Here is a 43953-nt window from a genome sequence, read left to right as displayed (position 1 = left end):
ATTTACCTGTTTTTATGCCCGTCAGGGCATGGAAGGCGACCGCGCCGGACTCCACCGGACACCGGCCGCAAATCGCCGGAAACTGCGGGACTGACCGGAGCAACAGGCCACCCCCCTCCCTGCTAAGCCATAACCCAGCCCGCCGCCACGCAGCTGCCGCACGTCCCCCACGGGGGTGCGCAGTGGGCGCCGCGCGCCTGCGCGCGGGTACGGCGGCCCGCCTGCGGGTCGCGGCGCCGTACTGCGAGTTAGCGGCCGCCGCGCGGCCGGTTACGGGGGACACCGCACCGTCACGGCCAGTGCCCCGCTGAGCTGCACAATCCACGGATAACACAATAGCGCACTGGCAAAGGATGCCGACGCCTGAAGGGCGTGGGCACCCCGAAGGGGCGGGGCGGCCGCTTGCGGCCGGGCGAGTCCGGCGCAGGGTGTGGCCTGCCAAGCGGAGCGCGGAGGCCGAAGGCCGGAGGCGTTAGCGGCCGCTGCCCGCGTAAGCGGGGCGAGACGGGAACCGGCTCGATGCGCAGCACAGCAGAGCGACCCCGAAGGGGTAACGCCCGGTGTGGCATCAGGATTTAGTGCAATGGCAGAACATGAGCTGGAGAGATCACCGGCAAGCAGCAGCAAAGGGGCGGCGCAGCCGCCCAGATGGCTGTTTGCCGATACCGGCGATTAATTAGAGCGGTGTTTAATATCCCCCGCGTTGCGGGGGACTAGGTTTCAGCAAGTCATGTTAAATACGTGTCCGTCATGTAAACTGAAATCCCCAATAAACAGATCCCGCGCATAGGCTACGATGTCAAAATATCGGGCTACGGATTCAGGAATATCATTCAGTAGACCGCTATCATTCAGGTATTCCTCTGCAAAAGTTTCTTCGTCCTTAGCTTCGCCCATATAGGCATCTCTAAACAGGTCGAAATCAGTGCTATTAAACAGATCAACAAAGGCCACAAACGCCGCTTCGTTACCTTCCTCGCGGGCTTGTTTAAAGCCGTTAATAAAATCCCAGTTGATATGGCACTCTGACGCCATACCAGACGGAATACCCTCCCAATCCTGGAACATAAATTCTGGATCAGCCTCATTTGCGTGTAACTCGCGGCAGCGCTCGTAAAACTCCTCTGAGCTATCAAAATCGGTCAGATCGAGCCAGGCTCCCGCAATGCTTCCGCAGTTGTATTTATGGTAAGTGCCAACATAAACAGAAGGGGTCGTAATATCAGTCATGGTGTACTCCTTAAAGCGCCGATACCGGCAATTTTTCGGGCGGCGGTATTGCCTCCCGATGATTTAATTATCGGTGATTATGCCTTTAAAGTCAATACAAGTACGGAATTTATTTACCTGTTTTTATGCCCGTCAGGGCATGGAAGGCGACCGCGCCGGACTCCACCGGACACCGGCCGCAAATCGCCGGAAACTGCGGGACTGACCGGAGCAACAGGCCACCCCCCTCCCTGCTAAGCCATAACCCAGCCCGCCGCCACGCAGCTGCCGCACGTCCCCCACGGGGGTGCGCAGTGGGCGCCGCGCGCCTGCGCGCGGGTACGGCGGCCCGCCTGCGGGTCGCGGCGCCGTACTGCGCGTTAGCGGCCGCCGCGCGGCCGGTTACGGGGGACACCGCACCCTTACGGCCAGTGCCCCGCTGAGCTGCACAATCCACGGATAACACAATAGCGCACTGGCAAAGGATGCCGACGCCTGAAGGGCGTGGGCACCCCGAAGGGGCGGGGCGGCCGCTTGCGGCCGGGCGAGTCCGGCGCAGGGTGTGGCCTGCCAAGCGGAGCGCGGAGGCCGAAGGCCGGAGGCGTTAGCGGCCGCTGCCTGCGTAAGCGGGGCGAGACGGGAACCGGCTCGATGCGCAGCACAGCAGAGCGGCCCCGAAGGGGTAACGCCCTGTGTGGCATCAGGATTTAGCACAATGTCAGAACATAAACTGGAGAGATCACCGGAAAGCAGCAGCAAAGGGGCGGCACAGCCGCCCCGATGGCTGTTACTTGTCTTTGTCGCGTAGCACTTTGATTAGGCCGGTTACGGCCGTAATCAGAGCGGCCAGCGAGGTGATGATTTGCGGTAGGTTTTCGAGGATGGTAGAGGTCATATAGCACCTGTAGAGAAGTTGGCGGGGTGTCGTTTCCGACGGCCGCACTGTAACCGGGCGAATAAGGCAGGTTGTCAACAGCTTGAGCGAAGCGTCTGTTGACAACCTGCCGCGCCCGGTTTCACTGCGGTCATAGGCGGAACGACCTACGCCAACGGAACGGCTTTATGACCGGGCAGCTGAGATACCGGCGAACCTGGCTGGCGGCTGACGCCAGCCGCCAAGCGCCAGCGCGGAGGGCAAAGCCCGGAGGCCAAGCGGAGCGCGGAGGCCGAAGGCCGGAGGCGTTAGCGGCCGCTGCCCGCGTAAGCGGGGCGAGACGGGAACCGGCTCGATGCGCAGCACAGCAGAGCGGCCCCGAAGGGGTAACGCCCGGAGTCTGCCGCTGTTTATCTCTCGTTCCATCTGAAATCGGCGGTAAGGCCATTAAAAGGGTCAGTTTATCAGGGAGGCGTTAGCCCCCCATGTTGTTAATCATCAGGCAATATCGTCTTTGTAGCAGGCATAACCGAAGCTAAGCTCTGTTTTCATATAGTGGCGGGCAAAGTCCCAGGCATCGTGGCCGAAGTCCTCATAATCTGCCAGGACGATTTCGCGGGCTTTGTGCCATTGCTGTACGGAAGAAAGCGGCAGAACAGGGCAGGGAAGCGACCAGTCAGTGACGGTGTTGCAGATCATATCTGCCAGACGCTCCAGGGAGCCGTAAACCAGCTCTGTGCGCAGATCCGCCACCATGCGTTGTTTACGCAGTGATGCCAGATAATCAATCTCTTTGGTTATATCAGAATTTAAGCGGGTCTGGTAATCCATGATGTACTCCTTTGCGCGCCGATACCGGCAATTTTGCGGGCGACGGTGTTGCCTCCCGATGATTTAATTATCGGTGATTATGTCCTCAAAGTCAATATAAGTACGGAATGTGCATACATAATTTTATATCTTGCAAAGCGTTCATAGAGTGCCTGAATCGCTTTCTGACAGCCTCAATAAAAAAAGGCGGGGATTCCCGCCTTTTTTCTTACAGCTGCTTACGTGGCTTTTTACGCGTCATATACAACGGTATCGCGCAGTCTACCGCGTACAAAAAGCACGCCAGCGCGCCGCAACCGTACAGAAACGCAAGCGGCTTATTATCGAAGTAGCTGAAAACCCCTGTCGCCGCACACAGGCCCAGAACAGAGACGCAGGCGCAGGTGATCTGCACCAGATCCCTGTATCCCGCACGAACGATAAACCAGGGCAGGGCAAGCGCAGCGGCGCTAATAATTAATGCGAGAGGGACAAAAACGAGATAGTGATACATGTGAACTCCTTGATGGTTGCCGATACCGGCGATTGTTCGGGCGGCGGTATTGCCACCCGATGATTTAATTAGAGGTTTTGCGCGTCCAGGAGATTGACCTGAGCCGGGGTAACGTGAAACTTTTCCCCTTTATGGATCACGTTATGCGGGGCGCTAATTTCATCACTGATAAAGCTAACCGGGTAACGTTTTTTACCGCAAATCCGCTCGCTAAACCATGCCACTTTTGCCGCTGGCCGATCCACTGGATGAACAATCACACCGGCCATGCTGCACCCCGTTGCGGGTTCGTCCAGCGTAATGCTTACCGGGACTGTATCCCGGTAAAAAAACTTAACCGGCGGCACACCTGCCTGCGTAGCGGCTGAGACAACTGCAAGCCCGATAACCGCTATCCGATTAATAAGCATTTTATTCCCCTTACTCATGCTGATATAACCTTGCCAGCTGTTACCAGTTTACGAAATTCGCTTTCATGAATTTCACGCCCATGCTCAAGCGTTGAATACACGTTGCCGATAAGCCAGTTACCAGCCGTTTTTGTCTCGGTATACCACCATGCTTCTGTCAGAGTAAGCAGCGGTTCGCTATCCTCGCCCTTCTCATAGATCCAGATTTTAGTGACGTCTTTACCCGTTTCGTTGCTGCCCTGAATGGTAGGGTCAAAGGTATGTTCAATCTCTATATCGAAGTAACGCTGAAGGAAGTTAGTAAAGTGCATGACGACTCCTGTAAGCGCCGATACCGGCAATTTTTCGGGTGGCGGTGTTGCCTCCCGATGATTTAATTATCGGTGATTATGCCTTTAAAGTCAATACAAGTACGGAATTTATTTACCTGTTTTTATGCCCGTCAGGGCATGGAAGGCGACCGCGCCGGACTCCACCGGACACCGGCCGCAAATCGCCGGAAACTGCGGGACTGACCGGAGCAACAGGCCACCCCCCTCCCTGCTAAGCCATAACCCAGCCCGCCGCCACGCAGCTGCCGCACGTCCCCCACGGGGGTGCGCAGTGGGCGCCGCGCGCCTGCGCGCGGGTACGGCGGCCCGCCTGCGGGTCGCGGCGCCGTACTGCGAGTTAGCGGCCGCCGCGCGGCCGGTTACGGGGGACACCGCACCGTCACGGCCAGCGCCCCACTGAGCTGCACAATCCACGGATAATGCAGGAGACGAATCATGATAGGAGGCTGAAGGGGAAATGAGCGGCAGCAGGGGAAGGGGTTGCCAAGCGGAGCGCGGAGGCCGCAGGCCGGAGGCGTCAGTGGCAGCTGCCCGCGTGAGCGGGGCGAGACGCGTAGCGGCTCGATGCGCAGCACAGCAGAACGGCCCCGGAGGGGTGACGTCCGGGGGTTCGCTTTTAAAGATTTTCGACCACATCAGTAAATCGTAGTGACACCATGAAGCAAAAGTATCGTGCAGACCAGAATCAACAACAGTAACAGCAGACCTTTTTTTCGACGTAATAAAACCGGCCCCAAAGCGCCCGCAAGAAGCACACTCAACACGATTTCCGTTATACTAATCGTATTCATAATCTCTCACGTTTCCCTTTTTAGAACTCTGCCACACACGGATAAAACCTTATAACAAGCAACAAAACCCGTTATTCAGACACGGTAATGCCTAGTTTTTTTGCCAGAATTTCAGATGACAAAGAAACCCTTATCGACTTCCCGGTTACAAGGTGAATGATTGTGGCTTCATGCCCTTCAACAGAGTGGGATATTAACTCACGCTGAATGATATGCGTCTCTCCATCATTTCCCGTCACGGCTATTAGGCTCTCTGTAGAACAGGGGTTGATACTACTAATGTTGGTGTTGTTTTCGGTTTTGTTCAGCATCGCTGATCCTCAAATATCGGTTTGTGTTACGTCTGCCGCTTTGCGCTGGATAAGCGACTTAAAGAAATCCGACGCCTTCAGAATATCGCTATCCTGGAAGTCGGGAAATGTCGCTTCTGTCAGCTCCTGCGCCGTACCTGCCCGTATAACGGTTTCATCGCGGATCATCGTTCGCTTAACGCCATCAGCCTGTTTTTTGCTGAAGGAGTGCCGGAAAATAATCGCGTATTGGCCGCCGCTATCCTGATGAACAGAAGTATCCCAGCGATGATTACCCTGTTTACGATAGTGGTGATAGATTTGCTGGCCGTAGCGCTCCTGATCGGAATTACGGTAATCGAACATTAACAGTTCCAAAAGCATTAACCGATCTGGCAATTGCCAGGCGGTAGGGTGTTGAAGTGTCGCTAACATAGTTTCCCCTGAGCGTGACAGTCACGATAAGGCGGGCTTTGCCCGCCTGGTTATCAGTTAATCAATGGCACGATAAATACGATTCTGGCTTTCGTTCTCCAGCGTATTAACGTACTCCCGCAACAGGTGATACCGGTTAGCCATCGTTTCGTTCAGTTCGGCTTTGCCTTCTTCATATGCCAGCCCGCAAAAGTAACTGTAGGCATACAGACAAACAATAATCCCTACTTCGCGCGCGCTGCATTCACCTTCAAAATAGTTAGGTAACGAGAGCCAAAGAGGTTGGGGCGCTTCCATAAAAAACGCGCCATTGCTGGCCTGAAGGTATTCCCAATACCCTCCCTGGTAGTCTTTAGCGTAACGATTCAGAAAGGACTGAATGAAGTGATCTGCGCTGAAGAAAGCGCCACGAAATGCCGCAGGCATGAAGTTCATGCGGGCGTTTTCAGAAATGTAGCGGGCGGTGATTTCGATAGTTTCCATGATACTTCCTCTTAAAGCCGATACCGGCGATGGTTAAGCGGCAGGCACATCACCTGCCACTTTTTAATTATCGTACAATGGGGCGTTAAAGTCAATATAAGTACGGATTATATTTACCTAATTTTATGCCCGTCAGAGCATGGAAGGCGACCTCGCCGGACTCCACCGGACACCGGGGGCAAATCGCCGGAAACTGCGGGACTGACCGGAGCGACAGGCCACCCCCCCTCCCTGCTAGCCCGCCGCCACGCGGCCGGTTACAGGGGACACTGAGAAAACAGAAAGCCAACAAACACTATATATAGCGTTCGTTGGCAGCTGAAGCAGCACTACATATAGTAGAGTACCTGTAAAACTTGCCAACCTGACCATAACAGCGATACTGTATAAGTAAACAGTGATTTGGTAGATCGCTATGAAGGTCGATATTTTTGAAAGCTCCGGCGCCAGCCGGGTACACAGCATCCCTTTTTATCTGCAAAGAATTTCTGCGGGGTTCCCCAGCCCGGCCCAGGGCTATGAAAAGCAGGAGTTAAACCTGCATGAGTATTGTGTTCGTCACCCTTCAGCAACTTACTTCCTACGGGTTTCTGGCTCGTCAATGGAAGATGGCCGCATCCATGATGGTGACGTACTGGTTGTGGATCGCTCGCTGACGGCCAGCCACGGCTCAATCGTAGTCGCCTGCATCCATAATGAATTTACCGTGAAGCGGCTACTGCTGAGGCCCAGACCCTGCCTGATGCCGATGAACAAAGATTTTCCTGTGTACTACATTGACCCGGATAATGAGAGCGTTGAAATCTGGGGAGTGGTTACGCATTCCCTTATCGAGCATCCGGTATGTTTGCGCTGATTGATGTCAATGGCATGTACGCCAGCTGTGAGCAGGCATTTAGGCCAGATCTGGCAAACCGAGCAGTGGCCGTTTTATCCAACAATGACGGCAACATTGTGGCCCGTAATTACCTGGCGAAGAAAGCGGGCCTGAAAATGGGCGATCCGTACTTCAAAGTCAGACCCATAATCGAGCGTCATAACATCGCTATTTTTAGCTCTAATTACACTCTCTATGCCTCCATGTCGGCCCGGTTCGCGGCCGTAGTTGAGTCCCTTGCAAGCCACGTCGAACAGTATTCAATCGACGAGCTTTTTGTTGACTGCAAAGGGATAACGGCCGCCATGAGCCTTGACGCTTTCGGGCGCCAACTGCGCGAGGAAGTCAGGCGACACACAACGCTGGTATGCGGGGTCGGTATTGCCCGTACTAAGACGCTGGCGAAGCTGTGTAACCACGCTGCAAAAACATGGCCCGCTACTGGCGGGGTGGTTGCTCTGGACGATGGCGCCAGACTGAAGAAATTAATGAGCATCCTGCCGGTTGCGGAAGTCTGGGGCGTCGGCCATCGTACAGAGAAAGCACTCGCCACAATGGGGATCAAAACGGTGCTGGATTTAGCCAGGGCAGATACGCGCCTAATCCGTAAAACATTCGGCGTTGTGCTTGAAAGAACGGTACGGGAGTTGCGCGGCGAGGCTTGCTTCAGCCTGGGAGAAAACCCTCCTGCGAAGCAGCAGATTGTTGTGTCGCGCTCATTCGGCCAACGCGTAGAAACCCTGACGGACATGCAGCAGGCTGTCACCGGATTTGCAGCGCGCGCAGCTGAAAAACTGCGTAATGAGAGGCAATACTGCCGCGTCATAAGCGTCTTTATCCGTACCAGTCCTTATTCAGTGCGTGATACACAGTATGCCAATCAGGCAACCGAAAAACTGACGGTGGCAACCCAGGACAGCCGCACGATAATTCAGGCAGCACAAGCCGCGCTGGCGCGGATCTGGCGGGAAGATATTGCGTATGCAAAAGCAGGGGTCATGCTGGCAGATTTTAGCGGGAAGGAGGCCCAGCTTGATTTATTCGACTCTGCTACGCCTTCAGCTGGCAGCGAGGCTTTAATGGCTGTTCTTGATGGTATAAACCGGCGTGGAAAGAGCCAGCTTTTTTTTGCAGGCCAGGGCATCGATAACTCCTTTGCCATGCGTCGTCAGATGTTGTCACCTGATTACACGACAGACTGGCGCTCAATACCAATAGCCACCATCAAATAATTACCGGCGCCGTACACGGGCCGGTTAACCCCTCAACCGGCCGAAACAAGTTTCGGCACGGTTTCGCGGTTTTCGGTAAAAGCCGTTTCCTCTGTATAAAAGATCAGCTAAATTATGTGTATTGCACAATACATATATGTGAGGTTAGCAGTGAATTTGCCTACGCCCGAAACCTACGATGAACTTCAGAGAGCCTACGATTTTTTCAATGAGAAGCTATTCAGCAACGAGCTGCCGCCATGCCTGATAACGTTGCAGCGTGAGAAGCGAACGTATGGCTATTGTTCCTTTAAGCGTTTCGTCGGCCGTGAGAGTGGGTACACGGTAGACGAGATCGCTATGAATCCGGTGTATTTCTCGATCAGAACCATAAAGGCCACGCTTTCAACACTGGTGCATGAGATGGTTCATCAGTGGCAATTCCATTTTGGCGAGCCTGGCCGCCGTGGCTATCACAACAAACAGTGGGCGGCCCGGATGGAACGGGTAGGACTAATGCCTTCTGATACCGGCGAACCGGGAGGCAGGAAAGTGGGCCAGAGCATGACCCATTATATTATTGCCGGTGGCCTTTTCGATATGGCCTGTGATGAACTGCTGACAGGCCATTTCCGGCTTTCCTGGATGGACAGGTTTCCGCCTTACCAGCCTAAGCCTGGCGCTGTGCTAAGCCCTACAGGAAAAGGCTATATTGACGACGAGGAAGATGATAGCGAACACGAACAGGAGGTGGAGGAAGGGCGCGACCCGGTTGAACTCGACGACGAGATCATAGAGGCCATGCGATTTGTAACCCCGCCGCCTGAAGCGCCGGTGAACAAAACAAACCGGGAAAAGTACAGCTGCCCGGTGTGTCATATCAATCTCTGGGGTAAACCGGGGATAGTGGTTTACTGTGGTGGCGAGCACTGTAATAAAGCCGCGTTAGTAGTCTTAAAATAAAGTCCTTTCGGACTTTATTTTTTTTCCATTTCCGAGGTCGTGATGTTATTAATGCTGTACTTCGCGGCTTCTTTTAAAACAGTTTCAGCAAGGCTTGCTGGTATCCAGACCTGAACTAATTTTAATGGTTCGCCGTTCTCGGCTTTAAGAGTGGTGTTCTGGTACAAATCCCAGATTCGCTTAACGGTGCTGGAAATGTTTTGCTTGGAACGGCCTACTCGCGTGGCTACGTCTGATGATTTCTCACCTTTGACAAGCACGGAATAGCCAATATCTGTTGTGATGTGTGCAAAGGAAGCCATTTGCGGCAGCAGCTGTTTCCATTCTGTTTCTGAAATTCTGTTTTTCTGAGCCATCTGTGGCGCCTCCGTAGTTTTGGTTACAGAAAGGATATACTCAGAATAAACAGGGGTCAATACAAGTACGATTTTTATAAACTTTATTTTATTTGAGGGTGAGGCCCGGTGCGGCAGCAGCGCGGGCCTCGATGGTGCCGCGAAGGTGCTGGCGCCATGCTCGGATTAAAACATGAACCCCTCAGAACTGCGAAACTTGTTTTCGCGGTTCTGAGGGGTTGACCGAGCCGCGAAGCGGCGCTGGTAAGCGATGATATGCACATATCCACAGGCATATTTTTAAAAGGTATTTTATAGATTTTTTATCTTTTTAAAGTCTTTTAGAGCTATATAACTCATTGATTTAAAATCATAAATAAGTGTTATCTCTGGGAATCCGCCCACCTTGTTATGGGATTTTCCCCACCTATCTATGGGAAACAGCCCACCTTACTATGGGAATTAGCCCACCTTGTTATGGGAATTGGCCCACCTTATGCGAAACTGTAAAAAATGTATTTACTTGTTTGAACTTTGTGGTAGTGTGGAGAGTAATTTTTAACCCACAAAGGCAAGGCGCATGGATAAGTTGCTGAACAAAAAGATAAAAGTTAAGCAGTCTAACGAGCTTACCGAAGCTGCTTACTACCTCTCGCTAAAAGCAAAGCGCGTTCTCTGGTTATGCCTTATGCAGACGTATTTCACAGCTTCAGTAAGCGAAGATGATGATGAGATGGCTGTACTCGGTGACTCTACTTTCAAAGTAAAGGTGGCTGACTATCAGCAAATTTTTCAGGTAAGCCGTAACCAGGCTATCAAGGATGTTAAAGAAGGCGTGTTTGAGTTAAGCCGTTCTGCGGTAATCTTTTACCCGAAAGAAGGGCGTTTTGACTGCGTCGCGCGCCCCTGGCTAACAGAGGCTGGCAGCCGATCAGCTCGTGGTATCTGGGAAATCGAATTTAACCATAAACTCCTGCCGTACATTTACGGCCTGACGAACCAGTTCACCACCTACTCGCTCCGCGATTGTGGCAGTCTTCGAAATCCCCGGACGATCCGCCTTTATGAAAGTCTTGCTCAATTCAAATCTTCAGGCTTATGGGTTACTACTCATGCTTGGTTAAATGACCGTTTCCTTTTGCCGGAATCCCAACAGAAGAATCTGGCAGAATTGAAACGATCTTTTCTTGATCCTGCATTAAAGCAGATAAACGAGAAAACCCCCTTGTTTGCTAAGTACCGTATTGATGATTCAGGGAAGTTTTTGTTCTCAATACTCGATAAGCAAAATCCCGTCTGACATAAACCAGCACCTTTGAGCCTGTCATTTGACAGGTTTTTTTAATTTCCGTCAGGAAGGTGGGTGCATTCCCACACGGCAGCGGCGCCCGGCAAGGTGGGCCGATTCCCACGTGGCAGCGGCGCCTGGCAAGGTGGGCCGATTCCCACGCGGCAGCGGCGCCCGGCAAGATGGGCGGATTTCCACACGGCAGCGGCGCCCGGCAAGGTGGGCCGATTCCCACGTGGCAGCGGCGCCTGGCAAGGTGGGCGGATTTCCACACGGCAGCGGCGCCCGGCAAGGTGGGCCGATTCCCACGTGGCAGCGGCGCCTGGCAAGGTGGGCCGATTCCCACGCGGCAGCGGCGCCCGGCAAGATGGGCGGATTTCCACATGGCAGCGGCGCCCGGCAAGGTGGGCCGATTCCCACGTGGCAGCGGCGCCTGGCAAGGTGGGCCGATTCCCACGCGGCAGCGGCGCCCGGCAAGATGGGCGGATTTCCACACGGCAGCGGCGCCCGGCAAGGTGGGCCGATTCCCACGTGGCAGCGGCGCCTGGCAAGGTGGGCGGATTTCCACACGGCAGCGGCGCCCGGCAAGGTGGGCCGATTCCCACGTGGCAGCGGCGCCTGGCAAGGTGGGCCGATTCCCACGCGGCAGCGGCGCCCGGCAAGATGGGCGGATTTCCACATGGCAGCGGCGCCCGGCAAGGTGGGCCGATTCCCACGTGGCAGCGGCGCCTGGCAAGGTGGGCCGATTCCCACGCGGCAGCGGCGCCCGGCAAGATGGGCGGATTTCCACACGGCAGCGGCGCCCGGCAAGGTGGGCCGATTCCCACGTGGCAGCGGCGCCTGGCAAGGTGGGCCGATTCCCACGCGGCAGCGGCGCCCGGCAAGATGGGCGGATTTCCACACGGCAGCGGCGCCCGGCAAGATGGGCGGATTTCCACACGGCAGCGGCGCCCGGCAAGGTGGGCCGATTCCCACGCGGCAGCAGCGCCCGGCAAGATGGGCCGATTCCCACGTGGCAGCGGCGCCTGGCAAGGTGGGCCGATTCCCACGCGGCAGCGGCGCCCGGCAAGATGGGCGGATTTCCACGCGGCAGCGGCGCCCGGCAAGATGGGCGGATTTCCACACGGCAGCGGCGCCCGGCAAGATGGGCGGATTTCCACACGGCAGCAGCGCCTGGCAAGGTGGGCCGATTCCCACGCGGCAGCGGCGCCCGGTGGGTATTTGCATTCACTTGACTCCCCATTTGCATTTTACTTGACTGCCTGTTTGCACTTCTCTTGGTCATCTCCAACAGAAAATAGAGACAGTTTCCTTCCGAGTTGACCGGCAGCTATGAGCGAGAAACGGAAGTTGGTTTGCCGGAAGATCTCTAAAAGTGAAATAGTCCGGTTAAGCGGGCTGTTTACAGCTGAGCTGTATAGAATTTTTTTCAATTCGCATTGATTTCGCTGAAAAAATTTGTATATTTCCCCTCACTACTTTTATCCAAGATAATGAGATTCTCAATAGATCGCGTGATCGATGTATAGATAACCTCAGGAGTATCCGTGTCATCCATAATATAAAATACGGTTTTAGACTCCAGGCCTTTATAACTATGTATCGTGGATAGTTTGATCAATCCACTATTCGGATAAAAATGATTTTTCTTTGTCCTTCTTACCCGTTCAATATCAGATTTAATACCAGTATGTCGCTTAATAAAATCACGCAACTCCTCTTTTGTAAGCAATTTTAATCTATTGATATCGTAATGCTTCTTTCCTTCCGGTAGGAGTTCAATTAGTTCTTCATATGTTTCAAACATACAGGTGGTATTTTCAAATTCATTGAATCTTTCATTTAATCGACGAACAAGAAAAATATTAGACGACAGAATAACAATATCATTTGGATTGAAACTATAATTTCTGATGTAGGTTTGAATTGTTTCAAAGCATTTGTTTTCCCAGTCGGATGGAAAGAAGTGATATTTGATAATATCAAAATTCATTTCTGACTGGATATTTTGTTGTTCAAATAAATCTATATCTGCATGTTTTTCAACCAGATACTTCAATTGATAATCTTTAAAAATTCGATTCAAAGGCGAGTCACTGCTTGTACGATAGGAACGACTTAATTTCTTCCAGTCACCGAATCCCTGCGCGATGACGTCCGCTCTTTTGCTATCTCTCTCATAAATATTTTGTGATTCATCACCAAACAGAACCATTTCACCCTCGTGATTGAGGAAGTTGTCACGAATAATTTTTACCCATTCATTTTCAAAGTCCTGAACTTCATCAATCAAAATTGTCCGATACTTACTAACAGAAAAATCGCTGAATAAATCACGGTTAAATAATTCATTAAATCCATATTTTTCAATTAATTCACTAACATCCTGTTCTGTCTCAATCAATTGAGACATGAAAAACTGATGATAATTTGTCACTGCGAAATGTTGATCGTCTCGATAACCAAGAACATCGCTGATTCGGTCTTTAATGAGGTTTTTTAGTGTAATATTGAAAGTCAGAATCAGTACAATATCATCATGCCGATGAAATGCATTTACCGCTCGATTTGCAATGATAGTAGTTTTGCCACAGCCTGCTACACCCTTAATCTTTTCTTTTCCAGACACGCTTATTGCCAACTTACTCTGACGCTTATCTAAGAAGATTTTTTTTCCCTGTTTTAACGTATGGTCGCTTGGCATCAGGCGTCTTTTAAAATCGTCATACACACGATCGTCGAACAGGACGTGTGGCTTAAAGCTTTTAATTTTATTAACGAGTTCTTTTATTCGATCAGCGCCGTAAGCCATGGACTTATCTCTACTTGACTTTCTTTTTAGCCGCGAGATTTTATCTGCCTGTTGATTGTATTGCTCTATAGAAATTTCTTTATTCCTGTATTGTGCATCAATATACCTAGATTGCGCCATCAATTCACTCTGGGCGTGGGAATATAACGAATCTATATTGGCTTTATTTCCTTTGTGTAAGTAAACAAACGGCTGGACAATGTTAAAAAAATTGCGATTTTTTAGATAAGACAGACCTAATACTGGTAAGTGTAGATTATATAAATTTGACTTATACCTGAAAGCTTGCGATTGAGGTGATGAAATCTTCGACACCCCTTTTTCAGAACTAACTTGCCATTTATTAAAAGCATCCACACTATAATTAACTAGGTTATAGTCCTTCACTTCAACAATAAATATTGCCGTGTTTTTTTTAAGAATGATAAAGTCTGGGCGATCCCCATCAATAAATGGATTAAAGAAAATTTCGTAGCTATCATCCAAGTTCTCCGTAAGGTGATTTAACAAGTGAAGCTCACCGGGAGTGGGTGCAACCTTTAAACGGAGTATGTTTTCCAAAGTTGGATGAAGGATAGACACGCTAACACTCTCTTTATAATGAATAACCATCTATAATTTACTACATGACCTAAAAGAAACAAGGATGACATAACAGATTGACCTATTCCCTTTAAATTTACACAGATAACAATGTTGGCTACTTCCGCTCCTGGCACACAGCAGCCGTTAAGATGTAAGGCCTTACGCCAACTAAATCTAATGGGACAGATTTAGTTGGTGATGGTCAAGTAATCTGCAAACGGTCACCAAGTAAAATGCAAATGGGTAGTCAAGTCCGATGCAATTACGCAGCCCGGCAAGGTGGGCCGATTCCCATATCGACATGTATGTAGCTTGTGTTATCCGTGGATTGTGCAGCTCAGCGGGTCGCTGGTCGTATGGCGTAGTGTCCCCCGTAACCGGCCGCGTGCGGCCGCTAACGCGCAGTACGGCGCCGCGACCCGAAGGCGGGCCGCCGTTCCCGCGCGCAGGCGCGCGGCGCCCACTGCGCACCCCCGTGGGGGACGTGCGGCAGCTGCGTGGCGGCGGGCTGGGTTATGGCTTTGCAGGGAGGGGCTGGGCCGGGCGATACGGTCAGCGTTGCGGTTTCCGGCGATTTGCGGCCGGTGCCCGTTTAAGTCCGGCGTGGTCGCCTTCCATGCCCTGACGGGCATAAGAAAATAAAACCGCCATGCTGCGGTCATTCATGATTTTGTGGTGTAGCGATAAATAGTCATGCGAGAAACGTTGAAGCGCTTAGCAACTGCACCAACTGTCATTTCAGGATCAGCAAGTAAGATTCTAATTTGTTTAACATCTTCTTCAGAAAGTGACGGTTTTCTCCCTCCCACACGGCCCCTTGCGCGTGCAGCTGCAAGGCCTGAGCGCGTTCTTTCAATATTGCGGTTGCGTTCAAAGCTAGAGAATATCGCCATCAGATGAGTATAGATTTCCCCTATAACTGGCGCATTTGTGTCTATTCTGTCCTTGATGGCTATGAAAGTTATTCCGCGTTTCTTCAGGTCGTCGAGTAAAGTAATGACTTGACCCAATGAACCGCCGAGCCGATCTAGTGCCCAAACTACTAGGGTATCTCCCTCGCGCAATGCTTTCAGGCAGTTCTCCAGTTCCGGCGCACCTTTTTTGTCGCGCTTGGGGCCGCTACGTGAGGTCTGATCCTGATAGATTTGCTCACATCCAGCTTTTGTTAGTTCGTCAACCTGGTGCGCCACATCCTGAAGATGCGTAGATTTACGTGCATAGCCGATTTTCATTCTTTTCTCGCTAATTAGTTATGGGGTTATTGTTATGTTGATACAGTAACGAGTTTTGTTACATGAGGGGAGTCATTTTTCGGGAGAAGTCAGGACTTTTCAAGACTGTCACAAAAACCATCGTTTTTGATACATTAATTTAACCAATAGGTTGCAGATCAAATCGTCTGTAACAGCCTTTCTGGCTGTTTGTATATAATCATGAAAAAATGGTGAGTAGAGTTTCAGGGTAACAGGGGATGCTTATGTCGGTTTTCCACAACTGGCTACTTGAGATCGCATGTGAGAATTACTTCGTCTACATCAAACGCCTTTCCGCCAACGATACCGGCGCAACAGGTGGTCACCAGGTAGGGCTTTATATCCCTTCAGGTATCGTTGAAAAACTCTTTCCGTCTATCAACCATACCCGTGAACTGAACCCTTCGGTTTTTCTCACCGCACATGTGTCATCGCATGATTGCCCTGACAGCGAAGCCCGGGCAATTTATTATAACAGCCGTCATTTTGGTAAAACCCGGAATGAAAAAAGGATTACCCGCTGGGGTAGAGGCAGCCCACTTCAGAATCCTGAAAATACAGGGGCTCTGACGCTCCTGGCTTTCAAGCTTGATGAGCAAGGGGGGGACTGTAAGGAAGTAAATATTTGGGTATGCGCCAGCACTGATGAAGAGGACGTCATTGAGACCGCTATTGGTGAAGTTATACCCGGAGCGCTTATATCCGGCCCCGCAGGACAGATTCTAGGCGGACTATCTCTACAGCAAGCGCCAGTAAATCATAAATATATTCTACCTGAAGACTGGCACCTGCGCTTTCCGTCGGGAAGTGAAATTATTCAGTATGCAGCCAGCCATTATGTGAAAAATTCCCTTGATCCGGATGAGCAACTTCTTGACCGCCGGCGCGTGGAGTACGACATATTTCTATTGGTTGAGGAACTGCATGTTCTGGATATCATCCGGAAAGGATTTGGCTCTGTGGATGAATTTATTGCGCTGGCCAATTCTGTCAGCAATCGCCGTAAATCCAGAGCCGGGAAGTCGCTGGAACTGCACCTGGAGCATCTATTCATTGAGCACGGCCTGCGACACTTTGCGACGCAGGCCATCACAGAAGGTAATAAAAAACCCGATTTCCTTTTCCCTTCCGCAGGGGCTTACCACGATACTGAGTTTCCCGTAGAAAATCTGCGCATGCTGGCAGTCAAGACTACCTGTAAGGATCGCTGGCGTCAGATACTGAATGAGGCCGATAAAATTCATCAGGTGCATCTGTTTACACTCCAAGAGGGAGTTTCTCTGGCTCAATATCGGGAGATGCGGGAGTCGGGTGTCAGATTGGTCGTGCCATCATCGCTGCACAAAAAATACCCGGAGGCGGTGAGAGCTGAGCTAATGACGCTAGGTGCGTTTATTGCTGAGCTGACAGGGCTTTACGCAGATATTCCATAGATTATCTCCCGGCATAAATACCGGGAGGAGCGATCAGATTCGTTCAACCTTGCACGAATCGGCATTAACCGCTTTCAGGATATAAGGTTCAAGCAGTTTGGCTACGGCTTCAAACACGGGCACCACTACGGAGTTACCGAACTGCCTGTACGACTGAGTGTCTGACACAGGAATGCGAAAAGGCCTGCCATCTACTTTTTCAAAACCCATAAGGCGCGCGCACTCTCGTGGAGTCAGCCTGCGGGGCCGATGCGCCTGATTTTCTTCGTTCGCGAAGTCTGTTTCACCTGTGGCCATATCCCAGCCACGGTCTATCAGAATTTCAGACCCGTCTTTGTGATAGCGAGCAGAAAGCGTACGGGCAATGCTTTCTTTATTTTCAGGATTAACGAGGCCAAAACCGAATCCGTTACCCTTAGCTGCGTGCTTTTTGGCGTAGTTATAGAGATACTCCCAGAGTTTCGGCGTCAGTATATATTTGCTGTCAACCACGGGTTCCAGCAGTTCGCCAAATGACGGACGCTGTTCCGGATAAAAACGACTAATATCGCGCAGGGTAAAGCCCTGGTGAATGTTCAGATCACGACGGAAACCGACCAAAACGATACGTTCTCGGTGCTGAGGTAAAAAGTGCTTTCCGTCGATAACTTTAGGATCGTTTTTGCCCATCTCAGCTGCATCCGCAACTTCATAGCCCAGTTCGTCGAGGGTATCCATGATGACTTTAAAGGTTTTACCCTTGTCATGGCTCTTCAGGTTTTTAACGTTTTCAAGAACAAAGATGGCAGGTTTTTTTGCGCGTATAATACGCGCCACATCGAAGAAAAGCGTTCCCTGAGCCTCACATTCGAAACCATGCGCGCGCCCGAGCGAGTTTTTCTTGCTTACGCCCGCAAGGCTGAACGGTTGACAGGGGAAACCTGCTAGAAGTACATCATGATCCGGCACATGCTCATTAATGTAAGCATAGGCATCGTTTTCAGGTACTTCAGGTTTATCACTGAGCGTGACTTCCCGAATATCGAGATTGAAAGTGTGTTCCTGAGCATCGTTAAACCAGTTAGCTTTATATGTGCGCACAGCCTCTTTATTCCATTCACTGGTAAAAACGCACTGGCCACCGATGGTTTCGAAGCCCTTCCGTATACCTCCAATCCCAGCAAACAGGTCAATAAACCGGAAGGCATAGTCAGGGTGATGTGCAGGCGCTTCCGGAAGCATTTTTCGTAGAAGTTCCTCTTCGGCTAACGTCAGCGTCTTAGGTGAGCACTTACCATTAATCCAGCGATTAAGAGTCTCGCGACTCCACTCATTTTTACCAACTTTTCTAAGCAGTTCAGCCACGTACTTCTGGTCATAGATTTCCAGCACCTGCCCGAGCAGCTTTTTATCATTTTCCTGTCGCAGTTGTTCTTCCGCTTCTGCTTTCTCAAGCAGATCCTGCGCCAGTAATTCAAATTCAGACATATTGCCTCCATTGGGTCTTATGGGTGAAACTGTATCACTCATTTGACCCAGATTGAATGTTTTTATCTGGATATTTAAACAGGTTTATTGTTAGGTAACGCACGTTGGCCACGCTGGAGCGTCTTCTGGGCCTGCTGTCGGCCTTTGAGGTCGTGGTATGGATGACGGATGGCTGGCCGCTGTATGAATCCCGCCTGAAGGGAAAGCTGCACGTTATCAGCAAGCGTTACACTCAGCGCATTGAGCGACATAACCTGAATCTGAGACAACATCTGGCAAGGCTGGGACGGAAGTCACTGTCGTTCTCAAAATCGGTGGAGCTGCATGACAAGGTCATCGGGCATTATCTGAACATAAAACACTATCAGTAAGTTGGAGTCATTACCGGTTCTCTTTGTCTTTTAGTGATTCTATAAACCTCATTACGTCTGAATATAAAAATCTATTATTTGATTTATGTGGCTCATGAGGTTGTGGGATGGTCTTGTTTTTGAATGTGCCAGTTTTCTTAATGGCAAAGATTAATTCACCTTCTGTTATTCCTAACATTTCAGCAAATGTTTTTTGAATCGCCACGGGTTTAACAGACACCTCAGAGTCATTTAAGATGGCTTAAAGAGAGGTGCCCATGAGCGGTAAGCGTTATCCCGAAGAGTTTAAAACTGAAGCAGTCAAACAGGTTGTTGATCGCGGTTATTCTGTTGCCAGCGTTGCAACACGTCTCGATATCACCACCCACAGCCTTTATGCCTGGATAAAAAAGTACGGTCCGGATTCTTCCACTAATAAAGAACAGTCAGATGCTCAGGCCGAGATCCGCCGTCTCCAGAAAGAGCTGAAACGGGTTACCGACGAACGGGACATATTAAAAAAAGCCGCGGCGTACTTCGCAAAGCTGTCCGACTGAGGTACGCCTTTATCCGTGACAACTCCTGTTGCTGGCCTGTTCGCCTGCTCTGTCGGGTGCTGGATGTTCATCCCAGTGGTTTTTACGCCTGGCTTCAGCAGCCGCATTCACAACGCCATCAGGCAGACCTGAGACTGACAGGACAGATTAAACAGTTCTGGCTGGAATCGGGATGCGTCTATGGTTATCGCAAAATCCATCTGGATCTGCGTGACAGCGGGCAACAGTGCGGAGTAAACAGAGTCTGGAGACTGATGAAACGTGTCGGAATAAAGGCTCAGGTCGGATACCGAAGCCCGCGGGCACGTAAAGGCGAGGCCAGTATCGTGTCACCCAACAGGCTCCAGCGACAGTTCAATCCGGATGCTCCTGATGAGCGTTGGGTAACGGACATAACCTACATCAGGACCCACGAAGGCTGGCTGTATCTTGCCGTTGTTGTTGATCTGTTCTCACGCAAAATTATCGGCTGGTCCATGCAATCCCGGATGACAAAGGACATTGTCCTGAACGCACTGCTGATGGCTGTATGGCGGCGTAATCCCGAAAAACAGGTGCTGGTTCATTCGGATCAGGGCAGTCAGTACACAAGCCATGAGTGGCAGTCGTTCCTGAAATCACACGGCCTGGAGGGTAGCATGAGCCGTCGCGGTAACTGCCATGATAATGCGGTTGCAGAAAGTTTTTTCCAGTTGTTGAAACGTGAACGGATAAAGAAAAAGATCTACGGAACGCGGGAAGAAGCCCGCAGTGATATTTTTGATTACATCGAAATGTTTTATAACAGTAAGCGTCGGCATGGTTCTAGCGAACAGATGTCACCGACAGAATATGAAAACCAGTATTATCAACGGCTCGGAAGTGTCTAGATTATCCGTGGCGATTCATTTGCTTCTATAGTTACTGACTTCATTTAATTAACTCTCATGGTATCGATTTTCTTTACCGGCATCTTTAACAATGGTGCTCGTTTCTAGTGTTGCTGCGGTACGCTTCATCATCGTCTGCGGGGCGGTTGCGATAGTGAAGGAGCTGCCGGGCGTGAGCAAATCTATCAGGCGCTGGCCGCTGATAATCTCCATCCGTTCACTGGCAATACTGACAGATTTTGAACCTGCGCCGGTTTTCCCGGTATGGCAAAACAGACCGCGACAGTTATGACGTTTAAGCAACTTCTCGAACTCCTGTACGTGCTGTAAAGCAATATGGCCGCGATAGCGTTTAGCCTGAATAAGATAGCGATATTTTCCTATTATTACCTGGCCGTCAATGCCTCCATCGCCGGTATAGCGTTTGTTTCTGATGGTTCTGAAGCCATGCGCTTCAAATCCTTCCAGCAACAGTTCTTCAAACACAAAAGGATCAATTTTCCTCAGGTAGTTAATTTTTTGTGGGAAGCCCGGCAACGTCTTTATGCGCTCCAGCACCCGCCGCGCACTTTGCTGCTTCCTTTTGTGTCGTCGGTTGCGTACTGAACGCCGGAAGAATACAACGGCAAACAGTGCGATGGCGCTGCAAGCCCATAGAATAAGGTTTTCTGTAGTGGGGAAGGGGAACATGGTGATAGTGTGCTTTCTGTGGGTAAAGAAAAGGGCGGTTAAACCGCCCTGGTGTTTAGCGACGGCTGTAAACCTGCCACGAAGCGCTGCCTGACTGATTCTGGCAAATCCGCCCGTAAAGTACGGTGCCGGTCGAGTAGCGGGCGCCATTCAGATAGCAATAGCCGCTGGATTGCAGCAGTTCGTTGCGCAGCTTTTCTTCCTGCTTTGATAGCCGGGACTCCGCAGACTGCAAACGAACGGATAATTCGTTAATCTGGCGTTGCTGGTTATTCATCTGGCTCTGCATCGCATTACCTTTATCCTGGCTGACGCAACCAGTTAAGAGAGCTGTACAGGCTAATGCACTTAATATAATTTTTTTCACGTTGGCTCCTTAAATTGAGATTATTCCTAGCCCGCCTATAAGCGAACTTTCCCGTATTTACTTATGATCTGGCTTATCATCGACTGGTTACTTCCACCTTCGCCATTATCCGGGCATTCATTAAGAAAAGCCTTCCTGGCATCCCTCGTGTGGTTGGGTAAAAAGCCGTGCTTGTTCTTTTTAACGATATTGAAGAAAGCAGCTTCAGCACTGTTACACTCGCTTCCGCCGCTATCGCCGGTGAGCTTGCCCGCCATGCACATAATAACTTTGCAGGGATCTTCAGCATGGCTGGCAGGAAGATAAAGCAGACTACCAGCTGCTATCAGAGGGATTAAGAGTTTCTTCATTGTTTTGTCCTTAACAGTTTGTTCAGATATACACCCGCCAGAATGTTGATAACGGTAAGTAATATTAATAATAACGCAGAGTTATAAATAGATTTGTAACCTATATCGCCTGCGATATATTCGACAATAAAAACGAAAATCGTTAACATTGCGAACAACTTGATTAACTTTCCTGTAATTTTCTTAACGATATAAGCAACTGAATAAGAGCCGGATTTGATGATGCTGGCGAGTAACCTGATAGCATGGACACGGAATTTTCTTAAAATGGGCGGAATGGAAAATGCCTTTTTCTTCCTTCTGCCTTTTTGCTTTTCCGCAAAATCAATAACATCGCCCATTTTTATACTCTCCGGTTATATCTTTAGATCATCAAGTGATAAACCACTATCAAGCAGCTCTTTGAGCCATGTTGGTCGGCGGCCAGTCCCGGACCAGGTATTTTCTGCGTTCCTGGGGTCGCGGTATTTTACTTGTCTATGTTCTCTGGGGTTGGCAACGCCCTGCATTTTCATGGCTTCCAGGCTAATGCCAGCGTCCAATTTTGCAGTTAGCCAGGCCGGGCGCTTCCCTATACCAGTCCACGTATTAAAAGGGTTATCCGGGTCACGATACATGGGTTCACCTTTGGGGCGTTTTTCTGATTTCAGGGGAACCAGCATTACCTTCCTTCCTTCAGAGGTTTTCTTTTCGTTTCTTCTTGACACGATCTCATTAGCCCTTATCATAAACATAAGTCGTCGAAATTACAATTACGCGGTGAAACGTAAATGAGTAAACATCCAAAACTTCTGGTTCTCGCTCTGGCCTGCCTTGCTTGTGCTGGCCGTGCCAGTGCTGCGCCTGCCTCAGATGAAGTTGCCAGGCTTGCGCAGAGATGTGCGCCTGATGTTTCACCCTTAACAATGGCGTACATCGTCGGCCATGAGTCCTCAAATGGGCCGTACAGGATCAATATTAACGGTGGTAGTACCCAGTTAAAACAGCAACCACGTACTGAAGCTGAGGCCGTCAGCGTTTCGAAAGTTCTGCTGAAGGATAATAAAAGTTTTGATATGGGCCTTGCACAAATTAACTCAAATAATTTAGTGGGCCTGGGTCTTTCGGTTGACGATATTTTCAAGCCCTGCATCAACCTGCGGGCGAGCCAGACCATCCTTAAAGCCTGTTATGATAGCGCCCTGAAATCCTATCCAGCCGGGCAGGTTGCGCTGAGACACGCGCTTTCCTGCTACAACACCGGCTCACTCATAAACGGGATTTCTAACGGGTATGTCACGAAAGTTATCAACGTGGCGCGTCAATCAACTGATTTGAAAATCCCTACGCTGCTACCTGATGGCCAGACCAGTGAGGACAGCACCGCGACTGAGCCTCAGCAGGCAAAAAGTACGGCCACGCAGTATGACGGTGAACAAGATGTTTTTGGTTCGGGTGATGGCGATGCCTTCAGCCGAAATAATACGGATGCCTTTTTAACCAAACAGGAAACAGCGAAGGGGGAGTGAGGTTATGGATGGAACGTTTGTACCTTGTATTGCAATCACAGATCCTGGAGCTATTTGAAACAGGAAAAGTGAAGGAGGTAACGATAAAACGGGTTTCATTAAAGACGTGGTATCCCGTTTTTCAGATAGACGATGAACAGTTGGGCCAGATCGCATGTTCCATTCGGGTTAACAAAGAGCATGAACTACGAACCTGGGCTGATTTAAGGCTACTGGCAGAGTTTTTGAAAGATAAGTGTGGCGTTGAAGAATGCCGGTTAAATCTGCAATCAACAGAAGATAGTGAGTAAGGAGAAAGTATGACCACGTTGTTTAAGAAGTATGGCCCTGCGGTAGTTATGGGCGTTTTGTCCATTGCCCTGCCGCAAATTGCGCTGGCCGCTGGCACCGATACTGGTGAATCAACCGCTACATCAATCCAGACGTGGTTGAGCACATGGATTCCAATTGGTTGTGCTATTGCGATCATGGTTAGTTGCTTTATGTGGATGCTTCACGTAATCCCAGCCAGCTTTATTCCTCGTATCGTAATCTCGCTGATTGGTATTGGTTCTGCATCATTTCTGGTTTCCCTGACGGGCGTAGGAAGCTGAACAACGCGAAAAGGGGGGACTTTTGTCCCCCAAAGTGAGGACTACAAAGATGTTCGTTGACGGGAAAAGACCGCTTTTCAAAGGTGCGACTCGCTTACCTCGCGCGCTGGGTGTACCACGTAATGTAGCTATGATGATATTCATGATTTCTGCCTCGCTTTTTATGATTATTCATATGTGGGCGATCCTGGTGTTCGTCTTTTTGTGGATTCCTTCAGCTGCATTAACAAAATATGACGACCGCATGTTTCGAATTATGGGCCTGTGGTTGAAAACCAAATTCAGTAATTGGTTTGATTCTCCGTTTAAGCAGTGGGGAGGATCGTCTTATTCCTCTGTTGACTACAAACGTAAGGGTTTAAAATAATGAGAGCTGCCACCGCTACGAAGCCAAAAAAAATTGATGCCTACCGTAAGGAGCCATCAGTAAATAAAAAGTATTTGCCCTATTCTTATCACCTCAATGATTACGTGATTTCGATGGAAAACGGCGATCTGATGGCTTTTTTCAAGCTGGATGGCCGCACACATGACTGCGCATCAGATCGGGAACTGGTCACCTGGCATAAAGACCTTAATACGCTGGTCAAGAGCTTCGGAACAGACCATGTAGAGCTGTGGACGCATGAATATCACCATGAGGCTAAAGAGTACCCGGATGGTGAGTATGACCATTTTTTCCCTGCTTATGTTGATCAATATAACCGTAAGCTGCACGGTGATTCCAAGCAGCTGATTAATGACCTTTATCTGACCGTTATTTACAAACAGGTAGGGGATAAAACACAGAAGTTTCTGGCGAAATTTGAAAAGCCGACTCGTGACGAAATTCAGCGAATGCAGAATGAGGCGCTTGAAGGTCTGGAAGATATTTCTGAACAAATCCTGGAAGCAATGAAGCCGTATGGCATTCAGCAGTTGGGTATCTATTATCGTGACAAACGCGGTGTTGAAATTCCTGCGCCTGATAAAAAAGAACGTGAAGAACTTGCTGAAGTCGATGAATCAGACATTTTTGACGAAGCCATTGTTATCGAACGCAACGAGCCTGAACCTTCGCAGGCTCACGCTTATTCAAAAGCGCTGGAGTTCCTTTATTTCCTCGCAAATATGGAATGGGCCATCGTGCCTGTTTGCCGTGATCGTATCCGTGAGTACATCATGGACAACCGCCCTGTTAGCTCACTGTGGGGGGATGTTGTCCAGATCAGAACGGTAGATCACAACTTCTATACCACCGGCATTGAATTTCGTGAATACGAAGAAGATACAGAGCCAGGCCAGCTTAACATGCTTAAAGAAGCCGATTTTGAATACCTTCTGACGCAGAGTTTTTCTTGCCTCTCTGAATCTTCAGCTAAAACGTTTCTGACGCATCAGGAAAAATCTTTGCAGGAAACGCGCGACCGTGCGCAAAGCCAGCTGGCACAGCTTGGTACCGCGCTCGATATGCTGACGTCCAGAGAGTTCGTGATGGGCTACCATCATGGAACCGTGCATGTCTGGGATAATGACCAAAACGCGGTACAGCGCAAAGCGCGTCGTGTGAAGGTTATGCTAACCGGCTGTGGCGTGGTTGGCGGGACTCTCAGCCTGGCCTCTGAGGCTGCATATTATGCGAGACTGCCTGGCAACCAGAAATGGGCGCCGCGCCCGGTTCCGATAAACTCATGGAACTTCCTGCACTTCAGCCCGTTCCACAATTTTATGCGTGGCAAGCCTGACAATAACCCGTGGGGGCCAGCGCTGACCATGTTCCGCACGATCAGCGGTACGCCACTCTATTTTAATTTCCATGTGACCCCGCTTGAAGAACTTTCCTACGGTAAACGCCCGCTGGGCCATGCGTTAATAACGGGTATGTCGGGGGAAGGTAAAACCACGCTGCTTAACTTCCTGCTGGCGCAGTCAATGAAGTACAACCCGCGGCTTTTTGTTTATGACCGTGACCGCGGTATGGAGCCGTTCATTCGAAGCGTTGGTGGCTACTATAAAGTTCTGCAACAGGGTATGCCGTCCGGGTTTGCCCCGCTTCAGATTGAACCGACCAAACGCAATATTGCCCTCATTAAAAACCTGTTCCGCATTTGTGTGGAAACCACCAATAACGGGCCTATCAGCGCAACGATGGCTACCGAACTGGCTGAAGGCGTTGATGCGGTTATGGGGGAAGGCTCACTTATTCCACGCGAGGCGCGCACCGTTACTATCCTGGACGGGTACGTGAATGAAGTTGTGGAAAATGGCGTATCACTGAAAGGGCTGCTGCGCGAATGGACGCGCGAAGGCCAGTATGGCTGGCTGTTTGACAATGATAAAGACAGCCTGGATCTCAGCGCGAATGATATTTTTGGCTTCGATTTATCCGAGTTTATCGCAGCCAAAGAGGAAGTATCCAGCCCGGCCCGTACTCCGCTCATGATGTACCTTCTGTACCGGGTACGTGACTCCATCGACGGCAAACGCCGCGTCATTCAGTGCTTTGACGAGTTCCACGCCTACCTTGACGATCCGGTTATCGAGCGTGAAGTTAAGCGTGGTATCAAAACTGACCGTAAGAAAGACGCTATCTATGTGTTTGCCACGCAGGAGCCGAACGATGCGCTGTCCAGCCGTATTGGCCGCACGATCATGTCGCAGACCGTCACAAAAATCTGCCTGCGCGATCCGGAAGCTATCCGAGAGGATTATGCCTTCCTTACTGATGCTGAATACGACGCGCTGATGTCGATTACCGAACACTCCAGACAGTTCCTGGTTAAACAAGGGCAACAGTCTGCGATTGCTTCTTTCAATCTCTACCCTCGCAACAGCGACGATATTGATGCAGATATTAAGACAATGGACAACGTTCTTAGCGTGTTGTCCGGTGAACCACAAAATGCCGAAATTGCGCATGAGCTGGTTGAACGGCTCGGTAATGACCCTGAAGTATGGCTCAAAGAATACTGGCGCCTGACGGCTTAACAACGAGGCAAAACACCATGAAAAAAACACTGACGGCAGTATTGCTGACCACCGGCCTGATTCTGGGAGGCGCGCAAAGCGCTTCCGCAGGCATCATCGTGACCAACCCTACTGAACTGGCTAAACAGGTCGAGCAGCTTCAGCAAATGGCGCAGCAGCTGGAGCAGCTTAAAAGCCAGCTGCAAACGCAGAAAAATATGTATGAGTCGATGGCAAAGACAACCAACCTGGGCGATCTGCTGGGGACGTCTACCAGCACGCTGGCAAATAATTTGCCGGACAACTGGAAGGAGATTTACAGCGACGCCATGAACTCCAGTTCTTCCGTCACGCCTTCAGTTAACAGCATGATGGGCCAGTTTAATGCGGAAGTTGACGACATGACGCCCAGCGAAGCAATTACCTACATGAACAAAAAGCTGGCTGAAAAAGGCGCTTATGACCGCGTTATGGCAGAAAAAGCCTACAACAACCAGATGCAGGAACTAACCGATATGCAGGAGCTGACGGAGCAGATTAAAACGACTCCAGACCTGAAATCGATTGCTGACTTACAGGCCCGTATCCAGACGTCACAGGGTGCTATTCAGGGTGAGCAGGCGAAGCTGAATCTGATGAACATGTTGCAGCAGTCACAGGACAAGCTATTACGTGCGCAGAAAGAACGTGCCACCCACAATTTTGTTTTTGGAACCGGCGGGGACGTTACCGCGTCACCTTCAATTAACTGAGGTAATTATGAAAAAACTACTGCTTGTTATCCCTTTCCTCCTGGTGGCCTGCGATGCCTCGCATGACGTGGAGTGGTACAAAAAACATGAGAAAGAGCGCAAGGCAACAATTCAGGAATGCAAGAAAGACGCGGATGAACTTCAGAAACCTGATTGCAAAAACGCGCGCGAAGCCGATCGTCAGCTGTTTGTGTTCGGCAAAAAAGACGGCGAAATCAATTCACCGAAAATTTAGGAGTAAGGAGGCAATATGGCATTCACCCTAGTCGCAGACATTTTCGCAAAAGTAGACGGGGCGATTACGTCAATGGTGAGCGCCAATGTTGCCACCATTATCTCTGATGTAACGCCTCTGATTGCCACCTGTCTGACAATCAAGCTGATGGTTCAGGGGATGTACTCAGCGTTTAATCCGGGGGCGGGCGACAGCCTGAGTTCGCTGATTAAAGAGTATCTTTCCATAGCCCTTATCCTGAGCTTTGCAACGGCGGGCGGCTGGTATCAACAGGAACTGGTCAACGTGGCGCTTCACCTGCCGGATGATTTTGCTGGGATACTGTCTGCCCCTAATAAAGTCGGTGCAAGTGGCGTACCGGCGATTATTGATAGCGGTATTGAAAAAGGTATCAAGATCGTCAACACCGCATGGGAAGCCGCAGACGTGTTTTCATCGAGCGGCCTGGCCGCGTATGCCATTGGCGGCATTATGATGATTGCTACCGTTGTGCTGGGCGGCCTCGGTGCGGGCTTTGTGATCATGGCTAAAATCCTTCTGGCCGTTACGCTTTGTTTTGGCCCGATTGCAATCTTCTGCCTGCTGTGGGGAGCGACAAAAAACATCTTTGCTCGCTGGCTGGCGTCGGTCATTAACTATGGCCTTGTCGTCGTCATTCTTGCGCTCGTGTTTGGTTTCATCATGCAGATGTTCGACAACCTCCTGTCCTCGATGAACTCTGATGCCGCTTACTCATCAATCACTGGTTCTATCTCCGCCTTATTACTGACGGTCATTTCCGTTTTCGTTCTGTTCCAGATTCCGCAAATTGCCGCCAGCTGGGGTAGCGGTATCAGCGCCGGAGTTGCTGACGCCGCACGCTCTACGGGTTCTTCCATGCAGGCGCTTGGCAATATGGGCAGCCACGGCATGTTTGGCGGTAATGCGTTCAGAGGCGGTAACAGTGGCGGCGGCCAGCAATCGGCAGGTGGAGGAAGTGGCAGCAACAGCGGAGGAAGCAGTGGTTCTAATTTAAGTGGTAAGGCAAGGGGCAGTCGAGGGAAGAAGGCTGCATAAAATTAAAACAAAAGTCGTTGAAATTGCAATTTCGACGACTTATTATAATTAGTACGTTCAACAACCGATAATGGATGCCGTAATGCGCAGCTTATTGCTTATGGGAGTTCTTCTGATTAGCGCCTGTTCCAGCGGGCATAAACCGCCACCGGAGCCGGACTGGAGCAACACCGTTCCAGTAAACAAAACAATCCCGGTTGATACGCAAGGTGGTGCAAATGAAAGCTAATAAAAAAACAGGGCTTACACGTGAAGCCATTAAAGAGTTCAACGAAAGCCGTAAAGGGCTTGAAGTTGATCTGATGGATGAAGTGCTGAAGTCCCGGCGTACCGCCTGGATGGTTGCCACCGGTTCAGCGGTGGTAACTGTTTTTGCACTCTCTTTAGTTGGTTACGTGGTGCATAAGTACAGCCAGCCAATCCCCGCACATCTGCTAACGCTCAACGAGGCCACTCACGAAGTACAGCAGGTCAAGCTGACCCGCGACCAGACCTCTTATGGTGACGAAATTGATAAGTTCTGGCTGACACAATATGTCATTCACCGTGAGAGCTATGACTTCTATTCAGTTCAGGTCGACTATACGGCCGTTGGCTTAATGTCCACGCCGAACGTGGCAGAGTCTTACCAGAGCAAGTTCAAGGGCCGCAACGGTCTTGATAAGGTTCTGGGCGACAGTGAAACGACCCGCGTGAAGATTAACTCTGTGATCCTCGATAAACCGCACGGCGTAGCAACGATACGCTTTACTACGGTTCGCCGCGTGCGCAGCAATCCCGTTGATGATCAGCCGCAGCGCTGGATTGCCATTATGGGGTATGAATATAAATCGCTGGCGATGAATGCTGAGCAGCGTTATGTCAACCCGCTGGGTTTCCGCGTGACGAGTTATCGCGTCAACCCGGAAGTTAACTGAGGGCTGCCCCATGAAAAAACTACTTCTTTCAGCAGTCGTTTTGTCAGTCCTGGGAGGCGCGGCCACTAACGTTATGGCGCTTGAGGTTGGCCGCAATTCTCCTTATGACTATCGCATTAAAAGCGTTGTTTATAACCCTGTTAATGTGGTCAAAATTGACGCTATCGCCGGTGTGGCTACCCACATTGTTGTCGCGCCTGACGAAACCTATATCACTCATGCTTTTGGCGATTCTGAAAGCTGGACGTTTGCGCACAAAATGAACCATTTTTTTGTGAAGCCGAAACAGGCCATGAGTGATACCAACCTGGTGATCGTCACCGATAAGCGCACCTATAACATCGTCCTCCATTTCATCGGTGAAGAAACGAAGAAAAATGCAGACGGTACGGTATCAAAATCCTTTATTGAAACGCCGTGGGCTGTGCGCCAGGCCGTTCTTCAGCTGACCTATGAATATCCGTTTGAGCAGCAGGAAAAAGCCAAAAGCGCGGCTGATAAAAAACGCATTACGCAGAAGCTGAAGCAGACGGCTTTTGCGGGGGCGAAGAACTATCAGTACGTAATGAGCGAACAGCCTGAAATGCGCAGCATCCAGCCGGTTCACGTCTGGGATAACTACCGCTTTACCCGGTTTGAGTTTCCGGCCAATGCGGAGTTACCGCAGGTCTACATGATCTCGGCCAGTGGCAAAGAAACGCTGCCTAACTCTCATGTTGTGGGTGAGAACCGCAACATCATCGAGGTGGAAACCGTCGCTAAAGAGTGGCGTATTCGTCTGGGCGATAAAGTCGTTGGCGTTCGTAATAATAATTTCGCGCCGGGCGCCGGTGCGGTAGCAACCGGTACGGCTTCCCCGGATGTGCGCAGGGTTCAAATTGGGGAGGATAACTGATGGCCCGTAAAAGTGTCGATGTAGATCAGGAACTCGATGAAAACACCGGAGACGGTGAATTTGAAAGCGAGCGTGGCGGATTTAATGGCAGTAACCGCCGTTCGGCTCCTGGTATGAAAGCCTTTGTCATACTGATGGCGCTGCTTGCTTTGGTATTCATCGGGATTACGGTCATGGGTAAAATTCGCGCCCCGGCTAAAGCTGAAGCTGATAAAGACGGTGGTAAAGCGCAACAGGCCAATACACTGCCAAACTACAGCTTTAACAGCGATCCTGATGTTAATAAACCTGCAACTGCGCAGAATAGCGCCACTGATGCCCGTGCTGTGCAGGCTGCCGCACAGGCAGATGCAGATGCGGGCAGCAGCAATACCGGCGCGCGTACCTCTAATAAGCGTAAAGAACCTTCGCCTGAAGAACTGGCTATGCAGCGTCGTCTGGGCGGCGAGCTGGCCCAGACTAATCAGGCGGCTACAAGCAATAGTCCCGGAGTGCAGCCCCAGGACAACGAAACAAGCGAAGGTAGTTCAGCACTCGCTAAAAACCTGACTCCTGCAAGGCTGAAGGCTAGCCGCGCTGGAGTCATGGCTAATCCCAGCCTGACTGTTCCGAAAGGCAAAATGATCCCCTGTGGTACCGGCACCGAGCTGGATACCACTGTTCCGGGTCAGGTTTCCTGCCGGGTTTCACAGGACGTTTACTCAGCTGATGGACTCGTTAGGCTGATTGATAAAGGCTCATGGGTTGACGGGCAGATTACCGGTGGTATCAAAGACGGCCAGGCGCGCGTGTTTGTTCTCTGGGAGCGTATCCGCAATGACCAGGACGGAACAATCGTTAATATTGACAGTGCCGGAACGAACTCACTCGGCAGCGCGGGGATTCCGGGCCAGGTGGATACCCATATGTGGGAGCGTCTGCGTGGTGCGATCATGATTTCGTTGTTCTCTGACACCTTAACGGCGCTGGTTAACCAGACGCAGAGTAATAACATTCAGTACAACAGTACAGAAAACAGCGGTGAGCAGCTGGCGTCTGAAGCACTCCGCTCTTACATGTCTATCCCCCCTACCCTCTACGATCAGCAGGGTGATGCGGTGAGCATTTTTGTTGCCCGCGACCTCGATTTCAGCGGCGTTTATACGCTCGCAGACAACTAAAAAAGTGGGCGCTTAGCGCCCGCTTTTCTTCAGGAGTAATCATGACTGATGCAGCTTTCTATCAACTTGGCCCACTGCGCGAGTATTTAGAAGATCCTACTGTTTTTGAAATTCGCATTAACTGCTTTCAGGAAGTTATCTGTGATACGTTCAGCGGCCGCAGGGTTGTGCAGAACGCGGCAATTACGGCAGATTTTATTAGGAACCTTGCTAAATCGTTGGTGAGCAGCAACAAGCTGACCATGCAGGCCATTAATGACGTGATCCTGCCTGGCGGGATCAGGGGCGTTATCTGTCTGCCCCCTGCGGTGATTGACGGTACAACGGCCGTAGCGTTTCGTAAGGATTTGGCGGCCGATAAAAATCTGGAGCAGCTGACCCGCGAGGGGATTTTCAGTGACTGCCGGAAGATTACCGGCAGCAAGCAAAGCCTAACGGATGATGATTTTTTCCTTAAAGAGCTGCACAGCAGCGAAAAATGGCCCGCATTCCTGCAAACCGCCGTTGAGAAGAAACGCACTATCGTGATCTGCGGTGAAACCGGGTCGGGGAAAACGGTACTCACGCGCGCGCTGTTAAAATCGCTACATAAAGACGAGCGTGTAATTATTTTAGAGGACGTTCACGAAGTCACGGTCGATCACGTTGTAGAAGCCGTTTATATGATGTACGGCGATGCAGGAAAGATCGGCCGCGTCAGCGCCACTGATGCCCTGCGAGCCTGTATGCGTCTGACACCGGGCCGTATCATCATGACTGAGCTTAGGGATGATGCTGCGTGGGATTATCTTAAAGCACTTAATACCGGCCATCCAGGCGGTGTTATGTCAACGCACGCTAACTCTGCGCGCGATGCCTTTAACCGTATTGGGCTGCTTATCAAGGCGACCCCTATCGGCCGTATGCTCGATATGAGCGATATTATGCGAATGCTCTACTCCACCATTGACGTTGTGGTGCATATGGAAAAGCGGAAAATCAAAGAAATTTATTTTGACCCTGAATATAAAATGCAGTGTGTGAACGGGAGCCTGTAATGAAAAACTTAGCAACCTGGCTTCTGGCCGCAGCATTTACGACAGCCGCCCTGCCCGCCTTTGCGGTGGAACCATCCGTTCAGGTTGGCTACTCGCCTGAAGGAAGCGCCCGCGTTCTCGTCCTGAGCGCCATTGACTCCGCAAAAACCTCGATACGGATGATGGCTTATTCTTTTACCGCCCCGGATATTATGAAAGCACTGGTAGCAGCCAAAAAACGGGGAGTTGATGTGAAAATCGTAATTGATGAAAGGGGCAATACGGGGCGCGCCAGCATTGCGGCCATGAACTACATAGCGAACAGCGGCATCCCTTTGCGTACTGACAGTGATTTCCCTATCCAGCATGACAAGGTGATCATCGTGGATAATGTGACCGTTGAAACTGGCAGCTTTAATTTCACCAAAGCGGCCGAAACGAAAAACTCGGAGAATGCGGTGGTGATCTGGAACATGCCTAAGCTCGCTGAATCATTCCTCGAACACTGGCAAGACCGCTGGAATCGGGGGAGAGACTACCGTTCCAGCTACTGAATACTGACCGCCAAAAGGCGGTTTTTTTGTTCAAAGAAACTGATCTCAGTATCGCGCCCGGGGCAGCTGGCCAACGTCGCCGGCATCGCGCCGGCAAAAATCGAAAAACAGAAATATCAGCAAGATAGCTTAAACAGGTGTCGGGAAATTTCGTTGAGATATTTTGAAGGAATCACAGTGTAAGCAGGCGCTTTTTCAGGGAGGCGCGTTCTTGCGGGTTGCGTCCCTTGTGATTGGCGATGCGATCCGCCGTGGCGGCCTGGCGCTTGACGGGCCAGTAGGAGCGGCCATCCTTGCCCATCGACCAGACGCTGCTGGCCTGGTTTTCCAGCAGGGGCAGATGGGCGCTCAGGGCTTCGGGCGACGCGCTGGTCAGCGCCGTGCGCTCACGGGTGCGCCAGCGCTGATGCCAGAGCTTCTTGTCCTCGCGCTCGCTGCCGCAGGTCGTGTGCCCGACGATGGGTGTTTTGCGGCGGCTGCGGCTCATAACGTAGTGGTCTCCAAGAACATTCAGGACTGATCCCAGGCGTCGATGGTCAAGACCTGATCGGCAGGACAGGCGGCTACGCGGTCGGGAACTGGATGGTGTTCAGTCTCATGCCGACCCCATTCGATTGATCGCGTCGCTTGCGGCACGCTGCGACGCAAGGAGGTTTGCGACCTGGTTTAGCAGCCGTGTCCGCTGCATGTCTGTTACCTATCTCCCCGACCGCTCATTGGACCAACTCCAGAGATTGGGCTCTATCGCTCAGCCAATACGAAACCGGCATTGGCTGATGCCACAACCGAGACTAACACAAATGGCTCGGTACCTGTATTTCGCGCCCCGTGCACTTGGCCCGGTCTTGCCACGGCTATCTCACCTTCCCTGAGGGCACGAACAATCCCATTGCCCTGAAAGTAATCAGCCATTCCCGACAAAACAGTCCACGTGTCTTGGCCGTGAGGATGAATGTGAGCCGCAATTTCCTGCCCGGGATGGACATGCCAAACCACGATAATTGAGTCTCGGGTTTCAAGCACAACGGAACGAATAGGCTCGCCTTCGGACGGCTGAACATACTCGGCTACAGAAAATATTCTCGATTCAACAGTCATCGGAGATCCCTCTTTCACAGTTGTCGTTACGGTCTTCATCGTCGGCATCCTGACGCACGGCGGGCAATTGCTGGAGCAACGCCGGCAGCCATTCCTGTACCGTCTCCCACACCACATCGAGGTTGATGTCGAAATAGCCGTGAGCCATGCGATTACGCATATTGCGCATGCTGCGCCACGGCACGTCGGCATGCGCCTGGGTGAACTCGACGTAGCCATCCATCACCTTTGTGGCCGCCTCGCCGATGACGATCAGGCTCATGATGACGGCCTGCTGGGTGCGCTTGTCGGCCAAGAAGTCGTCCTTGGCCATCCCTTCCACGAAGCTGCGCGCATCGGTTGCGGCCTGCTGAATGTGGTCGAGGTAATCGGGCAGGCGGTTCTCGCTCATATCGGTTGCGCCTCCGCGAGCACCTTGGCCCGGAACTTCGGCGGCAGGTCGCCGGGAGTCAGCAGATCGACGTCAACGCCGAGCAGCGATTTCAGTTCTTCTTCCAAATCGCCCAAGTCCAACAACGTGGCACCGGGCAGCGCATCGACCAACAGGTCGAGGTCGCTGCCATCCCGGTCGGTGCCATGCAGCACCGAGCCGAAGACGCGCGGGTTCGCGGCGCGAAAGCGGCCTACCGCTTCACGCACTGCGCTTCGCTTCATGTCAAGCACAACAGACGGTCGCATGCGCATCCTTTCTTATCGAAACTCGTTGAGATGATATGCAATCAAGAATAGAATTTCAAGAACTCACAAAGTAACGCGGTGGTTAATATCCTGTACCCACGGATTGCCCTTAGCGCTGCCTATATCGGCTAAAGCACTCCGGTAGCTTGATTCACCCCACGGCCACGGCAGGATCTTGGCCGTCGCAAGCGCCAGGGGAAAATCTTCAGCTGCAAGCCTGAGTGATTTCATGTGCGTGTAATCCATCGCCCAGATGATTTTTGTGAAGAAGAACTCGCGCTCGTTCATGTCCGGGCGCGCGTCCTGGCCCTCCGTGCCAACGGCCAGCAAGTAATCGGCCTGAATTGGCAGTATCAGCGCGCGTAGTAAGTCATGGATCGCCGGTTGCGGCAGTCTGCGCGCCAGATTAATTACCCGGTCGAACTTCAGTTTATCCTGCTTGCGCTTGTCGGTCTGCTCCATCAGATTTCATGGCCCCCTTCTTCATGCTCATGCTCATGGGTGTGTTCTTTTCCGGTATGGCTCTGTTCCGCCTGAGACGTCTGCGGCATGGCGTAATCGTCGTAAATGCTGCTGTCAAAGTCGTAGTCTGATGCTTCGGCATAATGCTCGTAATCGGCATACTCCTGCGCGCTCCACTGCTGATCGTCGGCAGCAGCATAATCATGGGCCAGCTCTGCATCATTTTGCTGTGCTTCATGACGCCGCAGGCCAACGGAATCATCCATAGGGTTCTGCTTAAGATGAAAGGCGTCCTCTGCGTTGCTCACCGGCTGATAATCAGTGCCGGTTGTCATGTTATGTTCATCGGGTTTCTGGTTAAACGCCATGCTTTCCCCCGTGGCTTCTGGCAGACCTTTTTCAGCTGATCGGGTTTCTAAACTGGTATCGCGGCCAATATCCTTAAACCTGGCCTCAAGCCCAAAGAAACGGTCAATTTCTGCGGCCGTGGTTTTCGGGCTGTCGCGGCTCACGCTCGATGCCAAAGATTTTTTATCGTCGGTAAAAATTTCCACCTCATGACGCGCACGCGAAATACCAACATAAAAAACGTCCTTAGAAGTGGTAAGCGATTTGGTATCTATGTTGAACAACACGCGATCACAGGTAAGCCCTTGGGATTTGTGGACGGTGGTTGCATAAGCATAGGAAAGATAAGAAGCCTGTTTTTTGTCCAGCTCAACCGTGCGCCCTTTTTTGTCCTCAAGCGTCAGTTTTTCACCCTCCACGGTTTTCACCGTGAAGCGGTCGCCGTTGGCAACGTCCAGCGTTTTATCGTTACGCGTTACCATAACCTTATCGCCCGGCGCCAGTTCGGCGCTGACTGCCTGGTATACAGACAGCTTGGTGTGTGTACGCGGGCTGAAAGCGATCTGCTCACCGCTGCTGCTTTCAACCGTCAATTTGTTGCCCGGCCCGGTATCAAGAACCTGGTAAGACTCGCCCCGCTTCATACCATTTTTGTAATCCTGTTCGGGGATAATGATTTGCCCTTTACTGAAATAACGGCTGTCGCGGCGTTCCGCCTGTGTCGAATCCACGCGGTCAAGTAGCGTGAACGTTTCGCCGGTTCCGGCAAGCCCCAGATTGCCCCGGATGTAGTCATTGAGGGTTTTGCGTGAGGCGTTCGTACCAGAGATTATCAGGGTGGCATCCTGTTGTTCTGAGGACAGAGACAGGTAGCGATCGGCAAGTTGAGCGAGTCGGGGCGCTTCTTCCTTCAGTTCGTTCACGCCGGTGATATTTTTCAGGGCGCGCGCGGCATTACCTTCAGCGGCATACTTAACCGCCTCAAGCAAAACTTCATTCTTCTGTCGCTGAATGTCTTTCATGTAGCTGGTCTGCATATCTGCTTTAATCAGCTGCTCAAAAGGCTTACCGGCTTCTACCGCTTTCGTCTGTGACGTATCCCCCAGGAATACCGCGCGAGCGTTATGCTTCTCGATCACCTCCATCAGCTGTTTCATCTGTCGGGCGGGTATAACCCCGGCTTCATCAATGAATACGACTGATTTTTCATCCAGCTTTTTATCCTTCGCTTTGAGGAAAGCGGCAACGGTGCGGGCCGGTAATCCATCATCTTCAAGCGCTTTTTTCTGTGTCCCATAGGGGGCCAGCGCCGTGACCTTCAGCCCTTGTGACTCCAGCAGCTCTTTAGCGGCCATCGTCATATAGCTTTTACCGGTACCGGCGTAACCATGTGCGGCCACAAACCGATCTTTGCTCGTCACAATTTCTGTAACCGCGCGCATCTGCTCCTTCTTGAGGGTTTTCCCGGCAAGCAGCTGGCCTGCAATCTCTGCGGTCAGCTGTCGCGGCATCTGCCCCCGGCCGCGTGATTCGATAGTCAGAATGGAACGCTCAAGGCGAATACCCTCCACGGTAGTGACGCGGTGGCTGGTCTTTTTAAGCCTGCCGTTTTTAATACCATCATCTACCGCAAAACGGGCTTTATCCGCACGCATCCCGCTATTCGTCAGCGAGTCGATCCACTCTTTGCGCGTCAGAGTTTCGGCCATAACTGAAGCACCGACCTTCAGAGTTGATTGATACCGGGCTTCGCCCTCGATGATGGCGCCCTTCTGTACCGCCTTCAGGTACGCTTTTTCAACATCGGCTATTGTGGCATGGCCCAGCACCTGCTTATTAGCGATTTGAATCAGCTTCTGGCGTTCAAAGCTGGCATCGCGCTCTGACAGCGACTTAACTGCAAACTGGATAGCCCGGTCAGCTTTAACCTCCGGGCTGGTAAAATCCGGGGCCATGTTGCGCGCTATATCAGCCTCCAGAGGTTTACCGTGTCCCTGCCATTCACGGTTATCAAAATCAATGCCGAGCGTTTTGGCGCGGCTGGCCCATTCCTGGTGAATTTCTTCACGGGAATGCTCTGTTTTCTTTTCACGCGTAGCCATCGAGACGCGGCTTTTCGTCTGAGCATCGGCGGTTTCCCGCGTCAGACCCATTGCAGCGAGTCCCTTTTCAATTTGCTCCGACCGGCGGGAAAAAGCGCGAATCTGTTCATCTGAAAAATGGGCCATATCGAACGTGTTATTTTTGCTGTTGTAACGCAGCTCATAACCGGCTTTGGTCAACTCCAACGCCAGCTCCTGTTTGTAAACATCGCCCAGGTGCATTTTGTTACGCATCAGCTCATCATTTTTGAGCGCGCGCCACTGGCCGTCCTCGCGCTGGGTCATGTTCATGACAAAAGCGTGTGTGTGCAAATCAGGATCTAGCGCCCTGGAAGTTTCGTGGCGGAAAGTAGCGACGACAAGGTTATTGGTATTCTGGGTTACTGATTTCCCCTGGCGAGTCGTCCGGGCCTGCGCGAGTTTTTCAGCTTCACGCACAGCAGCGGCAACAGCTTTTTCATGAGCCTCGATAATGGTTTTATCGCCGTGTATCAGCGCCTGCATGGATACCCCTTTAGGCGCTGAAAACGTCAGGTCGTAGCCCAGACGCTCTTTTTTGGCATCACCCACGTGTCGCTGCATATGCGTGAAGGTATCTATCTCTCCGACAAGCAGCTCTTTAAACCGGGCTGATTCAACGTCCCCGGATAAGCCGAGGGCTTCAGCTCCGGTTCCCTGCCAGGACGTGAATGATGAATCCTTACTGTAGTAATCATCCTTTGCATCAGAGTAGTAGCCCACAACGCTAGTGACGTTCTGGCGGGTAATCGTGGTTATATCAAGCATCAGATCTCCCTCAGTTCAATGCCAGGAACAGGGTTTTTGCGATGGTATTTAACGTGTTTAGCCTTGAACTTAGCGACGGGCATATCACCAGGCAACGCCAGATAGCCGGTGAGGTTTGGCAACATTGATATTTCGGTAGGCGTTACGGCACGAACAACTTTAACGTCGCGGCGTTTACGGACAATCCAGGGCTTCTGAGGATCGGATTCTTTACGCTCAACTTCGCCTTCTATCTCACCGAGTGAGCGCGACATTTGATCCAACGTTTCATCACCGAGACGGCTGCCGCCCAGCACGATGTTAGAACGCATGTTAGCCAGAATTGTCTGAGCCATATCCCGACCATAAACCTTAACCAGCTGAGAATAGGTTTGATAGCCAGCATAAACACACAGACCGCTTTTACGCCCTTTGGTCAGTGCATCGTTGAGGTTTGGCAGAAACTGGAGTGATTCCAGCTCGTCAATAAATACATTAATGCGGCTTTCTTTTTCACCCATACCCAGCACGATAGAAAAAATCGAATCCAGCCAGCAGGAAATTAGCGGATTAAGTGACCTTTTCATTTCTTCCTGCCAGGTGATAAACAGGGTTCCCGGCTTTCCATCATCAAGCCAGTCACGCAGGGAAAAATTACCTTCCGGCATTTTCAAATGTGGGGCAAGATTCTTACTGAGAACAAATCGCGCGCTTCCAACTGCTTTTTCAGACCCGGAAAAAATAGCTTCGGCAGGCGTCCCCATTAAAAATTCTTTTAATTTTTTCTGGTCAACGTTACAGGCCCAGTGAATAACTTCTTCCATAGTTACTGTGCTGTATAGGCTGTGAAGTTTTTTCGAAACTTCACTAAAAATAAGACGGCCATAGCCGAACCATTCTTCAGTAGCCATATCAGGGCTTTCCTGAACAATAGAGTTCACTAAACGCTCGTAATCATATGAACGGCGAATTTCATTGAAAAACACCCAGCCTTCAGTGCGTTTATCATAGGCGTTTAAAATAACATCGCCGGGACGATAGAAATTCTTTAAGAACCCCCCATTTGGATCTAAAGCAATATTTTTGCCGCCTCTAATGATGCTCTTAAATAACAGTTCATTGAAAATTGTGGTTTTACCAGTACCGGTTGTACCGGCAATCGAAAAATGCAAGTTCTCAGCGTATGTAGGTATGGGGATATTAGCCACGGTTAACTGGTTGACACCTCTTTCGCGTGTTTTATCAGCGAGTGTTCTGGCGCGAACAAGCTCTGTACCACGATAAATCTTTTTGAATCTTTCGCCTTTAAACACGCGTGATTTATCATAAATGATAAAAGCGATCAGACCGCCAACACCAATAAACCAGCCAGCAATTAAAGCTGACCATAAAGGCCATAGCGAAAAAGTATTCTTAACCAGATACGGAATCAGGTATTTAGCCGTGGATGGATCAATACCGTAGGTAAATTTTGCAACTAGAAACCATACCATCACTGGAGGCAAAGTAATTGCAAATAAAAATGCTAAGCCTCTTTCTCTATCGTCCATTTCAGCGCTCCTTTTTTGGTTCCCAGACTTTGTAGCCGTTACGTTCAACCTCTGCTTTTGCCGCTTTGGTTTTGCCCGGTTCTGCTATCGAGCGCAGGAGGATTAGCGTTTCAATAGCGAGTGATTCATGCAACATCATCTGTCCTGCCGGTGGGAATTTTACGCCAGATAGCGTTTCGGTTATTGCCTTCAGCTCATCGCGCAGTGGGCCAAAATCCGCATCTGAAGCACGGTCAAAAAGATAATCCAGTTTGCGATTTACGTCGCTCAGCCGGTCGGCAACTATTTTCAACCCGGACTCCCGATCACCTGGGCCAGCTTCAATGCAGCGCCGCAGATAATCTGACCGATTACCTCCTGAAACCAGGTCTATATAGGCCAAAAGTTCATCTGATACTTTTGCGGTTATTATTGGCATTCAGTCCTCACATTGTGCATTTCTTAAACAAAAAATTGGGATCTAACAAGCTGAAATCTTAGTATTACCAAAGTAATAAAGCAAACTCATTATAAAACAATGGGTTATTGGGTGTTTTTAATACCTAATTATTACCGAATATTGACGCTATTTATTTTTTTATCTTTTAAATCAGTACGATAGCGTGATTTATCGCGCTGCGTTAGGTGTATAGCAGGTTAAGGGATAAAAAATCATCTTTTTTGGTAGGAGCGATCTCCGTAGGTTAAGGGTCATTTGGCTAAAAAGCGTCCTATTCTTTGATGGTCATGCTTGCATGACCATCTGAGCAACCAAAAACTACAGATAAACTACAGATAAACTACAGATAAACTACAAAAAACGATTTACCTTAGCGTTGTCAGACTACTAATAGACTACAAGGAAACTACAAAGAAACTACAAAGAAACTACTAAAACCGTGGCAGACTACTAATAGACTACAAGAAAACTACAAATAAACTACAAAACTGGATTGACCCCTTCTTACGAGTGTTGTAGAGTCATCTTCATACAACGGAGGGGGTTATGAATAAACCAGCAGATCTGAAACCCCGCAACTTATCGGCTGCTGTCAGATTGCGCCTAAATGAAATCGAGAACTGGCTGGACAGAGGGCTAACGCGGCATGAAATTGCTGAAATCCTCGACAGCGAATACAGCTTTTCGGTAACAGCCAAAGGGCTTGAGATGGCACTGTATAGAACGCGGCAAAACCGAAAAAATGTATTGCACAATACACATGATAAGAGTAGCGCGAAGGGTGCAGCGGAAAGTGTATTGCACAATACACAACCGTCTGAGCCTGAAGCGCAGGAAAGTGAAAAAGCAGAGAGTCCCGGCATTATTGATAAAGAGTTCTTCAATAAAATCGGTGAGGATTTCAACCCTAAGAAGTTCAACAAAAAATTCTGAGGTGATTTATGAAAGTAGCGGTAATTAATTACAGTGGCAGTGTTGGTAAAACATTAATTTCATCTTACCTGTTAGCCCCGCGCCTGACTGGTGCAAAGTTCTATGCGGTAGAGACTATCAACCAGTCTGCTTCCGATCTGGGTATTGAAAATGTGACCAGTTTTAAAGGTGACGACTTCTCACGTTTGATTGAGGATATTGTTTTTGAAGATGCAGGCATTATTGATATTGGCGCGTCAAACGTTGAAGCGTTCCTGATGGCTATGTCTCGCTTTGACAGTGGCGCGAACGAATTTGATAAATATGTAATCCCGGTGACGCCGGATAATAAGGCGATTGATGAAAGCCTGAAAACGGCACACACGTTAAGTAAAGCGGGCGTGAGCAGCAAGAAAATTATCTTTGTTCCAAACCGTATTAGTCCAGACAGTGAAGTAGAAGATGTGCTGGCGCCGGTGTTTGAGTTTGTCAAAGAAACGAAGATTGGCAAAATAAGCAAGAAGGCTGTTATTTATAACAGTGAGGTTTTCGAATATCTGGCGTTTCACCGTATCTCATTCGAAGTATTGACCGCTGAAGATCCAGAAGAATTCAAATCCCGTGCAAAACAAACAACCGATGCTGACGAGCGCAAAAAACTGGCACGCCGTTATACATACATGAAACAGGCGATTCCGGTAAAAGCTAATCTCGATAAAGCATATGCGGCTTTAATGGGAGAATAAAATGGAAAAGCAGCCGGATAAATTAGAAGTTCTGATGGACTGGTTTTTAGGTGACGCGAAGGAAATCACCGCAACTCAGAAAGAAATGACGCAGAAACTTTCTGAGCTTTCGGAAAAGCTGGCAAAAGACACCGAAAGTTTAGGAGAGACGGCAGACTCTTTTAAACGGGCTTTAGTAGAAAACCAGCGTTCAATTAGCCTGGCAATTAGTGATGATGCTAAGGCGCGCGAGGAATTTCTAACTAAATTCCGCCGCGCGCAGGCGTCCAGTGCTGAGACGTTTACCCGTCAGATCCTTTTTATTACAGCTGGCTGCACCATCGTGGGCGCCGCAGTAGGCGCCGCGATAGCGATACTTTTACTGAGATAAAGCAAACCGGGCGTGTCCCGGTTTTTTTGTCAAGCGGAGCGCGGAGGCCGAAGGCCGGAGGCATTAGTGGCCGCCGCCCGCGTAAGCGGGGCGAGACGGGAACCGGCTCGAAGCGCAGCACGGCAGAACGGCCCCGCAGGGGCAATGCCCGTTTTAATTCATCGTGACAGTCGCGCGTGACCATCACGGGGAGAAAAATAATGAATGACCGACAGCGAGAACTGGCCCGTATACGCCAGGCCCGCCGCCGCGCGCGGCTCAAGGAAGAAGGCACAAGCGTGACAGTCACGCTAACAAAACAGGAAGAAGCAATGTTGCAGGAGCTGTGCCGGGTTCGCCGTCCTGGACGAACGCCTTATTCAACGAACGAATTTTTCCAGCTGCTGCTTATCCGCAACTGGCAGCAGTGGCAGGAGCAGAAGGCACAGCTGGGAAAATGCCAGGCTTGCGGAAAGCTGAAAGCGGAGGGGGGGTGCGAGGGTGAACGGAAAGGCGAAACCTTTAACTGCTGGCTTGCCGTCGAAGCCAATGAACTAAATTTGTAGTGTATTGTGCAATACACATTTACACAGAAACAAAAACCACCGGCAATTCCTGGAACCGGATACCTACGGCTATTCCTGGGTGAACGGTACTTTTTGCACCTGGGTGCGCTGAAAAAGCTGAATATGCAGGGTGACGTTCGCGTGCTGTTCTGCTTTGTAGACTGAATGCGCCAGCTATACGCCTGACTGCTTAAACCTGGTAAAGTTCTGCAACCGGCACTGACCGGAAAGCAAGGCAGGGAAGACCTAAGCCAGAAACCTTGACTGCTCCCCGCCCTTCAGGGCGGGGATTGCGGATCATGTTCTTCTCTTTCAGGGATTCAACGCAGACAAGAAAGGCTTTCAATTTCCTATACGTGAACGGCCGCGCAGCGGAAAGAAACAAGCCCGGTCAATCCGGGCTTGTTTCTTTAGGCGGCTCAGAAATCGCCTAAAGGCCCGGCTTGGCCGGGCAGTCAGTGCTATTTAGTTTGTTGCAGCAGCTGGCTTAATTTTGCCGCCAGTGCATACGTCGATTGGAAAGCGCCTTGCAGGCGCTGATTAGGCAGCTGGTTGAACGCTTCGAGGCAGGCGCGCAGCAATAATTCTTTCTGAGATTCGACTTCTTTTTTCAGTTGGGAAGGGGTGGTAACTGTAGTCATGCTTGCTCCTTAGTGAGCCGATATCGGCAATTTTTCGGGTGGCGGTGTTGCCTCCCGATGATTTAATTATCGGTGATTATGCCTTTAAAGTCAATACAAGTACGGAATTT

51 protein-coding genes and 1 pseudogene are annotated in these 43953 nt (G+C 50.5%); 25 read left to right on the top strand and 27 right to left on the bottom strand.

Translation table 11 applies throughout. The features are described 5' to 3' along the window. Window positions 1-720 precede the first annotated feature (720 nt). The 8 genes from EGY12_RS00275 to ardB all read right to left on the bottom strand — a co-directional run bounded on the left by EGY12_RS00275 (window position 721) and on the right by ardB (window position 6148). Window positions 721-1230 carry an antirestriction protein ArdA gene (locus EGY12_RS00275; RefSeq protein ID WP_012561131.1) on the bottom strand — a complete coding sequence of 170 codons (510 nt, stop codon included), beginning with the start codon at window positions 1228-1230 and terminating at the stop codon, window positions 721-723. Between the two features lie 1351 nt (window positions 1231-2581). Then, window positions 2582-2914 carry a hypothetical protein gene (locus tag EGY12_RS00270; protein WP_012561126.1) on the bottom strand — a complete coding sequence of 111 codons (333 nt, stop codon included), beginning with the start codon at window positions 2912-2914 and terminating at the stop codon, window positions 2582-2584. Between the two features lie 208 nt (window positions 2915-3122). Beyond that, complete coding sequence (gene ccgC, locus EGY12_RS00265) at window positions 3123-3407, bottom strand: protein CcgC (protein WP_013263793.1); 285 nt, start codon at window positions 3405-3407, stop codon at window positions 3123-3125. 68 nt (window positions 3408-3475) lie between these two features. Further along, a complete protein-coding gene (locus tag EGY12_RS00260; RefSeq protein ID WP_019706033.1) occupies window positions 3476-3835 on the bottom strand; it encodes a hypothetical protein in 360 nt (119 codons plus the stop codon). Then, window positions 3832-4128, bottom strand: a complete 297-nt coding sequence (gene ccgD / locus EGY12_RS00255; RefSeq protein WP_000545925.1) for a protein CcgD — start codon at window positions 4126-4128, stop codon at window positions 3832-3834. The genes EGY12_RS00260 and ccgD overlap by 4 nt, the downstream gene beginning before the upstream one ends. Before the next feature lie 883 nt (window positions 4129-5011). Continuing rightward, window positions 5012-5251 carry a hypothetical protein gene (locus EGY12_RS00250; protein WP_000932975.1) on the bottom strand — a complete coding sequence of 80 codons (240 nt, stop codon included), beginning with the start codon at window positions 5249-5251 and terminating at the stop codon, window positions 5012-5014. Window positions 5252-5260: 9 nt separating this feature from the next. Further along, the gene (ardR, locus tag EGY12_RS00245; protein WP_000881513.1) at window positions 5261-5665 is read right to left on the bottom strand and encodes an antirestriction protein ArdAB regulator ArdR; all 405 of its coding nucleotides are present in this window, start codon (window positions 5663-5665) and stop codon (window positions 5261-5263) included. Window positions 5666-5722: 57 nt separating this feature from the next. Next, window positions 5723-6148 carry an antirestriction protein ArdB gene (gene ardB, locus EGY12_RS00240; protein WP_000447669.1) on the bottom strand — a complete coding sequence of 142 codons (426 nt, stop codon included), beginning with the start codon at window positions 6146-6148 and terminating at the stop codon, window positions 5723-5725. A 415-nt stretch (window positions 6149-6563) separates the two neighbouring features. On the opposite strand from ardB, the gene mucA reads away from it, so the two are divergent. The 3 genes from mucA to EGY12_RS00220 all read left to right on the top strand — a co-directional run bounded on the left by mucA (window position 6564) and on the right by EGY12_RS00220 (window position 9199). Then, the gene (gene mucA, locus EGY12_RS00230; protein ID WP_000861760.1) at window positions 6564-7004 is read left to right on the top strand and encodes a translesion error-prone DNA polymerase V autoproteolytic subunit MucA; all 441 of its coding nucleotides are present in this window, start codon (window positions 6564-6566) and stop codon (window positions 7002-7004) included. Continuing rightward, window positions 6992-8257: a translesion error-prone DNA polymerase V subunit MucB gene (gene mucB, locus EGY12_RS00225; protein ID WP_012561122.1), complete on the top strand. Its 1266-nt coding sequence runs from the start codon at window positions 6992-6994 to the stop codon at window positions 8255-8257. Before mucA ends, mucB begins: the two co-directional genes overlap by 13 nt. A 150-nt stretch (window positions 8258-8407) precedes the next feature. Next, the gene (locus EGY12_RS00220; RefSeq protein ID WP_012561121.1) at window positions 8408-9199 is read left to right on the top strand and encodes a SprT-like domain-containing protein; all 792 of its coding nucleotides are present in this window, start codon (window positions 8408-8410) and stop codon (window positions 9197-9199) included. A 14-nt stretch (window positions 9200-9213) separates the two neighbouring features. Here the strand turns inward: EGY12_RS00220 and ardK are convergent, their stop codons facing one another. Further along, window positions 9214-9555 carry an antirestriction protein ArdAB regulator ArdK gene (gene ardK / locus EGY12_RS00215; protein WP_000057569.1) on the bottom strand — a complete coding sequence of 114 codons (342 nt, stop codon included), beginning with the start codon at window positions 9553-9555 and terminating at the stop codon, window positions 9214-9216. 559 nt (window positions 9556-10114) lie between these two features. On the opposite strand from ardK, the gene EGY12_RS00210 reads away from it, so the two are divergent. Continuing rightward, window positions 10115-10834: a replication initiation protein gene (locus tag EGY12_RS00210; RefSeq protein WP_012561120.1), complete on the top strand. Its 720-nt coding sequence runs from the start codon at window positions 10115-10117 to the stop codon at window positions 10832-10834. A 1417-nt stretch (window positions 10835-12251) separates the two neighbouring features. On the opposite strand, the gene EGY12_RS00200 is transcribed toward EGY12_RS00210, so the two are convergent. Continuing rightward, complete coding sequence (locus EGY12_RS00200; RefSeq protein WP_166444370.1) at window positions 12252-14216, bottom strand: nuclease-related domain-containing DEAD/DEAH box helicase; 1965 nt, start codon at window positions 14214-14216, stop codon at window positions 12252-12254. A 665-nt stretch (window positions 14217-14881) separates the two neighbouring features. Then, the gene (locus EGY12_RS00190; protein WP_001749988.1) at window positions 14882-15451 is read right to left on the bottom strand and encodes a recombinase family protein; all 570 of its coding nucleotides are present in this window, start codon (window positions 15449-15451) and stop codon (window positions 14882-14884) included. A gap of 245 nt (window positions 15452-15696) precedes the next feature. Here EGY12_RS00190 and EGY12_RS00185 point away from each other — a divergent pair, with 245 nt between their 5' ends. Further along, window positions 15697-16905, top strand: a complete 1209-nt coding sequence (locus EGY12_RS00185; protein ID WP_000110241.1) for a type II site-specific deoxyribonuclease — start codon at window positions 15697-15699, stop codon at window positions 16903-16905. Window positions 16906-16938: 33 nt separating this feature from the next. Here EGY12_RS00185 and EGY12_RS00180 read toward each other — a convergent pair whose 3' ends face one another. Beyond that, on the bottom strand, window positions 16939-18372 hold the full coding sequence (locus EGY12_RS00180) for a DNA cytosine methyltransferase (protein ID WP_001288432.1): 1434 nt from the start codon (window positions 18370-18372) through the stop codon (window positions 16939-16941). 98 nt (window positions 18373-18470) lie between these two features. Between EGY12_RS00180 and EGY12_RS00175 the strand changes: the two are divergent. Then, window positions 18471-18743: pseudogene (locus EGY12_RS00175) on the top strand (IS1 family transposase); the annotation flags it as partial. Window positions 18744-18753: 10 nt separating this feature from the next. On the opposite strand, the gene EGY12_RS00170 reads toward EGY12_RS00175, so the two are convergent. Then, window positions 18754-18963 carry a hypothetical protein gene (locus tag EGY12_RS00170; protein ID WP_123892201.1) on the bottom strand — a complete coding sequence of 70 codons (210 nt, stop codon included), beginning with the start codon at window positions 18961-18963 and terminating at the stop codon, window positions 18754-18756. 37 nt (window positions 18964-19000) lie between these two features. On the opposite strand from EGY12_RS00170, the gene EGY12_RS00165 reads away from it, so the two are divergent. Next, a protein-coding gene (locus tag EGY12_RS00165; protein WP_085949497.1) for an IS3 family transposase occupies window positions 19001-20148 on the top strand; the annotation gives its coding sequence in 2 pieces (ribosomal slippage) (window positions 19001-19238 and window positions 19238-20148; 1149 coding nt in all). A gap of 48 nt (window positions 20149-20196) precedes the next feature. On the opposite strand, the gene EGY12_RS00160 is transcribed toward EGY12_RS00165, so the two are convergent. From EGY12_RS00160 to EGY12_RS00140, 5 genes are read right to left on the bottom strand one after another with little or no spacing between them, the layout of a single operon-like run. Further along, on the bottom strand, window positions 20197-20838 hold the full coding sequence (locus EGY12_RS00160; RefSeq protein ID WP_012561158.1) for a restriction endonuclease: 642 nt from the start codon (window positions 20836-20838) through the stop codon (window positions 20197-20199). A gap of 55 nt (window positions 20839-20893) precedes the next feature. After that, window positions 20894-21205 (bottom strand): hypothetical protein, encoded by a 312-nt coding sequence (locus EGY12_RS00155; RefSeq protein WP_013279382.1) that lies wholly within the window; start codon window positions 21203-21205, stop codon window positions 20894-20896. 35 nt (window positions 21206-21240) lie between these two features. Then, window positions 21241-21555, bottom strand: coding sequence for a TrbM/KikA/MpfK family conjugal transfer protein (locus tag EGY12_RS00150; protein WP_016338363.1), 315 nt, complete (start codon window positions 21553-21555; stop codon window positions 21241-21243). Then, window positions 21552-21896 (bottom strand): hypothetical protein, encoded by a 345-nt coding sequence (locus tag EGY12_RS00145; protein WP_012561155.1) that lies wholly within the window; start codon window positions 21894-21896, stop codon window positions 21552-21554. The genes EGY12_RS00150 and EGY12_RS00145 overlap by 4 nt, the downstream gene beginning before the upstream one ends. A gap of 15 nt (window positions 21897-21911) precedes the next feature. Next, on the bottom strand, window positions 21912-22217 hold the full coding sequence (locus EGY12_RS00140) for an H-NS family nucleoid-associated regulatory protein (RefSeq protein ID WP_012561154.1): 306 nt from the start codon (window positions 22215-22217) through the stop codon (window positions 21912-21914). Window positions 22218-22325: 108 nt separating this feature from the next. Between EGY12_RS00140 and EGY12_RS00135 the strand changes: the two genes are divergently transcribed. From EGY12_RS00135 to EGY12_RS00070, 14 genes are all read left to right on the top strand, one after another. Further along, complete coding sequence (locus tag EGY12_RS00135) at window positions 22326-23063, top strand: lytic transglycosylase domain-containing protein (RefSeq protein WP_013279384.1); 738 nt, start codon at window positions 22326-22328, stop codon at window positions 23061-23063. An 8-nt stretch (window positions 23064-23071) separates the two neighbouring features. Then, window positions 23072-23353 (top strand): transcriptional repressor KorA, encoded by a 282-nt coding sequence (gene korA / locus EGY12_RS00130; protein ID WP_016338364.1) that lies wholly within the window; start codon window positions 23072-23074, stop codon window positions 23351-23353. Between the two features lie 9 nt (window positions 23354-23362). After that, window positions 23363-23656, top strand: coding sequence for a hypothetical protein (locus EGY12_RS00125; RefSeq protein WP_001749962.1), 294 nt, complete (start codon window positions 23363-23365; stop codon window positions 23654-23656). 49 nt (window positions 23657-23705) lie between these two features. Next, window positions 23706-24023, top strand: a complete 318-nt coding sequence (locus EGY12_RS00120) for a VirB3 family type IV secretion system protein (RefSeq protein WP_000496058.1) — start codon at window positions 23706-23708, stop codon at window positions 24021-24023. After that, the gene (locus tag EGY12_RS00115; RefSeq protein WP_012561149.1) at window positions 24023-26623 is read left to right on the top strand and encodes a VirB4 family type IV secretion/conjugal transfer ATPase; all 2601 of its coding nucleotides are present in this window, start codon (window positions 24023-24025) and stop codon (window positions 26621-26623) included. The genes EGY12_RS00120 and EGY12_RS00115 overlap by 1 nt, the downstream gene beginning before the upstream one ends. Before the next feature lie 17 nt (window positions 26624-26640). Beyond that, entirely contained in the window at window positions 26641-27354 is a 714-nt protein-coding gene (locus EGY12_RS00110; RefSeq protein ID WP_001749960.1) for a type IV secretion system protein, read from the top strand. A 7-nt stretch (window positions 27355-27361) separates the two neighbouring features. After that, window positions 27362-27589 carry an IncN-type entry exclusion lipoprotein EexN gene (eexN, locus tag EGY12_RS00105; protein WP_001749959.1) on the top strand — a complete coding sequence of 76 codons (228 nt, stop codon included), beginning with the start codon at window positions 27362-27364 and terminating at the stop codon, window positions 27587-27589. A gap of 15 nt (window positions 27590-27604) precedes the next feature. Next, complete coding sequence (locus EGY12_RS00100; protein ID WP_001749958.1) at window positions 27605-28645, top strand: type IV secretion system protein; 1041 nt, start codon at window positions 27605-27607, stop codon at window positions 28643-28645. Between the two features lie 70 nt (window positions 28646-28715). Then, entirely contained in the window at window positions 28716-28874 is a 159-nt protein-coding gene (locus EGY12_RS23545) for a hypothetical protein (RefSeq protein WP_012561180.1), read from the top strand. Then, window positions 28864-29562, top strand: coding sequence for a virB8 family protein (locus EGY12_RS00090; protein WP_000646594.1), 699 nt, complete (start codon window positions 28864-28866; stop codon window positions 29560-29562). Before EGY12_RS23545 ends, EGY12_RS00090 begins: the two co-directional genes overlap by 11 nt. 10 nt (window positions 29563-29572) lie before the next feature. Further along, on the top strand, window positions 29573-30457 hold the full coding sequence (locus EGY12_RS00085) for a TrbG/VirB9 family P-type conjugative transfer protein (RefSeq protein ID WP_000735066.1): 885 nt from the start codon (window positions 29573-29575) through the stop codon (window positions 30455-30457). Beyond that, a complete protein-coding gene (gene virB10 / locus EGY12_RS00080) occupies window positions 30457-31617 on the top strand; it encodes a type IV secretion system protein VirB10 (protein ID WP_012561145.1) in 1161 nt (386 codons plus the stop codon). Before EGY12_RS00085 ends, virB10 begins: the two co-directional genes overlap by 1 nt. Before the next feature lie 41 nt (window positions 31618-31658). Next, window positions 31659-32654: an ATPase, T2SS/T4P/T4SS family gene (locus EGY12_RS00075; protein ID WP_012561144.1), complete on the top strand. Its 996-nt coding sequence runs from the start codon at window positions 31659-31661 to the stop codon at window positions 32652-32654. Beyond that, entirely contained in the window at window positions 32654-33187 is a 534-nt protein-coding gene (locus EGY12_RS00070; protein ID WP_000792636.1) for a phospholipase D family protein, read from the top strand. The genes EGY12_RS00075 and EGY12_RS00070 overlap by 1 nt, the downstream gene beginning before the upstream one ends. Before the next feature lie 172 nt (window positions 33188-33359). On the opposite strand, the gene EGY12_RS00065 is transcribed toward EGY12_RS00070, so the two are convergent. From EGY12_RS00065 to EGY12_RS00030, 8 genes are all read right to left on the bottom strand, one after another. Further along, complete coding sequence (locus EGY12_RS00065; protein ID WP_000091613.1) at window positions 33360-33674, bottom strand: hypothetical protein; 315 nt, start codon at window positions 33672-33674, stop codon at window positions 33360-33362. Between the two features lie 254 nt (window positions 33675-33928). Then, entirely contained in the window at window positions 33929-34285 is a 357-nt protein-coding gene (locus EGY12_RS00060) for a cupin domain-containing protein (protein ID WP_000215515.1), read from the bottom strand. Further along, on the bottom strand, window positions 34275-34676 hold the full coding sequence (locus EGY12_RS00055) for a DUF86 domain-containing protein (RefSeq protein WP_001293886.1): 402 nt from the start codon (window positions 34674-34676) through the stop codon (window positions 34275-34277). Before EGY12_RS00055 ends, EGY12_RS00060 begins: the two co-directional genes overlap by 11 nt. Then, a complete protein-coding gene (locus EGY12_RS00050) occupies window positions 34673-34963 on the bottom strand; it encodes a nucleotidyltransferase family protein (protein WP_001247892.1) in 291 nt (96 codons plus the stop codon). Before EGY12_RS00050 ends, EGY12_RS00055 begins: the two co-directional genes overlap by 4 nt. A gap of 63 nt (window positions 34964-35026) precedes the next feature. Next, entirely contained in the window at window positions 35027-35425 is a 399-nt protein-coding gene (locus tag EGY12_RS00045; RefSeq protein ID WP_012561143.1) for a DUF6710 family protein, read from the bottom strand. Continuing rightward, window positions 35425-38661, bottom strand: coding sequence for a MobF family relaxase (gene mobF, locus EGY12_RS00040; protein ID WP_012561142.1), 3237 nt, complete (start codon window positions 38659-38661; stop codon window positions 35425-35427). Before mobF ends, EGY12_RS00045 begins: the two co-directional genes overlap by 1 nt. After that, a complete protein-coding gene (locus EGY12_RS00035; RefSeq protein ID WP_000342688.1) occupies window positions 38661-40190 on the bottom strand; it encodes a type IV secretion system DNA-binding domain-containing protein in 1530 nt (509 codons plus the stop codon). Before EGY12_RS00035 ends, mobF begins: the two co-directional genes overlap by 1 nt. A gap of 1 nt (window position 40191) precedes the next feature. Beyond that, a complete protein-coding gene (locus EGY12_RS00030; RefSeq protein ID WP_001749975.1) occupies window positions 40192-40608 on the bottom strand; it encodes a hypothetical protein in 417 nt (138 codons plus the stop codon). 567 nt (window positions 40609-41175) lie between these two features. Between EGY12_RS00030 and stbA the strand changes: the two genes are divergently transcribed. From stbA to EGY12_RS00010, 4 genes are all read left to right on the top strand, one after another. After that, window positions 41176-41562, top strand: a complete 387-nt coding sequence (gene stbA / locus EGY12_RS00025; RefSeq protein WP_013279398.1) for a plasmid stabilization protein StbA — start codon at window positions 41176-41178, stop codon at window positions 41560-41562. A gap of 8 nt (window positions 41563-41570) precedes the next feature. After that, window positions 41571-42287, top strand: coding sequence for a StbB family protein (stbB, locus tag EGY12_RS00020; protein ID WP_012561139.1), 717 nt, complete (start codon window positions 41571-41573; stop codon window positions 42285-42287). Window position 42288: 1 nt separating this feature from the next. Further along, window positions 42289-42657 (top strand): plasmid stabilization protein StbC, encoded by a 369-nt coding sequence (stbC, locus tag EGY12_RS00015; RefSeq protein ID WP_012561138.1) that lies wholly within the window; start codon window positions 42289-42291, stop codon window positions 42655-42657. A gap of 200 nt (window positions 42658-42857) precedes the next feature. Beyond that, the gene (locus EGY12_RS00010) at window positions 42858-43202 is read left to right on the top strand and encodes a hypothetical protein (protein ID WP_012561137.1); all 345 of its coding nucleotides are present in this window, start codon (window positions 42858-42860) and stop codon (window positions 43200-43202) included. A gap of 461 nt (window positions 43203-43663) precedes the next feature. On the opposite strand, the gene ccgAI is transcribed toward EGY12_RS00010, so the two are convergent. Beyond that, entirely contained in the window at window positions 43664-43843 is a 180-nt protein-coding gene (gene ccgAI, locus EGY12_RS00005) for a protein CcgAI (protein WP_012561134.1), read from the bottom strand. Window positions 43844-43953: the final 110 nt, after the last annotated feature.

The organism is Serratia sp. FDAARGOS_506 (genome assembly GCF_003812745.1).
Lineage (GTDB): Bacteria > Pseudomonadota > Gammaproteobacteria > Enterobacterales > Enterobacteriaceae > Serratia.
The sequence above is the reverse complement of the archived record's forward strand: the minus strand, read 5'-3'. Positions and strand labels throughout refer to the sequence as shown.

Coding starts and splice junctions, on each gene's coding strand:
- virB10 (WP_012561145.1), top strand. CDS start 30,457: ATGGCCCGTAAAAGTGTCGATGTAGATCAGGAACTCGATGAAAACACC.
- EGY12_RS00085 (WP_000735066.1), top strand. CDS start 29,573: ATGAAAAAACTACTTCTTTCAGCAGTCGTTTTGTCAGTCCTGGGAGGC.
- EGY12_RS00045 (WP_012561143.1), bottom strand. CDS start 35,425: ATGGAGCAGACCGACAAGCGCAAGCAGGATAAACTGAAGTTCGACCGG.
- EGY12_RS00110 (WP_001749960.1), top strand. CDS start 26,641: ATGAAAAAAACACTGACGGCAGTATTGCTGACCACCGGCCTGATTCTG.
- EGY12_RS00180 (WP_001288432.1), bottom strand. CDS start 18,372: ATGTCTGAATTTGAATTACTGGCGCAGGATCTGCTTGAGAAAGCAGAA.
- EGY12_RS00275 (WP_012561131.1), bottom strand. CDS start 1,230: ATGACTGATATTACGACCCCTTCTGTTTATGTTGGCACTTACCATAAA.
- ardB (WP_000447669.1), bottom strand. CDS start 6,148: ATGGAAACTATCGAAATCACCGCCCGCTACATTTCTGAAAACGCCCGC.
- ccgD (WP_000545925.1), bottom strand. CDS start 4,128: ATGCACTTTACTAACTTCCTTCAGCGTTACTTCGATATAGAGATTGAA.
- korA (WP_016338364.1), top strand. CDS start 23,072: ATGGAACGTTTGTACCTTGTATTGCAATCACAGATCCTGGAGCTATTT.
- ccgC (WP_013263793.1), bottom strand. CDS start 3,407: ATGTATCACTATCTCGTTTTTGTCCCTCTCGCATTAATTATTAGCGCC.
- stbA (WP_013279398.1), top strand. CDS start 41,176: ATGAATAAACCAGCAGATCTGAAACCCCGCAACTTATCGGCTGCTGTC.
- ardR (WP_000881513.1), bottom strand. CDS start 5,665: ATGTTAGCGACACTTCAACACCCTACCGCCTGGCAATTGCCAGATCGG.
- ccgAI (WP_012561134.1), bottom strand. CDS start 43,843: ATGACTACAGTTACCACCCCTTCCCAACTGAAAAAAGAAGTCGAATCT.
- EGY12_RS00100 (WP_001749958.1), top strand. CDS start 27,605: ATGGCATTCACCCTAGTCGCAGACATTTTCGCAAAAGTAGACGGGGCG.
- EGY12_RS00145 (WP_012561155.1), bottom strand. CDS start 21,896: ATGGGCGATGTTATTGATTTTGCGGAAAAGCAAAAAGGCAGAAGGAAG.
- EGY12_RS00065 (WP_000091613.1), bottom strand. CDS start 33,674: ATGAGCCGCAGCCGCCGCAAAACACCCATCGTCGGGCACACGACCTGC.
- EGY12_RS00160 (WP_012561158.1), bottom strand. CDS start 20,838: ATGTTCCCCTTCCCCACTACAGAAAACCTTATTCTATGGGCTTGCAGC.
- EGY12_RS00190 (WP_001749988.1), bottom strand. CDS start 15,451: ATGAAAATCGGCTATGCACGTAAATCTACGCATCTTCAGGATGTGGCG.
- EGY12_RS00075 (WP_012561144.1), top strand. CDS start 31,659: ATGACTGATGCAGCTTTCTATCAACTTGGCCCACTGCGCGAGTATTTA.
- stbC (WP_012561138.1), top strand. CDS start 42,289: ATGGAAAAGCAGCCGGATAAATTAGAAGTTCTGATGGACTGGTTTTTA.
- eexN (WP_001749959.1), top strand. CDS start 27,362: ATGAAAAAACTACTGCTTGTTATCCCTTTCCTCCTGGTGGCCTGCGAT.
- EGY12_RS00055 (WP_001293886.1), bottom strand. CDS start 34,676: ATGAGCGAGAACCGCCTGCCCGATTACCTCGACCACATTCAGCAGGCC.
- EGY12_RS00250 (WP_000932975.1), bottom strand. CDS start 5,251: ATGCTGAACAAAACCGAAAACAACACCAACATTAGTAGTATCAACCCC.
- EGY12_RS00030 (WP_001749975.1), bottom strand. CDS start 40,608: ATGCCAATAATAACCGCAAAAGTATCAGATGAACTTTTGGCCTATATA.
- mucA (WP_000861760.1), top strand. CDS start 6,564: ATGAAGGTCGATATTTTTGAAAGCTCCGGCGCCAGCCGGGTACACAGC.
- EGY12_RS00260 (WP_019706033.1), bottom strand. CDS start 3,835: ATGAGTAAGGGGAATAAAATGCTTATTAATCGGATAGCGGTTATCGGG.
- EGY12_RS00090 (WP_000646594.1), top strand. CDS start 28,864: ATGAAAGCTAATAAAAAAACAGGGCTTACACGTGAAGCCATTAAAGAG.
- EGY12_RS00120 (WP_000496058.1), top strand. CDS start 23,706: ATGTTCGTTGACGGGAAAAGACCGCTTTTCAAAGGTGCGACTCGCTTA.
- stbB (WP_012561139.1), top strand. CDS start 41,571: ATGAAAGTAGCGGTAATTAATTACAGTGGCAGTGTTGGTAAAACATTA.
- EGY12_RS00050 (WP_001247892.1), bottom strand. CDS start 34,963: ATGCGACCGTCTGTTGTGCTTGACATGAAGCGAAGCGCAGTGCGTGAA.
- EGY12_RS00185 (WP_000110241.1), top strand. CDS start 15,697: ATGTCGGTTTTCCACAACTGGCTACTTGAGATCGCATGTGAGAATTAC.
- EGY12_RS00060 (WP_000215515.1), bottom strand. CDS start 34,285: ATGACTGTTGAATCGAGAATATTTTCTGTAGCCGAGTATGTTCAGCCG.
- EGY12_RS00010 (WP_012561137.1), top strand. CDS start 42,858: ATGAATGACCGACAGCGAGAACTGGCCCGTATACGCCAGGCCCGCCGC.
- EGY12_RS00070 (WP_000792636.1), top strand. CDS start 32,654: ATGAAAAACTTAGCAACCTGGCTTCTGGCCGCAGCATTTACGACAGCC.
- EGY12_RS00135 (WP_013279384.1), top strand. CDS start 22,326: ATGAGTAAACATCCAAAACTTCTGGTTCTCGCTCTGGCCTGCCTTGCT.
- EGY12_RS00150 (WP_016338363.1), bottom strand. CDS start 21,555: ATGAAGAAACTCTTAATCCCTCTGATAGCAGCTGGTAGTCTGCTTTAT.
- ardK (WP_000057569.1), bottom strand. CDS start 9,555: ATGGCTCAGAAAAACAGAATTTCAGAAACAGAATGGAAACAGCTGCTG.
- EGY12_RS00270 (WP_012561126.1), bottom strand. CDS start 2,914: ATGGATTACCAGACCCGCTTAAATTCTGATATAACCAAAGAGATTGAT.
- EGY12_RS00035 (WP_000342688.1), bottom strand. CDS start 40,190: ATGGACGATAGAGAAAGAGGCTTAGCATTTTTATTTGCAATTACTTTG.
- mucB (WP_012561122.1), top strand. CDS start 6,992: ATGTTTGCGCTGATTGATGTCAATGGCATGTACGCCAGCTGTGAGCAG.
- mobF (WP_012561142.1), bottom strand. CDS start 38,661: ATGCTTGATATAACCACGATTACCCGCCAGAACGTCACTAGCGTTGTG.
- EGY12_RS00115 (WP_012561149.1), top strand. CDS start 24,023: ATGAGAGCTGCCACCGCTACGAAGCCAAAAAAAATTGATGCCTACCGT.
- EGY12_RS23545 (WP_012561180.1), top strand. CDS start 28,716: ATGGATGCCGTAATGCGCAGCTTATTGCTTATGGGAGTTCTTCTGATT.
- EGY12_RS00140 (WP_012561154.1), bottom strand. CDS start 22,217: ATGCTGGTTCCCCTGAAATCAGAAAAACGCCCCAAAGGTGAACCCATG.
- EGY12_RS00125 (WP_001749962.1), top strand. CDS start 23,363: ATGACCACGTTGTTTAAGAAGTATGGCCCTGCGGTAGTTATGGGCGTT.
- EGY12_RS00210 (WP_012561120.1), top strand. CDS start 10,115: ATGGATAAGTTGCTGAACAAAAAGATAAAAGTTAAGCAGTCTAACGAG.